The sequence below is a fragment of the Pauljensenia sp. C0170B4 genome (assembly GCF_056590235.1).
Genome location: NZ_JBWPVS010000005.1, coordinates 173,015 through 230,685 on the forward strand (window position 1 = coordinate 173,015; position 57,671 = coordinate 230,685).

51 protein-coding genes, 4 tRNA genes and 1 other RNA gene (2 of these 56 running past the window's edge) are annotated in these 57,671 nt (G+C 59.2%); 40 read left to right on the plus strand and 16 right to left on the minus strand.

The window, feature by feature from the left end:
* Positions 1-1,520: the 3' portion of a glycogen/starch/alpha-glucan phosphorylase gene (locus tag AC1EJ1_RS08135; protein ID WP_285015628.1), read on the plus strand. 850 nt of this gene lie to the left of the window's left edge; only the last 1,520 of its 2,370 coding nucleotides appear in the window; its start codon lies off the left edge, out of view; it ends in the stop codon at positions 1,518-1,520.
* 15 nt (positions 1,521-1,535) lie between these two features.
* Here AC1EJ1_RS08135 and AC1EJ1_RS08140 read toward each other — a convergent pair whose 3' ends face one another.
* From AC1EJ1_RS08140 to glgX, 4 genes are all read right to left on the minus strand, one after another.
* On the minus strand, positions 1,536-2,213 hold the full coding sequence (locus tag AC1EJ1_RS08140) for a hypothetical protein (RefSeq protein ID WP_285015627.1): 678 nt from the start codon (positions 2,211-2,213) through the stop codon (positions 1,536-1,538).
* Between the two features lie 149 nt (positions 2,214-2,362).
* Entirely contained in the window at positions 2,363-3,085 is a 723-nt protein-coding gene (locus tag AC1EJ1_RS08145; protein WP_285015625.1) for a VIT1/CCC1 transporter family protein, read from the minus strand.
* An 86-nt stretch (positions 3,086-3,171) separates the two neighbouring features.
* The gene (gene trpS / locus AC1EJ1_RS08150; RefSeq protein WP_285015623.1) at positions 3,172-4,272 is read right to left on the minus strand and encodes a tryptophan--tRNA ligase; all 1,101 of its coding nucleotides are present in this window, start codon (positions 4,270-4,272) and stop codon (positions 3,172-3,174) included.
* Positions 4,265-6,619, minus strand: a complete 2,355-nt coding sequence (gene glgX / locus AC1EJ1_RS08155; protein ID WP_285015621.1) for a glycogen debranching protein GlgX — start codon at positions 6,617-6,619, stop codon at positions 4,265-4,267. The genes trpS and glgX overlap by 8 nt, the downstream gene beginning before the upstream one ends.
* A 181-nt stretch (positions 6,620-6,800) precedes the next feature.
* On the opposite strand from glgX, the gene AC1EJ1_RS08160 reads away from it, so the two are divergent.
* From AC1EJ1_RS08160 to AC1EJ1_RS08225, 14 genes are all read left to right on the plus strand, one after another.
* Entirely contained in the window at positions 6,801-7,601 is an 801-nt protein-coding gene (locus AC1EJ1_RS08160) for an electron transfer flavoprotein subunit beta/FixA family protein (protein ID WP_058236966.1), read from the plus strand.
* Positions 7,602-7,603: 2 nt separating this feature from the next.
* Positions 7,604-8,602 carry an electron transfer flavoprotein subunit alpha/FixB family protein gene (locus AC1EJ1_RS08165; protein WP_285015618.1) on the plus strand — a complete coding sequence of 333 codons (999 nt, stop codon included), beginning with the start codon at positions 7,604-7,606 and terminating at the stop codon, positions 8,600-8,602.
* Positions 8,599-9,834, plus strand: a complete 1,236-nt coding sequence (locus tag AC1EJ1_RS08170) for a cysteine desulfurase family protein (protein ID WP_285015616.1) — start codon at positions 8,599-8,601, stop codon at positions 9,832-9,834. Before AC1EJ1_RS08165 ends, AC1EJ1_RS08170 begins: the two co-directional genes overlap by 4 nt.
* The gene (mnmA, locus tag AC1EJ1_RS08175) at positions 9,831-11,048 is read left to right on the plus strand and encodes a tRNA 2-thiouridine(34) synthase MnmA (protein WP_285015614.1); all 1,218 of its coding nucleotides are present in this window, start codon (positions 9,831-9,833) and stop codon (positions 11,046-11,048) included. Before AC1EJ1_RS08170 ends, mnmA begins: the two co-directional genes overlap by 4 nt.
* Positions 11,049-11,086: 38 nt before the next feature.
* A tRNA-Leu gene (locus AC1EJ1_RS08180) sits at positions 11,087-11,167 on the plus strand.
* A gap of 738 nt (positions 11,168-11,905) precedes the next feature.
* On the plus strand, positions 11,906-12,910 hold the full coding sequence (locus tag AC1EJ1_RS08185) for a hypothetical protein (RefSeq protein WP_285015610.1): 1,005 nt from the start codon (positions 11,906-11,908) through the stop codon (positions 12,908-12,910).
* Between the two features lie 162 nt (positions 12,911-13,072).
* Positions 13,073-14,350, plus strand: coding sequence for a TetR/AcrR family transcriptional regulator (locus tag AC1EJ1_RS08190; protein WP_285015607.1), 1,278 nt, complete (start codon positions 13,073-13,075; stop codon positions 14,348-14,350).
* 38 nt (positions 14,351-14,388) lie between these two features.
* Positions 14,389-15,444, plus strand: coding sequence for an ABC transporter ATP-binding protein (locus tag AC1EJ1_RS08195; protein ID WP_285015605.1), 1,056 nt, complete (start codon positions 14,389-14,391; stop codon positions 15,442-15,444).
* 108 nt (positions 15,445-15,552) lie between these two features.
* Positions 15,553-16,026, plus strand: a complete 474-nt coding sequence (locus AC1EJ1_RS08200) for a peroxiredoxin (protein WP_285015602.1) — start codon at positions 15,553-15,555, stop codon at positions 16,024-16,026.
* A 288-nt stretch (positions 16,027-16,314) separates the two neighbouring features.
* On the plus strand, positions 16,315-16,515 hold the full coding sequence (locus AC1EJ1_RS08205; protein WP_350309971.1) for a hypothetical protein: 201 nt from the start codon (positions 16,315-16,317) through the stop codon (positions 16,513-16,515).
* 77 nt (positions 16,516-16,592) lie between these two features.
* Positions 16,593-16,850: a hypothetical protein gene (locus tag AC1EJ1_RS08210; protein ID WP_157886365.1), complete on the plus strand. Its 258-nt coding sequence runs from the start codon at positions 16,593-16,595 to the stop codon at positions 16,848-16,850.
* A complete protein-coding gene (locus AC1EJ1_RS08215; RefSeq protein ID WP_285015597.1) occupies positions 16,843-18,183 on the plus strand; it encodes a TNT domain-containing protein in 1,341 nt (446 codons plus the stop codon). The genes AC1EJ1_RS08210 and AC1EJ1_RS08215 overlap by 8 nt, the downstream gene beginning before the upstream one ends.
* Positions 18,184-19,026: 843 nt before the next feature.
* Complete coding sequence (locus AC1EJ1_RS08220; RefSeq protein WP_480295685.1) at positions 19,027-19,374, plus strand: Imm61 family immunity protein; 348 nt, start codon at positions 19,027-19,029, stop codon at positions 19,372-19,374.
* A 146-nt stretch (positions 19,375-19,520) separates the two neighbouring features.
* Positions 19,521-19,670: a hypothetical protein gene (locus tag AC1EJ1_RS08225; RefSeq protein ID WP_285015594.1), complete on the plus strand. Its 150-nt coding sequence runs from the start codon at positions 19,521-19,523 to the stop codon at positions 19,668-19,670.
* 41 nt (positions 19,671-19,711) lie between these two features.
* Here the strand turns inward: AC1EJ1_RS08225 and AC1EJ1_RS08230 are convergent.
* Both AC1EJ1_RS08230 and AC1EJ1_RS08235 read right to left on the minus strand, forming a co-directional pair.
* Positions 19,712-19,784, minus strand: a tRNA-Lys gene (locus tag AC1EJ1_RS08230).
* Between the two features lie 12 nt (positions 19,785-19,796).
* Positions 19,797-19,872, minus strand: a tRNA-Lys gene (locus AC1EJ1_RS08235).
* 167 nt (positions 19,873-20,039) lie between these two features.
* On the opposite strand from AC1EJ1_RS08235, the gene AC1EJ1_RS08240 reads away from it, so the two are divergent.
* Complete coding sequence (locus tag AC1EJ1_RS08240) at positions 20,040-20,768, plus strand: metal-dependent transcriptional regulator (protein ID WP_285015591.1); 729 nt, start codon at positions 20,040-20,042, stop codon at positions 20,766-20,768.
* A 42-nt stretch (positions 20,769-20,810) separates the two neighbouring features.
* Here the strand turns inward: AC1EJ1_RS08240 and AC1EJ1_RS08245 are convergent, their stop codons facing one another.
* Complete coding sequence (locus AC1EJ1_RS08245) at positions 20,811-21,257, minus strand: HIT family protein (RefSeq protein WP_285015589.1); 447 nt, start codon at positions 21,255-21,257, stop codon at positions 20,811-20,813.
* 181 nt (positions 21,258-21,438) lie between these two features.
* On the opposite strand from AC1EJ1_RS08245, the gene AC1EJ1_RS08250 reads away from it, so the two are divergent.
* Together AC1EJ1_RS08250 and AC1EJ1_RS08255 are read left to right on the plus strand one after the other, a co-directional pair.
* A complete protein-coding gene (locus tag AC1EJ1_RS08250; protein ID WP_285015587.1) occupies positions 21,439-24,345 on the plus strand; it encodes a leucine--tRNA ligase in 2,907 nt (968 codons plus the stop codon).
* 34 nt (positions 24,346-24,379) lie between these two features.
* Entirely contained in the window at positions 24,380-25,327 is a 948-nt protein-coding gene (locus AC1EJ1_RS08255; protein ID WP_285015584.1) for an Fpg/Nei family DNA glycosylase, read from the plus strand.
* A 34-nt stretch (positions 25,328-25,361) separates the two neighbouring features.
* Here the strand turns inward: AC1EJ1_RS08255 and AC1EJ1_RS08260 are convergent, their stop codons facing one another.
* On the minus strand, positions 25,362-26,489 hold the full coding sequence (locus tag AC1EJ1_RS08260) for a glycoside hydrolase family 172 protein (protein WP_285015582.1): 1,128 nt from the start codon (positions 26,487-26,489) through the stop codon (positions 25,362-25,364).
* A 224-nt stretch (positions 26,490-26,713) separates the two neighbouring features.
* Here AC1EJ1_RS08260 and AC1EJ1_RS08265 point away from each other — a divergent pair, with 224 nt between their 5' ends.
* The 4 genes from AC1EJ1_RS08265 to AC1EJ1_RS08280 all read left to right on the plus strand — a co-directional run bounded on the left by AC1EJ1_RS08265 (position 26,714) and on the right by AC1EJ1_RS08280 (position 31,959).
* Positions 26,714-28,108, plus strand: coding sequence for an ABC transporter substrate-binding protein (locus AC1EJ1_RS08265; protein ID WP_285015581.1), 1,395 nt, complete (start codon positions 26,714-26,716; stop codon positions 28,106-28,108).
* Between the two features lie 47 nt (positions 28,109-28,155).
* Positions 28,156-29,064, plus strand: a complete 909-nt coding sequence (locus AC1EJ1_RS08270; RefSeq protein ID WP_058236947.1) for a carbohydrate ABC transporter permease — start codon at positions 28,156-28,158, stop codon at positions 29,062-29,064.
* A gap of 2 nt (positions 29,065-29,066) precedes the next feature.
* Complete coding sequence (locus AC1EJ1_RS08275; RefSeq protein WP_480295665.1) at positions 29,067-29,981, plus strand: carbohydrate ABC transporter permease; 915 nt, start codon at positions 29,067-29,069, stop codon at positions 29,979-29,981.
* 64 nt (positions 29,982-30,045) lie between these two features.
* On the plus strand, positions 30,046-31,959 hold the full coding sequence (locus tag AC1EJ1_RS08280; RefSeq protein WP_480295666.1) for a DUF4185 domain-containing protein: 1,914 nt from the start codon (positions 30,046-30,048) through the stop codon (positions 31,957-31,959).
* A gap of 233 nt (positions 31,960-32,192) precedes the next feature.
* Here the strand turns inward: AC1EJ1_RS08280 and AC1EJ1_RS08285 are convergent, their stop codons facing one another.
* The 4 genes from AC1EJ1_RS08285 to AC1EJ1_RS08300 all read right to left on the minus strand — a co-directional run bounded on the left by AC1EJ1_RS08285 (position 32,193) and on the right by AC1EJ1_RS08300 (position 35,394).
* Positions 32,193-32,711 (minus strand): GNAT family N-acetyltransferase, encoded by a 519-nt coding sequence (locus AC1EJ1_RS08285; RefSeq protein ID WP_058236944.1) that lies wholly within the window; start codon positions 32,709-32,711, stop codon positions 32,193-32,195.
* Between the two features lie 145 nt (positions 32,712-32,856).
* Positions 32,857-33,465, minus strand: a complete 609-nt coding sequence (cysE, locus tag AC1EJ1_RS08290) for a serine O-acetyltransferase (RefSeq protein ID WP_058236943.1) — start codon at positions 33,463-33,465, stop codon at positions 32,857-32,859.
* A 96-nt stretch (positions 33,466-33,561) separates the two neighbouring features.
* The gene (gene cysK, locus AC1EJ1_RS08295) at positions 33,562-34,503 is read right to left on the minus strand and encodes a cysteine synthase A (RefSeq protein ID WP_285015572.1); all 942 of its coding nucleotides are present in this window, start codon (positions 34,501-34,503) and stop codon (positions 33,562-33,564) included.
* Positions 34,504-34,752: 249 nt separating this feature from the next.
* Positions 34,753-35,394 carry a YigZ family protein gene (locus AC1EJ1_RS08300; RefSeq protein ID WP_480295667.1) on the minus strand — a complete coding sequence of 214 codons (642 nt, stop codon included), beginning with the start codon at positions 35,392-35,394 and terminating at the stop codon, positions 34,753-34,755.
* 318 nt (positions 35,395-35,712) lie between these two features.
* Between AC1EJ1_RS08300 and rpmF the strand changes: the two genes are divergently transcribed.
* From rpmF to dcuC, 3 genes are all read left to right on the plus strand, one after another.
* Positions 35,713-35,889, plus strand: coding sequence for a 50S ribosomal protein L32 (gene rpmF / locus AC1EJ1_RS08305; protein WP_058236940.1), 177 nt, complete (start codon positions 35,713-35,715; stop codon positions 35,887-35,889).
* Between the two features lie 257 nt (positions 35,890-36,146).
* Entirely contained in the window at positions 36,147-36,875 is a 729-nt protein-coding gene (locus tag AC1EJ1_RS08310; protein ID WP_070725182.1) for a Type 1 glutamine amidotransferase-like domain-containing protein, read from the plus strand.
* A 117-nt stretch (positions 36,876-36,992) separates the two neighbouring features.
* On the plus strand, positions 36,993-38,486 hold the full coding sequence (dcuC, locus tag AC1EJ1_RS08315; protein WP_480295668.1) for a C4-dicarboxylate transporter DcuC: 1,494 nt from the start codon (positions 36,993-36,995) through the stop codon (positions 38,484-38,486).
* 515 nt (positions 38,487-39,001) lie between these two features.
* Here the strand turns inward: dcuC and AC1EJ1_RS08320 are convergent.
* Together AC1EJ1_RS08320 and ilvA are read right to left on the minus strand one after the other, a co-directional pair.
* A tRNA-Arg gene (locus AC1EJ1_RS08320) sits at positions 39,002-39,074 on the minus strand.
* A 66-nt stretch (positions 39,075-39,140) separates the two neighbouring features.
* Positions 39,141-40,460, minus strand: a complete 1,320-nt coding sequence (gene ilvA, locus AC1EJ1_RS08325) for a threonine ammonia-lyase IlvA (RefSeq protein WP_480295669.1) — start codon at positions 40,458-40,460, stop codon at positions 39,141-39,143.
* Between the two features lie 232 nt (positions 40,461-40,692).
* Between ilvA and orn the strand changes: the two genes are divergently transcribed.
* From orn to rnpB, 6 genes are all read left to right on the plus strand, one after another.
* Positions 40,693-41,334 carry an oligoribonuclease gene (gene orn / locus AC1EJ1_RS08330; RefSeq protein WP_480295670.1) on the plus strand — a complete coding sequence of 214 codons (642 nt, stop codon included), beginning with the start codon at positions 40,693-40,695 and terminating at the stop codon, positions 41,332-41,334.
* 165 nt (positions 41,335-41,499) lie between these two features.
* Positions 41,500-41,997 carry a single-stranded DNA-binding protein gene (locus tag AC1EJ1_RS08335; RefSeq protein ID WP_480295671.1) on the plus strand — a complete coding sequence of 166 codons (498 nt, stop codon included), beginning with the start codon at positions 41,500-41,502 and terminating at the stop codon, positions 41,995-41,997.
* A gap of 181 nt (positions 41,998-42,178) precedes the next feature.
* Positions 42,179-43,861, plus strand: coding sequence for an energy-dependent translational throttle protein EttA (gene ettA / locus AC1EJ1_RS08340; protein ID WP_092648642.1), 1,683 nt, complete (start codon positions 42,179-42,181; stop codon positions 43,859-43,861).
* 71 nt (positions 43,862-43,932) lie between these two features.
* Positions 43,933-44,781, plus strand: a complete 849-nt coding sequence (locus AC1EJ1_RS08345; protein WP_480295672.1) for a Nif3-like dinuclear metal center hexameric protein — start codon at positions 43,933-43,935, stop codon at positions 44,779-44,781.
* Positions 44,778-45,509, plus strand: a complete 732-nt coding sequence (locus AC1EJ1_RS08350) for a zinc ribbon domain-containing protein (RefSeq protein ID WP_480295673.1) — start codon at positions 44,778-44,780, stop codon at positions 45,507-45,509. The genes AC1EJ1_RS08345 and AC1EJ1_RS08350 overlap by 4 nt, the downstream gene beginning before the upstream one ends.
* 152 nt (positions 45,510-45,661) lie before the next feature.
* Positions 45,662-46,042, plus strand: an RNA gene (gene rnpB / locus AC1EJ1_RS08355) — RNase P RNA component class A.
* A 5-nt stretch (positions 46,043-46,047) separates the two neighbouring features.
* Here the strand turns inward: rnpB and map are convergent.
* A complete protein-coding gene (gene map / locus AC1EJ1_RS08360; RefSeq protein WP_480295686.1) occupies positions 46,048-46,875 on the minus strand; it encodes a type I methionyl aminopeptidase in 828 nt (275 codons plus the stop codon).
* Between the two features lie 132 nt (positions 46,876-47,007).
* Positions 47,008-47,862 carry a 3-methyl-2-oxobutanoate hydroxymethyltransferase gene (panB, locus tag AC1EJ1_RS08365; protein WP_480295674.1) on the minus strand — a complete coding sequence of 285 codons (855 nt, stop codon included), beginning with the start codon at positions 47,860-47,862 and terminating at the stop codon, positions 47,008-47,010.
* A gap of 176 nt (positions 47,863-48,038) precedes the next feature.
* On the opposite strand from panB, the gene pheS reads away from it, so the two are divergent.
* The 9 genes from pheS to AC1EJ1_RS08410 form a co-directional block, all read left to right on the plus strand.
* The gene (pheS, locus tag AC1EJ1_RS08370; RefSeq protein WP_285015546.1) at positions 48,039-49,124 is read left to right on the plus strand and encodes a phenylalanine--tRNA ligase subunit alpha; all 1,086 of its coding nucleotides are present in this window, start codon (positions 48,039-48,041) and stop codon (positions 49,122-49,124) included.
* A 2-nt stretch (positions 49,125-49,126) separates the two neighbouring features.
* Positions 49,127-51,781 carry a phenylalanine--tRNA ligase subunit beta gene (pheT, locus tag AC1EJ1_RS08375; RefSeq protein ID WP_480295675.1) on the plus strand — a complete coding sequence of 885 codons (2,655 nt, stop codon included), beginning with the start codon at positions 49,127-49,129 and terminating at the stop codon, positions 51,779-51,781.
* Between the two features lie 181 nt (positions 51,782-51,962).
* Complete coding sequence (locus AC1EJ1_RS08380; protein ID WP_092648639.1) at positions 51,963-52,484, plus strand: flavodoxin domain-containing protein; 522 nt, start codon at positions 51,963-51,965, stop codon at positions 52,482-52,484.
* A gap of 64 nt (positions 52,485-52,548) precedes the next feature.
* Positions 52,549-53,610, plus strand: coding sequence for an N-acetyl-gamma-glutamyl-phosphate reductase (gene argC / locus AC1EJ1_RS08385; protein WP_480295687.1), 1,062 nt, complete (start codon positions 52,549-52,551; stop codon positions 53,608-53,610).
* Complete coding sequence (gene argJ / locus AC1EJ1_RS08390; RefSeq protein ID WP_480295676.1) at positions 53,607-54,803, plus strand: bifunctional glutamate N-acetyltransferase/amino-acid acetyltransferase ArgJ; 1,197 nt, start codon at positions 53,607-53,609, stop codon at positions 54,801-54,803. The genes argC and argJ overlap by 4 nt, the downstream gene beginning before the upstream one ends.
* Entirely contained in the window at positions 54,800-55,702 is a 903-nt protein-coding gene (gene argB, locus AC1EJ1_RS08395) for an acetylglutamate kinase (protein WP_480295677.1), read from the plus strand. The genes argJ and argB overlap by 4 nt, the downstream gene beginning before the upstream one ends.
* Entirely contained in the window at positions 55,699-56,952 is a 1,254-nt protein-coding gene (locus AC1EJ1_RS08400; protein ID WP_480295678.1) for an acetylornithine transaminase, read from the plus strand. The genes argB and AC1EJ1_RS08400 overlap by 4 nt, the downstream gene beginning before the upstream one ends.
* Entirely contained in the window at positions 56,952-57,470 is a 519-nt protein-coding gene (argR, locus tag AC1EJ1_RS08405) for an arginine repressor (protein WP_480295679.1), read from the plus strand. Before AC1EJ1_RS08400 ends, argR begins: the two co-directional genes overlap by 1 nt.
* Before the next feature lie 42 nt (positions 57,471-57,512).
* Positions 57,513-57,671 carry the beginning of an argininosuccinate synthase gene (locus AC1EJ1_RS08410; RefSeq protein WP_058236924.1) on the plus strand. Its footprint extends 1,080 nt past the window's final position, so 159 of the gene's 1,239 nt are visible here — the first part of the coding sequence; its start codon is at positions 57,513-57,515; its stop codon lies off the right edge, out of view.

The following is a 57,671-nucleotide window of genomic DNA, read 5'->3' on the forward strand; positions in this document are numbered from 1 at the left end:
TGGCTGATTTCAACGCGATTCAGCTCAACGACACTCACCCGGTTCTGGCCATCCCCGAACTGATGCGAATCCTGCTGGATGAGTACGGCTGGACGTGGGAAGCAGCATGGGACGTCGTCAGTCACACGTTCGCGTACACGAACCACACGGTGCTGGCTGAAGCGCTGGAGAAGTGGGAGACATCGATCTTTGATCGCCTCTTCCCGCGCATCATGGAAATTGTGCGCGAAATCGACCGCCGCTTCCGCATCGACATGACTGAGCGCGGCATCGACGAGGGAACCATCAACTACATGGCTCCGGTCCAGGGCAACATGGTGCACATGGCGTGGATCGCCTGCTATGCGTCGTATTCGATTAACGGTGTGGCCGCGCTGCATACAGAAATTATCAAGCGCGAAACGCTGCGTCAGTGGCATGACATCTGGCCCGAGCGTTTCAATAACAAGACGAACGGTGTGACCCCTCGTCGCTGGCTGCGTCAGTGCAACCCGCGCCTGTCCGCCCTGCTTGACGAGGTGACCGGCTCAGACCAGTGGGTCACCGATCTTGACGTCCTCGCACAGTTCACTGACAGCGTTGACGAGAGTGTTCTGCAGCGACTGATCGACATCAAGCATGACAACAAGGTTGACTTTGCTCAGTGGATCAAGAACCGCCAGGACATTGAGGTCAATCCTGATGCGATCTTCGACGTGCAGATCAAGCGTTTGCACGAGTACAAGCGTCAGCTGATGAATGCGTTCTACATTCTGGACCTGTACTACCGACTCAAGGAGGATCCGTCACTGGACCTGCCGCCGCGCGTGTTCATCTTCGGTGCGAAGGCAGCGCCGGGATATATACGTGCCAAGGCGATCATCAAGCTGATCAACTCAATCGGGGATCTGGTCAACAACGATCCTGACATTGACGGGCGCATCACAGTTATCTTCGTGGAAAACTACAACGTCTCGCCTGCTGAGCACATCATTCCGGCTGCTGACGTGTCTGAGCAGATTTCAACTGCCGGCAAGGAAGCGTCGGGCACCTCGAACATGAAGTTCATGATGAACGGTGCACTGACCCTGGGCACGCTCGATGGCGCGAACGTGGAGATTCTGGACGCTGTGGGCCAGGATAACGCCTACATCTTCGGTGCCACGGAAGATGAGTTGCCTGAGCTGCGCCGCACATACGATCCGCGCTGGCACTATGAAAACGTACCTGGACTGAAGCGTGTGCTCGATGCGATGACTGACGGCACGCTGGATGACGGCGGCACAGGTGATTTCCATGACCTGCGTCTGTCACTGCTGGAAGGTAGTTACGATCCGGCCGACGTGTACTACGTGCTGGGTGATTTCGATGCCTACCGCACGGCTCGCGACCAGATGGCGCGTGACTACTGTGACCGCCAGGCATGGGCACGCAAGACATGGGTCAACATCACGAAGTCGGGACGCTTCTCATCGGACCGCACGATCCGCGACTATGCGCGCGAGGTGTGGAAGCTTGAGGCAGCCCCGATCGACCAGTGATCCTGTCACGCTGAACTATTCAGGCTCGCTACATGTGGTAGCGAGCCAATAGTTCGCAAATTCGACATCTCCTTGCTGGATGCGGGGAATGACGTCACGGGCGTGTCCTTCACCGACTTCAGGGTTAAAACGCTGGATGACGTCAAGATCGGGGAATTTGCTGATCTGCGTCACTGCTGTGTTCACACGGTCCGCGTTTCCACTGTTCGTGGCGTTAACGAATTCCTTGATCCAGGCACACTCCCAGTCAAGGGCTGCGAGGACCGCAACATCTCCTTCGGCGGTGACGACTGTGACGGGAGCGTCGGTAGACGGGTCAGTTTGCTGTGCCTGACGCATTGCTACAGGGTTATCGGCGCCGGACGTGTACTGGATGTGGTCGGTGCTTACTGAATCCACTTCAGCGCCTGCTGCCCACGGAAGCAGGTCGGCAACGGTGGGAGGGGTGGCGCCGGGCGGGTATTCCTCGCCCACTTGTGCCATTTCCTGCTGTGCCTGAGTGCTGATCTGCTCTGGAATATCAGCGCTTTGAGCGTATTGTGCAAGATCAGGATTGCGTGATTCAGTCCTGTTTGCCTGCGTGCTGGGCGTGAGGACGAACAGTGCAAGACAGGTCGCTGCGATGCATAAAAGTCCTGCTGCAATCAGAAGAATGCGCGTGGCGCGCATGTGATTCGTGATGGATGTATGCATGAGTACTGGATCACTCCCCATACTGATCGAGATTCTTCTCGAGGGGTGCGCCCGTCTGACACGAGCGCAACCGTATCTGCTTTCCAACTACGTCGTTAGTATTGAGCCTGTAATAAAGCAGTGTAGCACGGGCATCACGGTCACGTCAATCACACCATTGACGCACTTTCCAGCAGCCGACCGATCGCGTAGGTGATGATCATTGCCGCACTGCCTGCGCACACCAGTCGCAGGACCGACCTCTGGCGCGGAGAGCGTCCCAGCCACGCGCTGATCCACCCTGTCAATGCGAGAGCCACAAATACAGACACAAAGGTTGCCACGATGCGAAGCGGTGGGAGAGCCAGAACCATTGTCAGCATCGGCAGGGCAGCACCGCTGACGAATGCGATGAAGGAGCTGCCGGCCGCAGCCCACGGACTGGTCAGTGAATCCGAATCGATGCCGTACTTGAATGAAATGACGGCATTGACCGGCTCATGTGAGGACAGGTCCGAGGCAACCTGGTGCGCGCTCTCCTCGCTCATGCCGCGTTGCAGACACACCTGCTTGATCTCGTTGAAAGCGTGGCCGGGATTGCGGCTCTGTGCCACGTGCTGCAGGCGGACAATTTCGCGCTCAGTGTCACGTTGAGTGGATACCGATACGTATTCGCCGATTGCCATTGACAGTGCTGCCGAGGCGATTCCGGCAATCCCCGCAATGACAATGGCATGTGTGTTCGTGGGGTCGACAGCGGCGATGCCGATCAGTAGACCGGCGATCGACACAATGCCGTCATTGGCTCCCAACACTCCTGCACGCAGCCAGTTGAGCTTGGAGGAAATGAAGCCCTGCCGTTCACCGCGCGCCGCTTCGACAACAGTACTCATGAGAGCACATTACCGCAGGTCAGACCGGGTTTCTAGCAAGGAAAAGCTGATCTAAAAATGACCAGCTTACGCAAACCTTGGCTCGCTCAGTACACCATATCCATCGCGCGACGCACCTCAGCCAGCGTGCGATCAGCCTGCTCATTGGCGACTTCATCACCGTGATGGAGAACCTCCAGCAGGTAATCCTCGTTAGCGGCCAGCTCTTCACGGCGCTCGCGGATCGGTGCGAGGAACTCGTTGAGCGCGTCGGTCACGACTGATTTGAGCGTGCCGCCGCCACCATCGCCGATACGGTCGGCAATGGCGTGGGGATCCTCGCCAGTGGCCAGTGACGCCATCATCAACAGGTTCGACACCTCGGGTCGATTCTCCGGGTCATAGGTGATGACGCGATCAGGATCAGTCTTGGCTTTCTTGAGCACACGCGCCGTCTCATCGGCAGTCATATCCAGCTCGATCGTGTTGCCACGAGACTTTGACATCTTGTTGCCGTCGGTGCCCAGCAGCAGCGGGGTCTTCGACAGCAACGCGTCAGGGCGCGGGAAAACAGGATGCTCCTTGTCGGCGCGCCCGTAGCGGCGGTCAAAACGCTGAGCGATCAGGCGTGTCTGCTCCAGGTGGGGGAGCTGGTCCTGTCCCACCGGCACGAGGTTCGCCTTGCAGAACAGGATATCTGCAGCCTGATGCACCGGGTAGGTCAGCAGCAATCCCGACATGGCGCGACCGTTCGTCGCATCAAGCTCTGACTTGACCGTAGGGTTGCGATGCAGTTCAGACTCGGTGACCAATGACAGGAACGGCAACAGCAACTGGTTCAGTGCCGGCACTGCCGAGTGGTTGAAGATGATGCTGCGCTTTGGGTCGATACCCACGGCCAGATAATCGGCAACGAGGCCCAGGACGCGCTCGCGCAGCGGGCCAACAGCGTCGCGGTCAGTGATGACCTGATAATCGGCCACCAGAACCCACGTTTCAACGCCGCGGTTTTGCAGTTCCACGCGGTTCTTCAACGTGCCGAAATAGTGCCCCAGGTGCAGCTTTCCGGTCGGCCGGTCGCCGGTGAGGATGCGGAATCGCGACGGATCCTGATCAATGGCTTCCTCAAGTTCAACGGATCGGGTCTTTGCCCGTTCCAGCGAAGCGTGGTTGGTGGAATTTTCAAGTTGGTCTTCACTACTAGTCACGCCCGTAGTCTACCGAATGATGAGGGGTGCGTGCTGACAACATGACGATCACGGACTGTGGCTCGATCGTCACTTCGTCCCCACAACGGACAACTTCCAGTCTGTCAGGAAGCCCGCGTTCCAGGCGCTCGATGTCTCCCTCGACGTTGATACCGCCATCGGAAGGGCACGACCAGGAGGTATCCATGACGACGTACCAGTCAGAGCCGCGCCCGCTCACCAGACGAACCGTGGCAACATCCAATGTTCCATTCACCACAACGAGGGCGTCGCGGTCACCCAGCTGATACCCCGAACGGAGCATCTGGAAGACACGGTTGTGCTCCTGAGCCCAGCCATCCTGCGCAATGTCGTGAGCGTCACGATCAAACCACCCCAGATCGGCTATGACATCGCCCTCAGCTATCCTGCCATCTGCGAAAAGGGAGGGACGCAAGACCGGATGATGACGTCGCAGGGCCAGCAGCCAGCGAACAGTGGCGAGCTGCTGCTTCTGCGAGTCCGACATGTTCCAATCGATCCATGAGATGGGAGAGTCCTGGCAGTAGGCGTTGTTATTGCCGAATTGCGTGCGCTGAAACTCATCGCCCGCCACAATCATCGGAGTACCAGACGAGGTGAGCAGCGTCGTCAGCAAATTGCGCTGGCTCCTGTGACGCGTGGGGTAAATGTCCTGCAGGAAGTCAGAGCTGGCTGGCGACCCGTTCAGCGCGTCGTGAGCGTCATCGACCGGAGTCTGCGCAATAGTGCCTTCGATGCCGTGGTTCCACGAATGATTATTCGTCGTACCATCGCGGTTCTGTTCCAGGTTCGCCATGTTGTGTTTGTGATCAAAAGCGGTCAGGTCAGCCAGGGTGAACCCGTCGTGAGCTGTCACAAAATTCACGGAGCGCCGCGGTCCGTCAAAACGGTGCCCACCGTGAGCAAACAGATCAGAAGAGCCGGACACGCGTGTGGCCAGCTTCATCGGGCCGATCGCACCGCGACCCATTGCCAGGGACCTGAAATCGGAAAGCCAGAACTCGCGCACCGTGTCGCGGTAACGATCATTCCACTCAGAAAATGGTGAGGGGAAATTACCGGTCTGCCACCCGCCCGGGCCAATGTCCCACGGCTCGGCAATGAGCTTATCCTGGCACAGGTCCTCATCGGTTCCGATCCCGATAAGCAGAGGGTGCATCGGCGCAAAGCCCGTTGAGAAGCGTCCAAGCGTGGCCGCCAGATCGAAGCGGAAGCCATCGATCCCCATTTCGCGCGACCAGTAGCGCAGTGAATCCAGCACCATTTTCATGGCCAGTGGCTCGTCCGTGTTCAGCGAGTTGCCCGTTCCCGTCACGTCGATCATGCGACGAGGGCGCCCATGATCGAATCGATAGTACAGCGGTGCATCAAAACCGCTCCACGACAGTGTCGATCCCGTTTCCGACCCTTCGCATGTGTGGTTATAGACCACGTCCAGAAGCACCTCGATGTCGGCCTGATGCAGGATCGACACCATGCCTCGGAACTCATCAATCACACCCTGAGCGCCGCGCCTGCGTGCAGCCTCGGTAGCGTACGACGGTTCAGGGGCAAAGAACGACAGCGTCGAATAACCCCAATAATTCGTCAACCCGCGTTCAATCAGGAACGTCTCATCGTGTTTGGCGTGGATGGGCAGCAATTCCACAGCCGTGATGCCCAGCTTCTTCAGATAGTCCACCGCTGCGGGGTGCGCCAGTCCTGCGTAAGTTCCCCGCAGGTCATCCGGAATGTCAGGCATATTGAGCGTGAAGCCCTTGACGTGCAGCTCATAGATCACGGTCTGGTCCCACGGTGTGCGCGGTTTGTCGGCAATGTCGAACTGCGTGGACACGACAACCGAGTGCGGCATGTAGGGCGCTGAATTCAGGTCAGACTGTTCCAGCGGATAGGTTGCCGGGTACAGGTCCTCGTCAACGGTGTGCGCGTGAACGGCAGCCCCCATCTGGACCGAACCGGCCAGGCCGCGCCCATAGGGGTCCAGCAAAAGTTTTGCCGGATTGTGAAACATTGCGGCGTCAGGATCCCACGGGCCGTGGACTCGGAAACCGTAGTGCGTTCCCAGGCCTGCGCCGTCCAGGTGCCCATGCCAGATTCCGTCTTCGGGTCCGAGCAATGACCAGCGCTTTTCACGTGCCGTACCGTCATCTGCCAGGATGCACAGATCCACGCGCGTCGCATGGCGCGCCACAACAGCAACGTCGATTCCGCCTTCACGCGCATACACTCCGATCCGGCGAGGTGTGGGATTCGGTGAGGGGATGCGCGGTGCAGGAGCGGCGAAGTCGTGATCGGAGCTGGGCACCATGTTTCTTTTACTATCCATTTACTCTCAAACGTGTGTCAGGCAGGCACAATACCTGTCTCGATTGTAAGTGATCACCCCCCAGTCATGCGTCTCAATGACGGCTCTGACCGCGCATTTCTTCGCGAGGAGCTGAGACGCTCCTGGTGGACGTAACGTAAGCCACCACGAGGTTCGCCTCAAAGTGTGGCACGCTAAAGGCATGAGAATTGCAGTATGTGTCAAGCACGTACCTGACGTCCAATCGGAGCGTCGTATCGAAGACGGACGGTTGGTACGCGGAGAAGACGACGTGCTCAATGAACTCGACGAGAACGCGATCGAGGCTGCCGTCTCCCTGGTCGAAGAACACGGCGGTGAAGTGATCGCAGTGACGATGGGGCCGCAGGACGCTGAAGATGCCCTCGTGCGCGCACTTCAAATGGGAGCCGACCGCGCGATCCTCGTCACTGATGAGCGTCTCGAAGGCGCAGACGTGGTCACCACGGCGCGGGTGCTGGGAGCTGCACTCGACCAGCTACGCGAGGATGAACCTCTCGACATGGTGATCACCGGAATGGCCGCACTAGACTCTCTCACCTCGGCGCTGCCGGCGGCACTGGCCACGATCCTGCATCTGCCATACCTGGGTCTTGCCCATCAGATGAGCCTGACGGGCGAGGAAGAAGGGCCGTGGACTGTGACGATTCAGCGCACCGCTGATGGCTTCGATGACACGCTGACCAGTTCCACTCCTGTCCTCGTGTCGGTAACCGACCAGATCAATGAGCCGCGCTATCCCTCGTTCAAGACGATGCGTGCTGCGCGTTCCAAGCCGCTCGACGAGCTCTCACTGGACGATGTGGACGATGCGTCGCTCGATGAGATTCGCCAGGACGGCGCTCCGCGTGCCATTAACGTCCTTGATGCGCAGGAACGTGAACGCGACGGTGAGGGCACGATCGTGGCCGATTCGGGAGACGGCGGTCACCAACTGGCTCGCTACCTGATGGAGGAGTGCTGATTATGGCAGAAACACTTGACCAGCCGTTGCTGGTGATGACCGACCACACGGGTGACGACGCGCAGGGATACACGCTGACCCCGGCATCGCACCAGCTCCTCACACTGGCACGCTCACTGACCACCGGGCCGATTACAGCGATCGCTCTGAACAGTGCGCCGGACATGGAGGCGTTGGGAGCGCAGGGCGTGGCGCACGTCCTGAGCCCGGACCTTGCCGGCCATTCGCCGCGCATCAGTGCTGTTGTGGCGGACGCGGTTCGAGCCTGCTTCGACCGCGTTCCAGATGCTGCCGCCATTTTGTGTGTGGCGAATTACCGAGGGCGAGAGGTTGCCGCTCGGCTGGCTGTCCAGCTCGACTCGGGTGCGGCTGTTGACGTGTCAGATGTGCATATCAGCGGCGGCGTTCTCCACGCAGCCAAGACAGTTCTGGCCGGAACATGGGAAACGACAATGGAAATCACTCGCGGCACGCCGATTATCGGTCTGCGGCCCTCGTCTGTTCAGGCCAAGGACGCAGAGACGGCGACCACGCCTGACGTGACCACCGTGCCCGTGAAGTTCAGTGCAGAAGCCGACGCCGTTCTGGTCCCACAATCCGTTCACGCCGCGGGTGACGGACGCGTGTCACTGACCGACGCAGACGTCGTCGTGGTCGGCGGGCGCGGCACCGGCGGAGACTTCTCACTGGTCGAACAGCTGGCTGACGAACTTGGAGGTGCGGTGGGTGCAACCCGCGTTGCCTCAGATGAAGGGTGGGTACCGCGTTCCATCCAGATCGGCCAGACCGGCGTGTCAGTGGCACCGTCGGTGTACATCGGCCTGGGCGTGTCCGGCGCAATCCACCACACTGTTGGTATGCAAGCCTCCGACACGATCATTGCCGTGTGCGATGACCCGGATGCTCCGATCTTTGAGATCGCTGACTTTGGCATCGTTGGCGACATCTTTGAGGTCGTTCCGCAGGCTCTGGAGGATCTGCGGGCGCGAAAGGACCAATGACCACGCCCACGCACTATCTGGATTTTGCGGCGACCACGCCGCTTCGGCCCGTTGCCCGGGAAGCGTGGCTGAAAGCCCAACATGACTTGACGGCCACCCCCGGCAACCCGTCCTCCCTGCATGCGGGTGGGCGTGCTGCCCGCCGGATGCTGGACGATGCGCGCGAACAGATCGCAGACCTGCTGGGTGTGAACCTGCACGAAGTGCTCTTCACGTCCGGCGCCACTGAATCTGACGCCCTCGCCGTGGCGGGGACAGCTCGGGCGGTGCGGGCTGTCAACCCTGCACGCAGCGTTGTGGCAGTGTCCGCCCTCGAACATGACGCAGTGGCACATCAGCGCGAGGTCCTTGAACCTGCCGGATTCACGTGGCAGGTACTGCCTTCCAGCGCTCAGGGCATCACATTCATTGGCGAGCTCGACGCTGCACACCTCAGTGAGCACTTGGCGGTGGTGTCGGTGTGCACGGTGTGCTCGGAAGTGGGAACCATTCAGCCGGTTGCCCAGCTTGCCGACATGTTCGGCGCTGCCGGTAATGATCCGGTAAGAGCTGCGCGTGGTCAGCGCCCCATCATTCACACGGATGCGGCTCAGGCCTTTTCATGCCTGCCGATCAGCATGGACACCCTCGGCGCTGACCTGCTGAGCATCGGGGGACATAAAGTGGGTGCGCCTGTGGGGACGGGCATCCTGGTTGCGCGGCGCGGCATCCCGTTGACAACGGACCGACCCGGTGGGGGGCATGAGCGCGGAATCCGTTCGGGAACACCGGACGTGGCGGGCGCGGTTGCCCTGGCTGCCGCGATGGTCGAATGTGTTTCCGAGCGGGATCAGATGCATCGGCACTGCTCGCAGATGCGTCGCGAGATCCTTGACCACCTGCCTGAGGGTGTGTCAGCGACGGTGGGGGATGCGCCCACCGTTCCCTCGATCATTCACCTGTCGATGCCGACCGCACATCCCGAAGTGGTGCTCATGGCGATGGACCGAGCCGGTGTGATGGTGTCAGCAGGCTCTGCTTGCCATGCTGGTGTGACACGCCCGTCTGAGGTGGTCACGGCAATGGGCAGATCGGAACGTGAAGCACTGGGCGTGCTACGTGTGTGCGTCTCCACATCAACAACCCTCGACGATGTGCGCGCACTGTGTCAGGCTCTACCTGACGCGCTTTCGCAGGCGCAGGCAATGGACGGATTCGATGAACGGGGACATGTTGTGAAGGAGGACAGATGAGGGTACTGGCTGCACTATCAGGGGGAGTGGACTCTGCTGTGGCGTGTGCGCTCGCTGTCGAAGCAGGCCACGATGTGGTTGCCGTTCACATGGCGCTGACCAGCCAGCCTCAGGAATGCCGCATCGGTTCACGCGGATGCTGCTCGGTGGAGGACGCAGGGGACGCCGCCCGCGCGGCGCAGACACTGGGCGTGCCGTTCTACGTGTGGGACCTGGCAGAGGAGTTTGAACGAACTGTCGTCACCGACTTTGTCGATCAATATCGCCAGGGGCATACTCCCAACCCGTGTGTGCGATGCAACGAATTCGTGAAATTCCGTGAACTGGCCGATCGCGCCCGCACCCTCGGTTTCGATGCCGTGTGCACCGGGCACTACGCGCGCGTTATCGACGGTCCGGATGGTCCCGAGCTGCATCGCGCCCGCGACGAAGCAAAAGACCAGTCTTATGTGCTGGCCATCATGGGGCGCGAGGAGCTTTCTCGTGTTATCACACCGCTAGGCGATGCGCCCGATAAAGCGTGGGTGCGTGCCGAGGCGGATCGGCGCGGACTGGGCGTGTCCAACAAACCCGATTCCTACGACATCTGCTTTATCCCTGACGGCGATACGCAGGGCTTCCTGCAGCGCGCCCTTGGCAAGGACATGGGTGAGATCGTGGATGCCGACGGCAACATCGTGGGTGAACACGGTGGATACTGGAACTTCACGGTGGGGCAGCGCCGCGGACTGCGTTTGGAACGACCGGCCGCTGACGGCAAGCCGCGCTACGTTCTGCGCACCAACCCGCAATCCAATCAGGTGATCGTCGGGCCTGCTGAATTGCTGAGCGTGGATCACATTTCGACCACCGACGTGGTGTGGATGGCGCCGCGCTCCCTCGCCACTGTTGATCAGGAGGCGACCGTCGCGTTCGGGCCTGCGTTGGCCGGACGGATGCTGGCAGATGTCCCCGAGGATGTCCTGACCGTGCAGGTGCGCGCTCACGGAACGCCCTCCGTTGTCGCCGGGGTTCATATTGACGAGGGCGACGCTGCGCCTGCACTGAGTGTGGATCTGGCTGATCCGATCCGCGGCGTGGCTCCGGGCCAGTCGCTGGTGCTGTACCGAGGCACGCAGGTGATCGCTGAAGCAACGATCGAGTCGACCGCTCGAGTGGGGAGTGTGTCCGGTGTCTCGCGAGGCGTGAGCCATGAGGGAGCCCGTGCCAGCTAGAAACCGTTAGAATAGATGCCGCGTAAGATAAAAGGCGCGCGCGAGTGGCGGAATTGGCAGACGCGCTGGATTTAGGTTCCAGTGTCTTTGACGTGGGGGTTCAAGTCCCCCCTCGCGCACTCTTGTGATGTATCGGGACTTCGTGGACATTGTATTGGCGGTGTCCCGGCTTTTTTGTGTGTGGCGGTGGCCCGATCCGGGGTTAATGCCCGAAATATGTGTATGGGGTGGGCGTGTCCGGTCCTTCATAAACTTCCTAATGCACTGACGCTACTGCTCTGCCAGTGCCCGGTGTGCACAAGCCCCTAAAAAGTAGCGTGAAAGTGCACATTCCCCTAGATTTAATCGGTCGGCATGCACATACCCCTAAATCTTCGGCCTTCCCGTGCACATACCCCTAAAAAGTAGCGCGAAAGTGCACATTCCCCTAAATCTTCGTGATCCGGTTTCCGCGCTATTTCTATAACCGCTGGTCAGAGCCTTGTTCCTTGTTGGCCTACCCGGCAGCACGGAGTTTAGCTAGGGGAATGTGCAAAATTCGCTTTAAATCTAGGGGTATGTGCACCGTTGCGCGGCAGTTTTAGGGGTATGTGCACAATTTGTCTTGAATCTAGGGGAATGTGCACTGAACGATCGCGCCGCCTCGGCCGGCCCCTCTGTACGAAAGGTCGCGGGCGGAGGTTTTCGGAATGCTGTCATACTTGATCATGCTACATAAGAAGTCGGCTATGCTGTGAGTGCAGTGATACGCGCGAATCGTGTGAGTGGCGTTCGTGTGTGTCATGTGGAGTGTTCTCGTCCCACAACTCGGGTGAATCCGTAAAACACCCGAGTAAAAGAAAGGTCACGTGAGGGCAATGAGTACGAGTGGTGGAGTTCAAGAAAACGGCGTGTTTTCGTGGTTTGTGAAGAATCGCAAGGCTATGGTCGTGGCGGTGTGTGTCGCGGTTGTCGTCGCACTGGTAGTGGCGATTATTGGCGTGAGCGCCTACCGCTCTCATGCGGCACACCAGGCGCGCAGCGAGTTTGACGCGGCGCAGTCTGCTGCCACTGGCGCGTACACGTCCCTGTCGGACGCGATCAGTGAGGGCGAGCAGCTGTATGCCGACTCGGAGGGCAAGGTGGGTGACGATGATTCGAGCCGGGCTGACCTTCGCGCTGCACTGGACGAGGCGAACGCTCTGACCATGCCTGCCGCCCAGTCGGGCACCACGAGCGACATGCGTGATGGTGCGCAGTCATTGAACGATTCGGCTGGAGTGTTCACCAGTGCCGCCCAGAAAATTGACACTGCCAGCACTCAGGTTCGCTCCGCGATGACCTCCCATTCGAAAGACCTGATGGTGGCTGCGCGCGACACTCTCAAGGCGGAAGTAGACAAGGCAATCAAGGTTCTGTCCGACACGACCGGCAAAGTGAGTGACGACGCGACACGCACCACGGCTCAAAAGACTGTGGACGAGGCGACAGCCCTGATCGGTCAAGCTGACGCTCTCAGTGGCGAGTCGGCTGACCCGTTCGACGAGATGAGCGCGAAACTGACTGAGGTGACCGACCAGGTGAAGGCTGCTGCCCAGAAGGTGTCGGATTCTCACGCCGCGTGGAAGAAGGCCGAGGAAGCCAAGGCTGCCGCCAGTGAACCTGCCGCCCCGCAGCCCGACTACTCGCAGGGCTACAGTGAGCCGTCATATTCGGGTGGCGTGTCCGAGCCGTCATATTCGAGTGGCGGATCTGCACCCGCCCCGAGCGCGCCCGCGCCCAGCGGCGGGGACGAATACACGTGGGAGTTGGACGTGAACACTGACGGCGATTTCTGCGGTGAAATGGACACTAAAGGAAACGCGACCGGACGGTATTGCTAACCGTTCGATCTATTCGGGGGTCTGCTGGCTGGAATGCTGGCAGGCCCCTTTTGTGTTACTCGACTCACACAGCGCGGCGTGGGTTTTTTGGTTTGTCGCATTAGCGATAAGTGACGGGGGTTTGACGCTTCCGCCACTCTAGCTAGATGAAGGAGTACCACGATGCAGTCAAGGCTTGGTGAACGCCTGACGACACCCCTGCGTCGCGTGATGGCAGTATGTGTTGCCTTCACGTTAGCTTTCGCAGGAGTAGTCCTGGCGCAAAAGCCGTCCCTTGCGGGCTACCAGCTCGACAAGGGAATGAAGATCCCCACCAGCGTGGGGGCAACCGATTTTGAAGGAGGGGGATTCTGGTTCGGCCCCTACGACTCCCCTAATGGCGTGCCTGGAGAAAACGTCTGGTGCGTCCAGATGTGGAAGTACAACCCTCAACCAGGCCAGAACGCTACGCTATCGAAGATGAGCGGCCCACGCTCTTTCGCCCCAGCCGATCTGAAAGTCACCAACTCTCAGGCAGCTTGGCTGCTCGACAAGTATCAGCCGACCCTGGATAAACGACACGGCGCGGCACTCGGCTTCCTCATCCACCAGAATTTCGATCAGGACAACCCTGGACACAACACCGCCCAGGACGTGAAAACCATGTACAACGATGTCAAGCGCCTCCAGCCTGACATCCTCTCCCTCGCGCAGGCAATGGCCACAGAAGCCCGCAATTTCGGTGGCTTCAACGCGAAAGACGCAACAGTGACCGGTGAAGGTACCCGTGAGGGCGCGATCCTGAACACCGCCATGCAGATCGTGGACGACGACGGTATCGACGCACTGACCATGCGACGGCTCGGACGCGACCTCGGCGTCGATCCGATGATGATTTACCGGCATTTTTCCAACAAAGCGGCGGTGCTTGACGGCCTGATGGAGGTCATGTGGCGCGACGTCACCGTACCGGCAGCCGCCCAGGCAACACCTTCGTGGCGCGAGCACCTGGTCGCTGTGATGCACACTTTGAGGCGCGCATTGCTCAGACACCCTCGTGCCATCTCAATCGTCGGCACACGCCCCGCGACCGGCCCGGAACTATTCGCCCTTATGGAACGCCTGCTGACGTCTCTCGCGGAGGCAGGAATGCCTGTGAACTCCCAGGCCGCCGACCAGTTGAACGCTCTGGTGAACTACACGGTGGGTCATGTCCTCGCAGAGGCGGGGGAGCCAATGGGCGGCGAGGCCGACCAGATGAGCCACCAAACGGTACTTCCAGCCTCGTTTCCGCTCCTGGCGGCCGTCTTCAACAGCGGGTGGCGCTACGATGCAGACCGCCAATACGACTATGCGCTGCGAGCGATGGTGTACGGCTGGAGCGAAGCTACGAGGGAGGCCGACGGCGCACTGACCGAGGGAAAGAGCACGAACGCAAAGGCCGGCGCCGCTTCGCCCTGATCTGGCTGGCGCAGCTGATTGCCAAGACTGGCAACGGCTTGACACCGTTCGCTCTGACCATCTATGCCTACCAGCACATCGGCCTGAGCACGTCGGTCGCGCTGATCACGCTGGCAGGGTTCCTGCCCGCCGTCCTGTTGGCACCGCCCGACGGAGTGCTTGCCGATCGATTTGACCGCACACGCCTGATGGCGATCGGCAATATTATCTGCGCCGTTGCACTTGGTCTGGTGTGGGCAACAATGCGCATGGCCGCAGACAACATGGAAGCGCGCGAACCTGCAGATCACACACAGCAGGCGGGGCGGACGCTGCTGCGCGTGAAGGACCTGACGAAGACCTTCTCGACGACGGAGCCGCCCACGCAGGTGCTGCGAGGCATCGACCTGGAGGTGCCGCGCGGACAGTTCGTGGCCGTGATGGGGGCGTCAGGTTCGGGGAAGTCCACATTGTTGTATTGCATGAGCGGAATGGATCGACCCACCGGCGGTTCCGTCGAACTGGCAGGGCATGAGCTCACCGAGCTGAGCGACTCGCAGATGAGCCACGTGCGCCTGCACGAGATGGGTTTCGTTTTCCAACAGGCGCACTTCCTGAAGAACTTCACGATTCGCGACAACATTGCGCTGCCCGCCTTGAAAGCTGCCGGACGGTCAGGGACGAGGGCGGCCGAGGAACGCGTCGACGCACTGATGGAGCGATTCGACATTGGCGCAGTAGCTGATCATGAGATCACCCAGGTATCCGGGGGACAGCTCCAGCGCGCCACCATCTGTCGCGCACTCGCCACCCAGCCATCGATCGTGTTCGCTGACGAGCCAACCGGTGCGCTGAACACCTCCATGACCGGTGAAGTGCTGGAGGCGCTTGAGGAAGCACATCAGGATCGCACGACCATTGTCATGGTGACACATGACCCGGTGTGCGTTGCGCGCGCGGACGGGATCGTCTATCTGCGTGACGGGGTGATCGTGGGTGCCATTGACAGCAGGAAACTCGATAGGAGGCACGAGAGCGACGCGGCTGACCGGGATGATTATCAGGCGGCCAGGACAAGTGAATTGATGAGATGGCTGCAGTCCAAAGGATTCTAGCGTTGCCGTGATGCGGCAGGATGGTTCCTTCATGAGCGCTCGCAGCGGGCGTGACCTACAGTGGTGGATGACGACGGACAAATACGGCGGACACATGAGGAGGCTGCCATGGCTGAACTGAAGGTGGGGGACAAGGCTCCTGAATTCACTTTGGATTCCACGCACGGCACTGTGTCACTGACTGACATGCTGGCTCGTGCTGCACGCGGCGTGGTGGTGTACTTCTACCCGCGTGCGTCCACGCCCGGATGCACCACCGAGGCGTGCGATTTTCGTGACTCGCTGGCCTCGCTGCAGGGCGCAGGATATGAGGTTGTCGGCATCAGCAAGGATGACATGGCGGCGCTGGAAAAGTTCGAGGCAAACCAGTTACTGACATTTCCGCTGCTGTCAGATCCGGAAGGCACCGTGATCGACGCCTATGGGGCCTTTGGCGAAAAAATGAGTTTCGGCCGCAAAATTCTGGGACCAAAACGTTGCACATTTGTCGTCAACCCTGACGGCACAATTGCCCTTGCACAATATGGCGTCAGGGCTTCAGGCCACGTCAAGCGTCTGCGCAGGGAACTCGCCATCGACTGAGTCGTACAGCGACGGTCTGCGCCTGCAGGTTTGGAGGGCAGGTGCCCGTGTCCCAAACGAGGCGCGACAGTTCTATGCGCGTGTCGGCTGAAGGTGTGACGTGTGTTTCATGGACGGGATGCCGTGCAAACTCGTATATACGTTGTGTGGATGAATTTGATGGGGCGCATGATGCGGTTGACTGTCAGGTGGCGGGCGCTGAGCGTCATGCCCAAGCGGCGGTGAATTTTTCAGCGCCAGGCTGAGGATGCGTGTGGGAGTGGTTCGAGCCGTGATCGTATTGTCACGGTGCATGTGGATCACAGTGGTCATCTTGACAGGATTGAGTTCGCCGCCCAGGTGTCGACCTTGTCGAAAAGCCAGTTGACGTCCAGCGTGATGGAGGCGTACAGGGCAGCGTTGAGCGATGTGCGCACCCAGATGGTTGCTGTGGCCTCAGAGATCTTTGGTGCTGATTCGCCGACTGTGCGAAAGCTTGCGGACCAGTGACGGACGATCTGCGTATTAACACTGACCAGCTTGATGAGCACCGGTGTCATGTCGCTCACGTGGGGCAGGGAATTCAGATGGCCCGTGATGCGTCCGTTCAGGTCGGTGTGGGTGATGGCGCGTTCGGCGTGTTGTGTTCGCCTTTTTTGGTCCCGCCCCTGTCGCTCGTGGAAGGTCAGGCGCGTGACGCGCTGTCAAGCGCGTCGAGCGCGTTGGACCGGTTGTGCAGTCAGCTGGGTATTGCTGTGGAGGATTTTACTGCTCACGAAGACGAGCTGACACGCTCCTTCAACAATGAGGTGAGCGTGTGGGGGAAGCGAGGTCGGCGTGGCTAATCCTTTGGTGGCGCAGCGTCAGGACTCGACCAGCCCGCTTGCCGGCACGTTTCTTCTTGAAGACGGCGAGCAGTTGGTTGGCGCGTTCAATTCAGGCAGCTGGGTCAGTGGCGGTATGGCTGCGTTCGCTGCTGTGGGTGATGCGGCCAGTATGATTGCTGACCCGATCGGTTCGCTGATCGCGATGGGTGCCGGATGGGTGCTTGAGCATGTTCACCCTTTGGATCAGTGGCTCGATGAGTTCACTGGCGATGCGGACCAGGTTGCGGCCTATGCTCAGACGTGGGGCAACATTAACACTCAGCTGTCCGCGTGCTCCCAGCAGCTGGCCGGGTATACGCGCTCTGACCTGTCATCTATGAGCGGGCAAACCATCAGCGCGATCACCGCCCTAGAAGTTGACCTGGGCAAGCTGATTGAGCAGGCTGGCAAGTGGGCCAGCGCGATGGGGCAGGCTCTTAACGTTGCTGCCACGCTTGTTCAGATTGTTCACGACCTGGTGCGTGATGCTCTATCTGAAATCATCGGCAAGTTCGCGTCCGCCATTATCGAAGCGGTTGCCACCGCTGGGCTGGGTATTCCCGCAATCGCGGCGCAAATATCCACCAGTGTTGCCACGATGACATCCAGGATCAGCACAACTGTTCACAAGGTCATTGATTCAGTCAAGAATCTCAAGGGGCTGCTCGGCAAGCTCACCGAGTTGTTCAGGAAGTTCTCTGACACCCTCAACAGGCTCCTCCGCAAAGGCGCAGACACACCCTCGACACGCATCAACGCTTCTGCCCCTCACGTAGACCCAGCTCAATATACCGAGTTTTCCTTGCATCGCTCCGACGCAACCCCCCATTGGGACACAAGCCCCGCACCATTTGGGAAGAACGCGCACGGAGAGCCGTATCCGACCTACGACGCGTGGGCTTCAAAGAATTTAAACTCGAGAGGTGTTCCGAATTATAGATTTCAAGATACAAACGGCGCCTTGCCTGACTCAGTTGTGCGCCATAGCAGCCTTCAACAAATCAAGGAAAAGTATGGACGATTCGTCGACCGGATCGGTCATCCAGGGGGACAATTCGTCGCATCGGCACCTGAAGGCCGTCATATTCCATTTGAAAAGCGATCAATGCCGCCTCCGAAAGCTCATGACCGTCTCTACGGTTATCAGCTGGGTGAACTGCCTCGTGGCTACTCTGTTGAAGAGGGTACAATCGCCCCCGCATTAGGATTTGAAGGCGGAGGTAAGCAATTCATCTTCTTAAATGAACGAGGTGAAATGGTGTCAATTGCAGAGTGCATAGAGAAAGGAATTCTCCTCGAATGGGTACACTGAGTTTCGATGAGTTACGGCCTTTAGCTGAATGCCGATGGGCCCGATTTGCACTCAACGAGGTAGCACATGAATCTGTCACGCTGAGCTACGACTATGGCGACCCCGCCCTCCACGTGGTACACCACAACGACGGATCTTTCGCATTCGGTTCAAGCGGTCGAGGTGGTCCTATTTCCTTCTCACTTGTCACTATGGACGCACAGATTGCCCTACGCTGGCTTATCTTAAACGCCAGCTTCCCCTATCGATACGCTCGCGCCTACCTGCAGTTCTCCATTCCTCACCGAACTAGTCAGATACGGGAAGGATATGCTCTCCACCGCTTGACGCGCACACTTTCGACTCTGCGAGCTCCAGATGGCGAACTTCTGCCGATGAAGATGAGCGACGACCTTGTACATGACGTCTCCCAATGCGTGCGCTACTCTCACATTCATGACATAGAGGTACACGACCTGGTCGATTCAGTGACCAACGCAAACGGAGAACCTTCGCTTTCCCAATTCCTCGCCCCTTAGAGCCAACGCAAGAAAACTCTGAGAGCGGAGGTTCCACCCGGAGCTGGATGGCTCTCATATGTTCAGACCGTATAATGAAGGATAAGACTCCGTCACATGTCTTAAGAATAAGGGATGATGCAATATTGACGCTCACGAGTCTTGATGAGCCGTTTTTCGAGGAGCTGAGGCTGCTGGCGGAATGTCGTAATGCTCTTTTTATGCGCAATATTCACTATCCTCGTTCGATCAGTATCAGTCATGCTGGTGACCCGATCTACCACTTGGCTCAACTTGAGGACGGGCAGTTCGCATATGGAGGGAGCTCGCGAAACGGGGATATTCAATTTACGTTTTTTCCCCGGATCTTGACCTGGTGACGCGCTGGTTCATCTACCAGGCGGGCGAATCATTCCGCTGGGCGCAGCGCGGCTACGCGTCCTTGTACTTTCCGTGTTACACCTATGAACAGCGGCCCGGATACGAACTGGTTGAGGTAGAAAAGTACACGTACACTCTTAAGACGCCAGCTGGCCAAGTCCTGCCTTTCCATATGCATGACGATCTCGTCAACGACTATTCAGAGACTGTGCTGTTTTCTTATATCTGTGATATTCCGGTTCGGGATCTTCTTGACTCGTTTCTGGATCCTAATGGTCATCCAGCCCTCGAAGCATTCGTTGTCGAGGAATAGCGTGTGTGCGGGTCGTGTGAGGCTGTGTCGTTGATGAGTCTTGACGAGCCGTTTTTCGAAGAGCTGAGGCCGCTGGCGGAAAGTTCAGACGCTCTTTTCATGCGCAATGTGTTTCATCCGCACTCGATCCAGCGTCAGCCACTCGAATGGGGATCACGACAATCGCCTCGCCGACCTCGATGACGGGGATGCGCATTGAGACGCCAACCATGGCCGACCCTCGGCTCACTCTGCGCAATATCTGTGCAGGCTTTGGTGTCGACCGCCAAGACGTGCACGTGACCGAAGAAGCATGAAGAGGTGACAAATTCTCTCGGAGGAGTGGAGGCATAAAAAGTGCGCCGTGAGGGAATCGAACCCCCAACCCGCTGGTTAAGAGCCAGCTGCTCTGCCAATTGAGCTAACGGCGCATGAGTTACAGGTGGTGCGCCGTGAGGGAATCGAACCCCCAACCCGCTGGTTAAGAGCCAGCTGCTCTGCCAATTGAGCTAACGGCGCTACGTCTCGTAACGAAGTAATACTGTACTCGTGTCAAGGGGCTTCAGACAACTTGAAAAGTAGGCGATAGGACACATCTGCAGGACGCATGCACAGGCGCGCATGGGCATCTACAGTAAGAACCGGAGCGCCAACGCGTCTTTGACACTGACAAACCTGGAGGGCTGATGGAACACCACGACGATCTGCGTGACGTGCCCATCACGCAGATGACGCAGGACTACTTGAAGACCATTTACTCCGCAGGGGAGTGGAGTGGTGCCGGAGTATCGGTGAACGATCTTGCCGCCAGGATGGGCGTTGTTGCATCGACCGCATCTGAAAACGTCAAGCGCCTGACAGAGCAGGGACTGGTTGAGCACGAGCCCTACCATAAGGTTCACCTGACCGAAAAGGGCCGCGCAATAGCAGTAGGTGTGGTGCGTCGCCACCGCCTCCTCGAAACATACCTGTACGAAAAGCTCGACTTTGAGTGGGACGAAGTTCACCGAGAAGCAGAAATCCTTGAACATGCGGTCTCCGAGACGCTGCTTGAGCACCTCGACCGTGCACTTGGTTTCCCGATGCGCGACCCACATGGCGACCCGATTCCGGCTCCTGACGGCACTCGCCTGGCTCCCGGTATGATGCCGCTGTCTGACGTTGTCGAAGGAACTGACACGGTCATCGTGCGAATCTCAGATGGCCATCCGCAGATGCTGCGCGATCTGGCCAGCAGGGGGATCGCCCTGGATGCCCGTATCACGGTGGTGCGCCGCTCACCTGCGCTGGGAACACTCACACTTGACGTGCGCGAATCTGGTGAAGAGCGCGCGCATACCGTCGAAATCGGTGACGTGGCCGCAGATGCCATTTTCGTGGCCACCGACCCGGATGATCTTCACGTTGAACAGTAACCGTCGCAACCGTGCGCCAACCGTCGCAGCCGCACACCCGAGCTAGCTCAGGGAAGCTGACCCCATCGACGGCGGCACGTTCGCCTCGTACCCCAGGCCCACTAGTGCCTCACGCACCCTCGTCGTAGCATCGTCGAGGGCATCATCACTGGCCTGAGCAGCATTGGCGAATGCAATATCTGCTTCCGACTTCATGGGGACTACATGCAGATGGGTGTGAGGTACCTCAAAACCGGCAATGATCAGGCCGGCGCGCTCCACGTCGAAGGCTTCGATCTGTGCTCGCCCAATGATGTGAGCCACGTGCATCAGGTGCTCGGCAACCTCCATCGGCGCGTCCGTCCACGACGGGTAAGGGTGGCGCGGCACCACCAGCATGTGACCAGCGCGGATCGGCTCAATGGTGGCAAAAACAACACAAACGTCGTCAGCCCATGCGAAGCGTCCCGACCATGTTCCATCAATGATGTTCTCAAATGCTGTACTCATGGCTCTATTGTCACCCATCTTGCGCCCGCATGGGCCACCCTCGTCGCGATACCCCTCCGCACCTGCGCCCGATCGTACGCTGAACGAATCCGGTAGCCAGTGGCGCGATGAGATACCCTTAAGTGGTTGGCAACAGGCCAATTTGACGAGCATGACCGAAGAATTCGAGAGGGATCCATCAATGAGCCAGAATCAAGGTTCGGAGCCGGAATTCCGCTACACCGCACAGATGGCCAACGCCATCGAAGACAAGTGGCACAAGCAGTGGGATGACCGTGGCACATTCAATGCCGATAACCCAACCGGAGACCTTGAAGGGCCACTGGCGCAACTGACCCCTTACTTCCTGCTCGACATGTTCCCCTACCCGTCAGGCAAAGGCCTGCACGTTGGACACCCGCTGGGCTATATCGCCACTGACACGATCGCACGTTTCCAGCGCATGCGCGGCTTTAACGTGCTGTACACGATGGGATTCGACGCATTCGGTCTTCCCGCTGAACAGTACGCCATCCAGACCGGCCAACATCCGCGCATCACGACATACGACAACATTGCGAATATGCGTCGCCAACTGGCGCGCCTGGGACTGTCGCACGACAAGCGCCGCTCATTTGCTACAACCGATGACCTGTTTGTGCGTTGGACGCAGTGGATCTTCCTGAAGATCTTCAACGCGTGGTATGACACTGAAGCGACGAACCCGGCCGGCACGAAAGGCTGCGCCCGTCCGATCAGCGAACTGGAAGACGAATTCCGCTCCGGCGCGCGCCCGATCGCCACATCTGAGGGCGAGGAAACATTCGACAAGGCGTGGGACGATCTGACAGCGGTCGAACAGGCCCGCGTGCTCGATTCCTACCGCCTGGCCTATATCAACGAGGCGCCCGTGAACTGGGCTCCCGGCCTGGGCACCGTGCTCGCCAACGAGGAAGTCACCGCCGAGGGACGCTCCGAGCGCGGCAATTTCCCAGTCTTTACCAAGCGCATGCGCCAGTGGATGATGCGAATCACCGCCTACGCTGACCGCCTGGACGCTGACCTGGACACAGTGAACTGGCCGGACAAGGTGCGCTCAATGCAGCATCACTGGATTGGCCGCTCCACCGGCGCGCGCGTCACATTTGACGCTGACGGCACGCGGCTCGATGTGTTCACCACCCGCCCTGACACGCTTTTTGGCGCAACATTCATGGTCGTTGCCCCCGAACACCCCCTGCTCGGGGACGAGGGCGACGCTGCTGACCTGAACGTGCCTGCTGAGTGGCCCGAGGGAACACGCGAAGCGTGGACAGGTGGATACGCTACGCCAGCTACGGCTGTGAAAGCCTACCGTGAACGCGCTGCACGCATGACGGATGCGGAGCGAACCGCCGAAGCAGGGGAGAAGACAGGCGTGTTCTCCGGGCGTTTCGCCACCAACCCTGTTAACGGCACGAGCATCCCGATTTTTGTGGCCGACTATGTCCTGATGGGATACGGCACCGGCGCGATTATGGCTGTGCCCGCGCACGACCAGCGTGACTTTGACTTCGCACGTCGTTTCGACCTGGACATCATCACCACGATCACCCCACCCGAAGACTTCGACCGCGACGAAGCCGCGTGGGTCGGTGACGGTGTCATCACCAACTCGGCCAATGAGGAAGTGGACCTCAACGGTCTGGGCAAGGAAGCGGCCATTGAGCGCATCACACAGTGGCTGGAAGAACGCGGCCTGGGCAAGAAAACCGTGACGTACCGCCTGCGTGACTGGCTGTTCTCACGTCAGCGCTACTGGGGTGAACCGTTCCCCGTGGTGTATTCGGCTGATGGCCGCGTGCACGCGCTGCCTGATGAGATGCTCCCCGTCACCCTGCCGGAAATTGATGACTTTTCGCCGCGCACATTCGATGAGAACGATGCTGCGTCTGAGCCGGAAGCACCGCTGGGTCGGGCAACGGACTGGTTGGACGTTGAACTGGATCTGGGTGAAGGCAAGCAGACGTATCGTCGTGACACGAACACCATGCCGAACTGGGCTGGCTCGTGCGCTTACGAAATCCGTTACGGCGACCCGAATAACACCGAACATTTCGCTGATCCGGTCAATGAGCAGTACTGGATGGGGCCGCGCAACCCGGGCGAATCCGGCGGTGCGGACCTGTATGTCGGTGGCGTCGAACACGCCGTTTTGCACCTGCTGTATGCGCGTTTCTGGCAGAAGATCCTCTTCGACCTGGGATACGTCAGCGCATCTGAGCCGTTCCACCGGCTGTTCAACCAGGGCTACATCCAGGCCTACGCCTACACGGATTCACGCGGCGCATACGTGCCGGCCGATGAAGTGACGGGCGACGAGGAAAGCGGATTCACCTGGAAGGGCGAGCCCGTCACACAGGAATACGGCAAGATGGGCAAGTCCCTGAAGAACGTTGTCACACCTGACGAATTCGCTCAGGACTATGGCGCGGACACGCTGCGAGTGTATGAGATGTCGATGGGACCGCTGGATATTTCCCGCCCGTGGGAGACGCGAGCCGTCGTTGGATCTCAGCGCTTCCTGCAGCGCCTGTGGCGCAATGTCCTCGATGAAGAAACTGGTGAGGTCACTGTCAGTGACGAACCGGCCGACCTGGCCACGCGCAAACTGCTGGCCCGCACGATCGCGGATGTGACGGTTGAGTTCGAGAACCTGCGCATTAACACCGCCATTGCCCGCATGATTGTGTTGAATAACCACATCACGTCGATGGATGCGGTACCGCGCGAAATCATCGAACCCCTGGTGCTGATGGTCAGCCCTGTTGCGCCGCACATCGCTGAAGAACTGTGGCACAAACTGGGGCACGATGAGTCGCTCGCACGTGAACCGTTCCCGGTCGTTGAGGACGAATCACTGCTCGAAGAAGATGCGATTACTGCGATCGTGCAGGTCAACGGCAAGGTTCGTGCCCGCCTCGATGTATCGCCCTCGATTGACGAGGACGATCTGCGCACCCGCGCGCTCGACCTGGAGCCGATCCGCGCCATCCTCGATGGACGTGAGCCGCTGAAAGTTATTGTGCGCGCACCTAAACTGGTGAACCTGGTTCTGCCGAAGAACTAGCCGCGCGCTGTCAGATTGGTAGCGGCGAGAACCTATGCCTGAAGGCGACGTTATTCATGCTCTGGCCCGCACGTTCGACACGCTGTTTGTCGGACGTGCGGTCCGGGTGTCATCGCCGCAGGGACGCTTCGCCGGCGGAGCACGCCTGATCAACGGCAGGATAGTGACGTCGGTTCGTGCGCACGGCAAGCATTTCTTCATGCAGTTGAGCGCGCCCGGACCGGTACGCGAGGGACACCCCGACGGTACGCAGGTGGCATATACCGACGACCTGTGGCTGCATGTCCACCTGGGTCTGTATGGGTCGTGGCGTTTATATGGCAGCGAATCGGTGGAGGTTCCCGTATCGATCGGAGCTCCGCGGCTGGCTGGCGACAGCGGCACAACGCACGAGGACGGCCGATGGACTCCACCCGAGCCGGTTGGCCAGGTCAGGGTCCGCATCGAAACAGATGACGCGGTCGCCGACCTGTCAGGTCCTAATCGCTGCGAAGTCATCACACCTGATGAACAGCGCCAGGCACAGCAGCGTCTGGGTCCCGATCCGCTGTCACCCCACGCGCTGACTCGTCCCGACCTGGAGCGCGCCTTCATCGATGCGATCCGCTCACGATCGCGCACCATCGGCGAACTGGTTATGGATCAGTCTGTGATTGCCGGCGTCGGGAACATTTACCGCGCAGAATCGCTCTTCATTACGGGGATTCATCCCAGACGCCGAGGCAACCGAGTGGCCGAGGCGCGCCTGAGCCTGCTATGGAAAACGATCTGCCCACTCATGACACACGGCCTTGAAGTGGGCAGAATCGAAACAGTGAGCGACGAGGATGCTCCGGAACCACCCCTTGAGGGTGATCCTGAAGCATCACGCTGGTATGTCTATCACCGCACCGGCAGGCCGTGCCTGCGTTGCGGCACTCCCGTTGCGGAGGATCTGATGGCTACGAGACGTCTCTTCTGGTGTCCGGGCTGTCAGCGCTAGGCAAAAGCCCGACGCTGACAGGAAGGCTATGACACTAGGCCAGGTCAGTGGCCGGAGCTGCTCCCAGGTGGACCTCCATGGAATCGTAGGTCGGCGCCTCGGGACGGTTCGTGACCGGACGATCCAGGTAGAACATGGCGGTCGAGGCGATGTCGTCATGCAGCGGCAGGTAGCGGCCACCTGAACGCCAGCCCAAAGCCTGAATGTCGACGCGCGGCAGTCCCTTGGAGAAGTGGATTGCGTCCTGAATATGGAAGCGGTACATTCCGAAACGCTGATTGGCGATATACAGGCCATCGGGGCGGATGACCTGCGGCATTCCCAGGTACGGCGTGGAGAACGTCGTGTATCCGCGGCCGGGGACATCGAAGTTCCAGGCACCACCGAAATAATCCTCAGTGCCGGTGCCACAGATCGTGGGATAGTCAGTGTCGTCGTCCATGTAGAACTTGATTTCGCCTTCGCCCCACCAGCCGTTGTCATTGACTGACCATGCGATGTAGGTGCCCACGTAGTGCCCCAGGCCCTCGATGTTTTCCAGAATCGGGTGTGTGGTGAGCGTCGGCAGGGGGTTGGAGCGGCGCCACTGCGCATGGAAGTAGGCGATATCATCCTTGGCGGCTGCGCCGTCAGCGGCGGATGAGTCACCCTCGTCAATGTCGTAGGTGATCTGGTAGTAGACGCGGGCATCCTCGTCGGAGGTGTTCTCCAGTGTCAGGCGAGCGCCGGACTTGAACGGCATGGGCCAGTAGGAGTTGAAACCACCGTGCGGGTTGGCGGCGATCGGAACAGAATTAACCTGCGAGAACACGGACCAGCCATTGCAGAAGAAGTCGCCGTAGGGCACCTCAACGGCAGGTTCGTCACTGCCGTCCCAGTAGCAGCGGAAGACCAGGCGACGCCACAGTGAGGTGTGAGCGGTCATCCAGATATGAGTGATGCATCCGGTACCTGAGATGTTGGCCAGCTCGAATGTGCCGCGAGCCGGAACGTCAATACTGGGAGAGATCTTCCACGTGGGTCCCAGGTCGCGTGCACATTCCGCACCGGTTCCCTCGGTCGCGCGGCCGCCACCCCCAGGTGTGCCGTCGAAGTTTTCCGGAGAGATGGAGCGAGTGGCTACGTTGCGAATCGTGGTCAGACCTGTCAAGGGGGAGAGCATCGTTGGCCGCCTTTCCTGAGAAAATATCAAAATGTGCGTCGGAATTTCACGATTTGTAATCGATTACTGTATAGTGTAGAGCACCAGGTAGTCAGGGTCAATTAACCATTGGCTTCCAGGTGCCATAATCAGCGAGTTTTCCACTGGTGGAATGCTCAAAGATCATCACAACGCGAGATAGGGCTAACGGACTCAACGTTGAGTCATATCGAAGAGGAGACACCATGAATTCAGGAAAGAGCAGGTGGGCGTGGGCAGGGATTGCGTCGTTCACCTTGGCATCTGTTCTCGTAGGAGGATGTGGCTCGGGAACGCCAGGTGAACCCGCAGGTTCAGAAAGCGGCGCAGCAGCCTCGGGGTCATCATCCGAGGGCGGCACGACCATTGAATTCTGGCACCGCACATTCACCCCCGTGGAAAATGAGTGGTACAAGAACATCGTTCAGAAGTTCAACGAGGCGCAGGACGAGATCACCGTAGTCGACACAGAAGTACCGGCCGACGCGTGGGATCAGAAGATGAAGTCGGCGCAGGCAGCAAACAAGAGTCCCGACATTTACACCTTCGCCGGACCGCTCAATGACGGCGTGAATGCCGCTCAGTTCCACGATCTGGATTCGATCGTGTCCAAGGAAGGCCTGGACAAGATGACCGACCTGGCACGTTCGGTTTCCCAGATTGATGGCACTTACTACGCATACCCGCTGGTTCTGGAGCCGCAGACAGTGCTGTTCTGGAACAAGGAAATGGTCTCCGCTGCCGGCCTTGACGCTGAGCAGGCACCGAAGACGTGGCAGGATCTGCTCGACAACTGCGCGAAGATTCAGCCAACCCTGTCGGATGGTCAGTACTGCATTTCCCCGGCATCTGATGCCGGCACATTCGCCTGGGCATCTGTGGGCCAGCAGTTCAATGCTTCCGGACACAACGCACTGACCGATGACTGGAGCGCACCGAACATCAACGACCAGGGCTACCGTGACCTCATGCAGTTCTACAAGGATCTGTGGGACAACGGCTACATGGCCAAGCAGCCTCTGGGCAGCTACCTGGAAGCCAAGGAATTCGGTGAAAAGAAGGTGGCCTACAAGGTGTCCGGTTCCTGGATGATGTCCGAGGTTGGCTCCGACTACCAGGACATGCTGACGAACACGGGTCTGGGCCTGTTCCCGAGCTCACCGAACGGAGAGGGACGAACCACCACCACACTGGGTGACTTCAAGTGGGTTGTTGACGCAAAGGCCAAGCACCCTGAAGAAGCAGGCAAGTTCCTCGAATGGGTTCTGGCCGGAGACGTTGAGAACCTCGTTCCGTTCTATGTTGCCACCCAGTTCACCAAGATTCCTCCGCGCGACGACGTTCAGGAAGGCGTGGCCGCCACTGAAGAGGCCAAGTCCGCTCCGTGGTCAGACGTCATCATGACTGAGATTGCTCCCGATGCCATTCCAAGCGTTGCCTACCCGTGGGATGTCTCGATGGCAGTCGGCACGGCGATGGAGACCGTGATGAAGGGTGCCGCGACCGCTGACCAGGCGATCGACACTGCTGAGAAGGCGATCCAGACCGTGATCGATCGTGAGAGCCTTCCCGAGAAAGCATCTGCTCCCGGCGATAAGTAATTCAGCCCTGTCATAGGACTGTTCCCAGGCTGAAGAAAGGAATCCCGATGTCCAGTACAAAGGTGCGGAAGGACTCAAAGAAGTTCCGTTTCCGTGATGGACGACTCGCATACCTCTTGATCCTTCCCGCCTTTGTGCTGCTCGGGATCTTCGTGGTGTGGCCAGCAATTTACGCAGCGTACCTGTCATTCCAGGACTGGAGCTTTTACAAGCCCGCAGTATTCGTTGCGTTCAAGAACTACACGGACGTCCTCAAGGACCCGCTGTTTATCGCCGCCATTAAACGCGGTTTCATGTTCGTTCTGTTCACCGTGCCCACCACGCTTGTTCTCGCATTCCTCTTTTCCAGTCTTGTCGTATCTGTGTCGCGCAGATTTGCTGACACGTTGAAGGTCAGCATCTATCTGCCGACCATTATTTCCGGCGTTATTACCTCGATCATCTTCGTGTTGATCTATGACTACTCCGGCGGCATTTTGAACTGGTTCCTCGGGTTCTTCGGAGTTGAACCAATCGCATGGCTGGGTGACCCCCAGTGGGCGCTTCTGGCCATCGCAGTCCCGGCAATCTGGCTGGGAATGGGCCTCACATCCCTGATCATGGTGGCAGCCATGATTGACATCCCCAGCGAGTTCTACGAAGCCGCCTCGCTCGAGGGAGCGAACTGGTGGCAAAAGACCTTCTACATCACATTGCCGCAGATGAAGAATGTGGGGTTGTATCTGCTGGTAACAGGCATTATCGGCGCGATCCAACAGTACGAGCTCCCGCTGGTCATGACCGGCGGCGGGCCGTTGGATTCGACAACCACACCGAACCTGTTCATCTTCAATCACTTCCGCGGAGACATGAACGTGGGCTACTCGATTGCAGCAGCCCTGCTGATGTTCCTGGTTCTGGGAACCCTCTCCGCACTGATCTTCAAATTCGTGAACTCCGAGAAGCTGGTGGATTAATCATGTCAGTAATGTCAACGTCGACGGGTGTCAGCACCGCAATGGAGACATCGGACTCCACGAAGAAAGACCAGGCAGCAGCACCGCAGTTCCACCGGAAACAATGGTGGCCGGTCATCGTGATCAAAGGCCTGTTCGGTGCGATCTTCATCTTCGCTGCACTGTTCCCCCTGCTGTGGATGGTCATCGCAGGATTCAAGGCAAAGACCGAAGTTGTTCAGACTCCCTTCCAGTTCTTCCCCGAAGTGTGGCACTGGGAAAACTACGCGCGCATCGCGCAGGATCCCACGTTCATCCGCGCATTGCTGTGGACGCTTCTGGGTGCGCTGCTCTTCATGACTGCCAGCCTGACCGTCAACTCACTTGCTGCCTATGCGTTCGCACGCCTGGAGTTCCGCTTCAAGAAAATCCTGTGGGTCGTCATGATCACGACGATGTTCATTCCGGGTATGACGATTCTGCTGACCAGCTTCATCGTTGTGACGAAGTTACGCATGCTGGATACTCTGGCCGTTCTGGTTATTCCCGGTGTCGCGAACGCGGGAATGATCTTCTTTATCCGACAGTTCTACCTGTCGATCCCCTCATCCCTCGAAGAGGCAGCCATGCTGGATGGGTGCGGGCGTTTCCAGATTTTCGTGCGTCTGTTCCTGCCCCTGTCGAAGCCTCCGTTCGTCGTCATGGGCATCACGTCCTTCCTGGGATACTGGAATGCATACGTGTGGCCGATTCTGACCATCACGTCCCCGGAGAAGTACCAGCTCCAGCAATACCTTGCGACGTTCCGCTCGGAACGTACCTCTGAACTGGGTCTACTCATGGCGGGCTCTGTCCTGTCAGCGGCGCCAGTGATCATCATCTTCCTTATTTTCCAGCGCCAGATCATTGGCAACATCAAAATGTCCGGTCTGAAGTAGGAGCGTCCTCATCGATGAGGACGACGGTCACGGCCGACACACCCATCCAAGGAAAGGACACGCTATGCGTGAGTCTATCTCACCACCAGGGCGCTGCTTATTCACTCGACGAGGAGCAATCATTGCTGCCTGCGCATGCGCCGGCGCGCTGTGTCTGGCAGGAACAGCGTGCGCTGCCGATCCAGCCGCACCCGAGGCGGAGAAGCCATACGCTCATCCTTCGGCTGCACGCGTTGTCGCTCAGCTGACAGGTGCTAAAGGTTTTACAAACACCGCCCAGACCATGAAAATCCAGGGAACCGACCTTGGAATCATGTGGGATGACGGAGACGGTCATGTGTTATTCGCTGTTGGTGACACCTTCGGCGAATGGAGCGGCAATGGTGGCGGCGGAGAAGACTGGCGTTCGAATGCACTGCTGCGTTCGTCCACCAGGAACTTCGCTGAAGACGGAATCCTGTTCGATTCTGCCGTGGTCGATGAGAACGGAAAAGCGCGGGAGATCATTCCCTCGCTCAAGATCCCTGAAACCGAGCACACCACTATTCCCACCGGCGGCATCGCGGTGGGCGGCCGGCAGTACTTGGCGTTCATGTCCGTCAATAAGTGGGGCGTCCCCGGAGAATGGTTCACGAACTATTCCCGTATCGCGTACTCCGATGACGGGGGAGAAACCTGGAATACGACCGACGGCCCGCAGTGGACCAACGATGACAAGTGGTCCAATAACTTTCAGATGGTGGGCTTTGCTCACGGTCAAGGCGATGGCTTCGTCTACATGATGGGCACGCCGAATGGTCGCTTCGGTGCCATCCGCATCGCCAGGGTTGATGAGAACAAGATCCTCGAAAAGGATGCTTACCAGTACTGGAACGGCAGCGAGTGGGGTGACGACGAGGGTACCGCGGCCGACATCATTGAAGCTCCAACGACGGAACTGTCTTTGCAGTACAACTCATACCTGAACAAGTGGATGCTGATGTACACCACTGATTCAGACGAAGCGGGAATCTTTGACGTGGTGTACCGCCTGGCAGATCGTCCGGAAGGTCCGTGGTCAGACAAGACAGTAGTGGCAACCTCACTGGATTATCCCGGAATGTATGCACCGTACATGCACCCGTGGAATTCAGGTTCAGAAGTGCATTTCGCCATGTCAATCTGGGGCTCCTACAACATTTTCCAGATGACATTCGAGGTAGATAAGGATGGCAATGTGATCCACCCGAACCTCGTTAAAGACCCCGGTTTTGAGCGCGTAGAGAATGGCGGTATGAGTCCCCATTGGCAATGCCACGGACCTTGCGGTCTTGATGGCAAGCCGGATTGGGCATATGGGTCAGAACACCAGGCATGGATGCGGAACAACCAAGGCACGTTGGAGCTTTCCCAGACAGTAACCGTCACACCCAACACTCACTACAAGATGACAGCGTTCGTGACGACTGGTCCTGACAACCCGCAGCGCACTGACAAGGGAACGGTGGGTGCGCGTCAAACCGGTCCAGGCGGACAGGTTCTTGCCTCTCAGGAATTCACACACTTGGCCGGATACACGCGCTTTGTTGTGGAATTCGACTCGGGAAGCAACAGCCAGATCGATATTTTCGTAGACGCTGCCCCTACTGCTGACCAGTGGGTGCAGATGGATAGCTTGTCTCTGAAGGCCACTGGACCGAGTAAGTCCGACACCAAGCCTGCAGATGGTGATGCAAACGCCGATGCCGATGCGGGTAAAGACGAGGGCGGGAACGCCGATGCCGGTAGTGGAAAGGGCGAGGGCAATCTTGGTGGCGACGTGAACCGGCCAGAAAACGGCAACGGGGGTAAGGCAGGAGCGGCATCCGCTCAAGCCGGCTACAAGGCAACGGTTGCGCGTACCGGCTCCACAGTCGGAAGCCTCGTGCCCGCACTTGTTGGAATCAGCCTGATTGGTGGGCTCTCCTTGGTTGCAGCAAGGCGCCGACAGGCTAGGTAATGTTCAGCTGAATACGACATTGACGAGGGCGACTCACGCACTGGTGGTGTACACCGAACATCGGATGGGTCGCCCTCGTCAATCGTGTTAGGGCGCCTAGGTGCGGTGACCCGCAGTGGTCATGGATGCAAGCCGGAGCTAGCTCGGGCGTACAGGCCCATGCAAAATAGAAGACGGACGAAAGCCGGTAGAGAAACGAAGCAGACAGGCGTCTGCAGCGAGCAGGGGAGGACCTAGGACGCGGAATCGTCCGATTCGGCGTTGACCTCCACAAAACCGAGTGCGTCGTAGAACTTCTGCGCGTCGGGCGCGGATTTCAGATCAAGGCGCAAGGACAAGTCATTTTCACCCCACGACGCGCAACGGCGGGCAAGCTCGGCAATGAGCACCGTTGCAATGCCTTCACGACGACATTCAGGATCAACAATCAAGTCAATGACGAACGGACCGCGCGGAGCATCATCCCACACAACATCGGTGACGCACAGGATCGCTCCCACTAGGCTTCCGTCACGCCACGCGCCGATGAACGAGTCGTCACGAGGCTGACCAAACGCACCTTCAAAATACAGACGCATTTCATCCGTTGATTCCCACAGGTTCTCCGCAGTGGAGGGCGCTCCATAGGCGATGACATGGAGCGATGCCAACGCTGGGATGTCGTACCTCGTGAGGGTGGCAAGCTGGACGCCCTGGGGCTGATCGACATCGGCCAACGTATTCAAAGAAGCTTGCAACGTTCGCTTCGTCATGCCCTTAGCCTACGTGACCTGGCGCACGTTTGTGGGTATTTTGGCAGGTGACGTCACCTCCGGTGTCACACACATTGGCGTGAGCACGTGCAACATGCGGTGTGGGCCGAGGGGGAAGCGCAGCGCAGAGGCCGAGAAACCTTGGTTAAATCAGCAGGGATGGATCCACGTAGGAGTTCGGATCCACAATCAGCTCATCATCGGGCTCTTCCACCGATTCGGGGGAAGGATGCGACCTAGCTGGAACCCCCAAGGCCACCGAACATTCCGGAACATCGCGGGTCACCACGGCGTTCGCCCCCACCTTTGAATTGTCACCGATGGTGATCGGGCCCAGAACTTTTGCGCCCGCACCGATCATGACATGGTGCCCCACTGTGGGGTGACGCTTCCCCGGACTCATCGACACACCGCCCAGCGTGACACCATGGAAGATCACGACGTCGTCGCCCACTTCAGTCGTCTGGCCGATCACGACACCGGTCGCATGGTCAATGAAAACCTGATGGCCGATCTGCGCGGCCGGATGGATATCAACTCCAGTCATGACACGGGCGAAAGAGGAAATCAGGCGAGCCGGTATACGCACATTGCGCTGCCACAGTGCGTGCGCAACACGGTGACTCCACAGGGCGTGCACACCAGGGTAGGTCAACGCCACTTCAGTGCGCGATCGTGCAGCTGGGTCACGTTTGAGCGCAGTGTCGAGGTCCTCTCGCAGAAGCTTAAGCGCACGTGAGGGAGAAAGTGCCATGATGCCTCTTATTCAATCAGTGGCCGAGATCCCCAGTGTGGGTGACAGGAGCACACCGCTCATGCCACCCACACGTGAGACCGATCAGTATCAGTATTACTCGTTGTCGTCGCGCAGATCTTCAAACAGCGCAGTTGACAGGTATCGCTCGCCCGTATCAGGCAACACGACCACGATGTTCTTACCGGCGTTTTCAGCACGCTCAGCAACCTGGGCTGCTGCAGCCAGGGCAGCACCCGAGGAAATGCCGACAAGCAGGCCTTCTTCAGCAGCGGCGCGGCGGGCAAAGGTGAGAGCAGTGGGGGTGTCGATATCTATCACCTCATCGACGACTTGCGCGTTATATGTGTCGGCCACGAAGTTCGGTCCAATTCCCTGGATGCCGTGGGGGCCACTTGCGCCACCGGTCAGCATAGGGGATTCAGCGGGCTGCACGGCGATGATCTGGATATCAGGGTTCTTCTGTTTGAGCGCGTCGCCCACACCTGAGATCGTGCCGCCAGTTCCAACTCCGGCAACGACGATATTCACCGTGCCGTCGGTATCCGCCCAGATTTCTTCCGCGGTTGTGACGCGGTGTATTTGCGGGTTGGCAGGGTTGGTGAACTGTGAGGCGATGATTGAGCCTTCACGTTCGTCACGAATCTTCTCGGCTGCGGCCACGGCACCGTAGATGCCGTCCTTCGGGTCGGTCAGCACCAGTTCAGCGCCGAAGGCTTTCATCAGCAGGCGGCGCTCAATGCTCATCGACGAGGGCATCGCGATGACCACGTGGTAACCACGCGAGGCGCCCACCATTGCCAGTGCGACACCCGTGTTGCCTGAGGTGGCCTCGATGATAGTTCCGCCTTCCTTGAGGGCGCCCGATTCCTCGGCAGCGTCGATGATGGCGGCAGCAATACGGTCCTTGACAGATGACGCAGGGTTGAACGCCTCTACTTTTGCGATGACGTGGGCGTTGTCGCCCGCGAGGCGATTGATAGCGACGAGGGGGGTGCGGCCAATGAGTTCAGTGACGTTTGCGGCGATAGCGGTCATGAAAAATCACTCCATAGAGAAAAAGTCAAGAAGGAAAGAAAAAGAAAAATGGGCTGGTTCAATCACCATGCGGGCGAACAGCAGTACGCATAGACGTACGGAGAAGGCTATTCGCCCTAGAGACACTCCGCCGTGCAGATACAGAAAAAGCACGCAGAAACTGCGTGCACGCAACGCCGCGCGACCTGTGTCGCGTTCATCTGGTTCGTTGCTGTGTGAATCACATGCGACACTGTACGGGTTTTTGTCTCATGCGTCCACTTCTATTCGAGTTCGTCCCGTTACGTGAACGCTGGCCTGCCCGTGGGTCAGAACCATTGCGCGGTCTACCCACTGCTCGATGTCGTCGTCAGTGGCGGCGATGTCGAGGTGGACACGCGCATCCCACGTGCTGCCCACAATCGGCACATTCGCGCTGTGCAGCTCCGACTGGAACTTACCGGCATCATTGGAATCGACAGTGATGCGAGCAATGTTGAGAGTCTTGATGACCACGTGAGGTGCGCGGGCCAGTGCCTCGCTCACCGCTGACGAATACGCGCGGATGAGGCCTCCCGCACCCAGCAGCACTCCGCCGAAATAACGGGTGACGACAGCCGTCACATTCCACGTGTCAGACATTTTGAGGGCTTCAAGCATAGGCGTGCCGGCTGTGCCCGATGGTTCCCCGTCGTCAGAGGAATGCTGGATTGCGTTTCGGCCATCCGCACTGATGAGGTAGGCCGAACAGTTATGCCGTGCCTGTGGGTGCTCCGAACGGACCATGTCGATGAGTGCGCGCGCTTCATCTTCGGTGTCGGCGCGGGCCACAGTGGCGATGAAGCGTGAGCGTTTGATCTCGATTTCATGGGTGATCAGCGTTCCCGCACGAAGCGTTCGGATATCGTTCACGGAATCTGTGTCACCCCTCCGCTTGCTCGTGGTCCCATTGATGATGCTGTCACTCTATCGTGTCGGCACGCAGCAGCGGCGCATGGTCGTCCTCGTCAATTACGACAATTACGAGGGGAGTGGAGGGCACAAATGTGGGCAAAGTCCTACAAAGAGGGAAGAAAGTCACGCCCCTGGCGTGCTAGAGTTCTTGGGTTGCCGGTACGCGAGTGAAATCACAGCGAAACTGGAGTCAGCAGCTGGCATTTTGTCAGCAGGCATGGCACAGTTATTGCCGGTAGTGATGTCCACGAATGTAGAAAGAGGAGCGGTAGGGCCATGGCAGTTCCCAAACGCAAGATGTCCCGAGCGAACACCCGCACTCGCCGGTCAGCATGGAAGGCTGATCTCACCCAGCTCGACAATCTGAAGGTTGCCGGTCGTGAGATTCGCGTGCCTCGTCGCCTGGCGAAGGCGTACAAGAAGGGCTTGCTCAGCGTCGACGATCTCGACTGAGACATTTTTCTTACGCGTCACTCGATGACGTGAGGACCCGGACACCCCGCGAGGTGTTCGGGTCTTTTGTTGTGTGTACGATCGCTGCCGCCGTGGATGATGCAACGCTGTGCTGATCCATGCACTGTGCGTGCCCAGAAGGATCAGCCGAACACTCAGACAGGACGTGTCTTTCCGTTAACATAAGAACAGCACGGCAACCCGGTGCCTGTGGCCGCACATCACAGCGGCGGCATGAAGAATCTGAGAGGTGAGGGATGACTCGAGAGCGCTTTATTGTGGGCACGTCAGGCACATATCATCCGGGACGGCGGTGCGACGTTGAATATGGTCCTCTTGCCGCATACGCGGTGGAGCTGGCAGGCGTGGAAGGGCGGGCACCGAAGATTGGCTACCTCGCCACGGCGTGCGGTGACCAGAAAGCGCGAATCGCTGAACGCATGGAGGCGGCGCGGTTGCGCGGGTGGCAGCTTAATCCGTTGACCTGTTTCATGATGCCGAATGTCGATGACCCTCGCGAATACCTCCTGGACCAGGACGTCATCTGGGTTGACGGGGGATCGGTGGTGAACCTGCTGGCAGTGTGGCGCGCACACGGACTGGACGAGGTCATGCGCGAAGCGTGGGAGAAAGGCATCGTCCTGGCTGGTGTGTCCGCCGGATCAATGTGCTGGCACATCGGCGGAGCCACGGATTCATTCGGGCCGGACCTGCGTCCCGTCACTGATGGCCTCGGCTTCCTTCCCTACGGCAACGGCGTGCACTACGGAGTGAACCCGCAGCGTCGTGAACTCCTGCAGCGCATGGTGGCCGAGGGCGACTTCACTGATGCCTACTCGTCAGAAAACGGGATCGGCCTGGTCTACCGCGATACGGAACTTGTCGACGTGGTGTCGGATCGGGACGAGGTCTACGGCTGGCACACGTTCAAGGACGGGGATGAGGTTGTCGAAGAACAACTCACGCCTCGCCGTCTTGCTGATTAATTACATCATCATCACAGTTTTGGGTCTGTCCACTGATACAGTGCGACTCGTCCCCACGGCGGCACCGCACGGGTGATGCCGCTTTGGCATGTAAGACATTTCAAAGAAAGGGTCCGCATGATTACTTTCCTCGTGATTGTTATTGCTCTGGCGGGCATTGCTGCGGTCGGATACCTGGTGATCAAGAAGGTACATCCGGCTGCGTCAATTTTCACCGTCGGCATCGTGCTCATGATGATCGCTGCAGCGATGGGCAAGATCGATAACGCAACACGCGAAATTGAAGCCACTGGCAATGCGTTCTACGACGAGCTGCAGATAGTCGAATCGATCTTCGCCAATCGCTTCACCGGAATCGGTATGGCGATCATGGTGCTGTTCGGCTTCGTATCCTACATGCGGTACATCGGCGCAGATGCCAAAGCCGTCGTCATCTTGTCGAAACCCCTCAGGGCTTTGCACGGCTCGTATTGGCTGATCCCCATCGGTTTCATCCTGGGCAACATCTTGTCTCTGGTGGTGCCGTCGGCCGCATCCCTGTCGCTGCTGCTCATCGCCACGCTGTTGCCGGCGCTGGTGGCATCAGGATTGACGCCGCTGACGGTGGGCGCAATTGTGGTGACGTCGTCGACCATTGTCCCGACGCCGCTGGAAGCGGGCCTGATCCAGGGCGCTGACCTGGTTGGTATGCCTGTCACGCAGTACGTGTTTGGCCATGTGGCGTTAGCGACGATTCCGACACTGCTGATCACGGCTTTCATTCATATGTGGTGGCAGCGTCGATGCGATCTGGTTGATGCACGCAAACGTGCTGACGTGGCTGCTGGCATTGTCGCAGCGACCGGTGCGACCGGAGCTGAAATGAAGGCTGCGAAGAAGGGTGAGAAATCTGCGTCGGGCGCATCGAACAGTGCCTCAGAAGCAACGATCCAGGATGCCCTCAAGCGTGCAGCCAACTTGCCGTGGTTCTACGCATTGTTGCCGTTGCTGCCACTGCTGCTCATCATCATTTCAGCGGCTCTGAATCGTCTGGGTGTCATCCCGTTTGAGGCTGGCATCCTGCCTGTCACCGTTGTCTCCCTGTTCATCGCGATGATTGTCGAGGCTATCCGCCTGCGTTCACTGAACAAGGCGATCGATGCGGGTAAGAACTTCTTCACCGGTATGGGTGAGGCAGCGGGCGGCGTGGTTGCGCTGCTGGTCGCCGCCGCAATTCTGGTGGAAGGTATCACGCAGCTTGGTGTCATCAAGATGCTGACTGATGCGACGGAAGGTTCAAGCGGCGCTGCGGCATTGATCATCTTGATCTTTGTCGTGTCGGTCGCGCTGCTGTCTACCCTGACGGGGTCTGGTACCGCTCCGTACTTCGCTTTCTCCGAGGTTGTCCCTCACTTGGCCGAAAGCGGTGGTGTGCTGCCCATTCGTATGTTGAACTCGATGTGGGCAACGTCAAACCTGATGCGTCAGGTGTCGCCTGTGTGCGCTGCAGTCCTGATCGTGTCGGGCGCCATTAACGTCAATCCGATTGAACTGGTCAAGCGCACAGCGGTTCCGATGATCGCCGCAACGGTTCTGAACGTGATTTTCTCGTTCCTCTTCATTCACGCATAAGCGGTGAGACTGGCTCACTCAGGGGGCTTGCTCCACGCGGCGGGATTTTGGTAATCCGGCCGCCGAGAGCAGGCCCCCCTGTTCGTGTGCTGTCCACGTGCATTGAACACGCTTAGCGCGTGTATGAGAACGCGGCTTATCAAACTGATTGTGGCAGGACTCAACAGGTCGAGGTAGACATCATCGGATTGAGGTAGCAGTGCCCTGGTCACAGTCAGTGAAGCGAGTGCCAGTCAACCGGTCAAGGTAGGAGTCAACGGGTCAAGGTCATCGCGCGGTCTGGAATCAACCAGTCAAGGTATGAGCGGACGACTCGGACTGAACACTTATCAGCGACAGTGACTTTCCCGCACTAATATGCGGATCTTGAATAGTGAGACGGGGCAGTAGTGGTCTCTTACCTTGACCGGTTGACGAAAAGCCCCTTCGTTTACCTTGACCGGTTGACGCACATTGTCTGTCGTACAACACGCCAGCTGAACTGGTGTCGGCACTACCAGTCGCTTCACGAAATGCGCCCCCGACAGGACTCGAACCTGCAACCTAAGGATTAGAAGGCCTTTGCTCTATCCATTGAGCTACGGGGGCTACTCGCATAAGGATAGCGTGCCTGCACCCTCGGGTGTGAATACAGGCAGGTGAAGTGGTCTCACTTCACACCAGCAGACGGAAAATCTCCGAATCCGGAGCAACTTCTTCGACATGCAGGGGAGAGGCTTCCATCCGTGTGCGCAACCGTTCAATGTCTGCCGGATCGCTCAGATCGATCCCCACCAACGCAGGCCCGGTCTCGCGATTGTTCTTCTTCGTGTACTCGAAATGCACCACGTCATCACCTGGACCCAACACTTCTGACAGGAACAGGCGCAACGCACCCGGCTGCTGCGGGAAGGTCACAACAAAATAGTGCCGCAGCCCCTCATGACGCAGCGAGCGTTCCACCACTTCCGCATAACGGCTCAAGTCATTGTTACCACCGGACACGACACAGACAATGGATCCCTCATCGCTGCCCGTGAGCTCAGCGCGCCGTTTCGGATCGGTCAGCAACGTGCGAGCAGCCGTGCTGGCCAGCGCCCCCGCAGGCTCAGCAATGATGCCGTCAGTTTGATACAGAGACACCATCTCCGTGCACACGGCCCCTTCGGGCACCGACACAAGAGAGGACACGTTTTCCTGCGCCAGCTGGAACGGCAAGGTTCCCACCGTCCCGACAGCGGTCCCGTCAACAAAGGAATCAACACGATCCAGCGCGGTAGGGCCACCCTCGTCAAAGGCGCGCTGCATCGAGGCAGCGCCGTCCGGCTCCACACCAATGACACGCACGTCAGGACGCAGATGGCTGAGCGCTGTCGCAATCCCCGCGATGAGGCCACCACCCCCGACAGGCACCAGCACGCAGGACGTATCAGCAGGGATCTGCTCGGCCAGTTCGACACCGATGGTGCCTCCGCCCGCGATTGTTCCCGGATCGTCGTAGGGGTGGACGTATTCGCGTCCCGTGACGCGCGCAGCTTCCGTCGCCAACGCGTTCGCACGGTCAAAACCGCCATCCACGATGACCTGCTCCACCCATTCGCCTCCGATGGCGGCGATACGTTCACGTTTCTGGCGCGGCGTGGTCGACGGCAGGTAGATCGTGCCGCGCACGTTCAGGTGCGCGCATGCGAACGCCACACCCTGAGCATGGTTACCGGCCGAAGCGCACACCACACCCTGCTGGCGTGATTGCGCGCTCAGTGCGCTCATCTTCGCGTACGCGCCGCGCACTTTGAATGAGCGGCACACCTGCTGATCCTCACGCTTGAGTAAGACGGGCACGCCCAGTTCCTGCGTCAAGCGTTCCGACACATCCAGCGGCGTATGTTTGACGACGTCTTTCAGGGACAAGCTGGCACGCATAATGTCATTGAGCGTCACTGTCGATGTGTCGTTGAGTTCTGAATGTGGCGGTACGTGCTGAGATGATGCCACGGCAACGCTCCTTCCATCTGCGTGTACAAGTTGTTTGTGGGTTCAGTGTATTCACCTGTGTGCCGATTCGGAGAGGCTGTCCACGTGTACGACACTCCGCAGCAGGTCGCGGCAGTCGCCCTTGTTTGCCTCGACAATCCGGACGGTCCCTGTGGCCCTGAGCGTCCGCTTGACCATCCGCACACCCGAGCTAGTCACCCGCATTCCCGCGCGGGTCACTACACTGGGAGACATGACGAAGCAACTGAAGAATCCACTGGTGTGGATCGACTGCGAAATGACCGGTCTTGACGTGGCGCGTGACGCCCTGATCGAAGTGGCGGTCGTGATCACCGACGCGAGCCTGACCGTCGTGGACCCCGGAATCGACATTCTGATCCAGCCCTCTGAGGAGGCGCTGAATCACATGGACGACTATGTGCGCAACATGCACACACAATCCGGCCTGCTTGACGAGCTCAAGGACGGCATCGCGTCGATGGAGGAAGCCGAGAGCATCGTCCTGGACTACATCAAGAAGTTCGTCCCTGTGTCGGGTCGCGCCCTGCTGGCGGGGAACACGGTCGGCATGGATCGCCTGTTCCTGAGCGCGAACATGCCACGCGTCATCGACCACCTGCACTACCGCATTATCGACGTGTCCTCCATCAAGGAACTCGCCAAGCGCTGGTACCCGTGCGTTTACGAGTGCTCACCTGAGAAGCATGGGGGCCACCGCGCACTGGCCGACATTCGTGAATCCATCCAGGAACTTGAGTACTACCGTCGCGCACTTTTCCCTTCTGACCAGGGACCCAGTCGTGAAGACGCCCAGAAGATTGCCGGCGAGGTTGCCGCTTTGGGCATTGTCGAGGGTGCCACCCAGCAGAATTGACGAGGGGAACGCCCTATCCACAGTTCACTGCCAGCCCGCCGTTGTCCACAGGGATGCGGCGGGCTGAGTGCGTGTCCACAGATTGCCCGCGAAGCCTTTGGACAAGGGCCTGGCGCGGTGAGGATTGTCCTACGGCACAGGGCCGATAACACGAAAGGACAATTCATGAGCGCGAATATGACAGTGACATTACGCGGACGCATCGGAACGGACGTGAAGGAAATCAGGACTGCGACGGGGCGAACGACCACACGTTTCCGGCTTGCCACACCGCGTTGGCGCATCAACGATCGGGGAGAATTCGATGAGCAGGAACCCCAGTGGTACACGATCCGCGCATGGGACAAGCTCGCGCACAATATGTCGACCTCATTTGCCAAGGGGCATCCCATCGTGCTGACTGGACGGCCCAGCGTTAATGCGTGGAAAGATGCGGCGGGTGAGGTTAAGAGCGAACTGGTCATTGTGGCGCACAGCGCCGGGCACGACCTGAACTACGGGTGGTCGCACTTCGATAGGCCAAAGGAATCACGGCCAGAGGGAGAAGCAGAACGTGACGAAGAAGGCACGGGAAACCTTCAGATCCGGACCTCGCGAGATGATGGCGGCGATGCGGTCACAGCAGATGCTCCAGCGCCCCAGATGGTAACGGCAGCGGTGTAAGGGAGGCGGTGCGAACGGAGCACTGTATGCAGGGAGCTGCGTCAATGCGGCGAATCGGCGGGCAGTGCGCTTGTGGTGAAAATCAGCCATTTCGGGTTATCTCACGTTGACCGTGGGTGGGCTTCGTGCCGTAGCATGGAGTGACACGAAGTTGACGAGTCCCTTCTTGAAATGGAGAACTGTGGCTGAGTACATATACCAAATGATCAAAGCGCGCAAAGCTCATGGCGACAAGATCATTCTTGATGACGTATCCATGTCGTTCTTCCCCGGAGCGAAAATCGGCATGGTTGGTCCTAACGGTGCTGGAAAGTCATCGATCCTCAAGATCATGGCGGGTCTGGATGAACCAAGCAACGGCGAAGCACGTCTGACACCCGGTTACACAGTGGGCATCCTCGAGCAGGAACCCCAACTCGACGACACGAAAACCGTGTTGGAAAACGTGCAGATGGGTGCCAGGGAAACGTTCGACAAGCTCGCGCGTTTCAACAAGATCTCTGAGGAGATGGCTGACCCGGACGCCGACTTTGATGCGCTCATGGAAGAAATGGGCAAGCTGCAAAGTGAGATCGACGCTGCAAACGCGTGGGATATCGACTCCCAGCTGGAGCAGGCCATGGACGCACTGCGCTGCCCGCCTGCCGATCAGGATGTGAAGGTTCTTTCCGGTGGGGAACGTCGTCGCGTGGCGCTGTGCCGTCTGCTGATCGAAGCTCCTGACCTGCTGCTGCTGGATGAGCCAACGAACCACTTGGATGCCGAGTCCGTGCAGTGGCTGGAAAAGCACCTGTCCACGTATGCCGGCGCGGTGATCGCAGTGACCCACGACCGCTACTTCCTTGACCACGTAGCCGAATGGATCGCTGAAGTGGACCGCGGTCACCTCTACCCCTATGAGGGCAACTACTCCACCTACCTGGAAACGAAGGAAAAACGCCTGAAAGTCCAGGGACAGAAGGATGCGAAACTGGCCAAGCGGCTGCGTGAAGAGCTCGACTGGGTTCGTTCCAATCCCAAGGGACGCCAAGCCAAGTCACGAGCCCGTCTGGAACGCTACGAAGAGATGGCTGCCGAAGCGGAGCGCACACGCAAGCTTGACTTTGAGGAAATTCAGATCCCGCCAGGGCCTCGTTTGGGCTCTATCGTGATCGAGGCAAACAATCTGCACAAGGGCTTCGGTGACCGTGTCCTCATCAATGACCTGTCGTTCTCACTGCCGCGCAACGGAATCGTCGGTGTGATCGGTCCGAACGGTGTGGGCAAGACAACTCTGTTCAAGACCATTGTTGGGCTTGAACCGCTGGACGGGGGAGACCTCAGGATCGGTGAGACCGTCAAGATCTCATACGTCGACCAGAACCGTGCGGGCATCGATCCGGACAAATCAGTGTGGGAGGTTGTCTCAGATGGCCTCGACTTCCTGGAAGTCGGCAACGTTGAAATGCCGTCGCGAGCCTACGTGTCCGCATTCGGATTCAAGGGACCGGACCAGCAGAAGCCGTCAGGCGTGCTTTCCGGTGGTGAACGCAACCGCCTGAACCTGGCGCTCACGCTCAAACAGGGCGGCAACCTGCTCCTGTTGGATGAGCCGACCAACGACCTCGATGTGGAAACACTTGGATCACTGGAAAACGCGCTGCTCGAATTCCCCGGGTGCGCGGTGGTTGTCACCCACGACCGTTGGTTCCTCGACCGCGTTGCCACGCACATCCTCGCGTGGGAAGGCACGGAAGAAAACCCTGCGAAGTGGTACTGGTTCGAAGGAAACTTCGAATCCTACGAGAACAACAAGGTGGAGCGTCTTGGTCTTGACGCAGCCCGCCCGCACCGCGTCACGCACCGTCGTCTCACGCGCGACTGAGGAGAGCGTCAAACTGACACACCTCGTCCCACCTTGTGCACATCGCATGCGAACACGCTTAGGGTAATTCCATGACTACAACGTGGACTGTGAGCGATGTCGTTACTGTGATGGATCGGTGGTATCCACCCGAAACGGCACAAGAGTGGGACAAGGTAGGCCTCATTGTGGGAGATCCCTCACGCGAGGTGCGCCGCATTCTCATTGCCGTTGATCCCGTGGCAGCGGTAATCGACGAAGCTGTGAGCAATGAGGTCGACATGATCATCACACATCATCCGCTGTATCTGCGAGGCGTGTCGTTCCTACCTGAAAGCGACCCGAAAGGGCGCGTCGTCGCCACACTCGTACGTGGCGAGTGCGCACTGTTCAACGCCCACACCAATGCCGACATCGCCTATCGGGGAGTCGCGCATGCTTTGGCAGACCTGCTGGGACTGGAACGCACGCAGCCGCTGGACCCCTCGGGACGTGACCGCGACGGCCGCTCGGTGGGACTGGGGCGCGTCGGAACAATAGAGCCGGTGACCCTGCGTGAATTTGCGCAGCGAGTGGCATCTGCATTGCCTGCCGGTCCGCACGGCCTGTTCGTGGGCGGAGACCTGGAATCAACCGTCGCGCGTGTGGCGGTGTCAGGCGGTGCAGGTGATTCCCTGCTTGAGCAGGCACGCGCATCGGGTGCCGACGTGTTCGTCACCGCTGATCTGCGCCACCACCCCTCGTCCGAACACCTCGAAGGCGGAGCGCCTGCACTGATCTCAGGATCCCATTGGGCGACCGAATGGCCGTGGGTTCCGGTGCTCGCGCAACGACTCAGCGAGCAAGCCGAGGCGGACAACGTCTCCGTCGACATTACAGCGTCTACCATAGTGACAGAACCATGGACGGCTCACATGCAGACAACCGGAGGAACTCAGTGAAGGCATCACCTGAAGATCAACGCTCGCTACTCGAGTTGCAGTCATTGGATCGCGCCATCATGAAGATGCGACACCAGCGTGACACACACCCGGCGCACGCCAAGCTGCGTGAACTTGCCGGACGGGCAGAGGACCTCAAGCGTGCTGCGATCAACCAGAGTGCAGTGATAGCCGACACGAAACGTGACGTGGCGCGCATCGAAGCGGACATTGAGCGAGTCAACACACGCAAGAGTGCCCAGGAAGGACGCATCGAACGCAATGAAGTTCCCCTGCGCGACATTAACGCAATGGAACACGAAATCGCCCAGATGCGCACCCGGCTCAACAGCCTCGAAGAAGACCAACTTGAAGTTGAAGAACGCCTCGAAGCTGCCCAAAAAGCACAAGACGACATGATCCGCGAAGCACAGGCGTTGACGCAGGACGTGGAAGCAACCAAGAAACAGTTCGAAGATGATAACGCGCAGTCTGACCTCGAACTGGCTGACCTGGAGTGCAAGAGAGCTGACCTGAATGACTCGCTGCCCTCTGACCTCATCGCCGAATACGACTCGGTCTGGCAGCGGCACAGCCCCTTCGCCATCGTGGAGGTGCGAGGCGGCGTCGTCACAGGAGCCACCGGCGAAATTTCGCCCGCCGAGCTGCAGCAGATAAATGCATTGCCCGTAGACGAGGTGTACTGGTGCGTCGACACCGGCCAGATAGTGGTGCGAACCGACGCCTAAACGTCGCCCTGGCCACGCGTGGTTCTTGCCTGACCGCACGCTATTCCACCCCGCCCCCGCACGATATCACCCGACAGCACGCCGTCCCCTGAAAATCACACCGATCGAAGTAGGCCCTGGCGCCGCGCGCGTCGTAGACTCGAGGATGCAGATGAGTCGGCCGGGCGGCCGCGGCACCGCGTGATGCGGTGACGAGGAACGTCCGGGCTCCACAGGGCAGGGTGATGGCTAACAGCCACCCGGGGAAACCCGCGGGAAAGTGCCACAGAAACAAGACCGCCGCTGGCGCGAAGAACACTTCGCACCAGCGGTCAGGGTGAAAAGGTGGGGTAAGAGCCCACCAGTAGGCCAGGTGACTGGTCTAGCTAGGTAAACCCCACCCGGAGCAAAACCGAGCAGCAAGTACGAGCGGCCCGCTCCACGCTTGCGGGTAGGTTGCTTGAGGCCAGTGGCAACACTGGTCCTAGAGGAATGGTCGCCGCTGCCGACTTCGGTCAGCAGGACAGAACCCGGCGTACAGGCCGGCTCATCTGCACGCTCACGCGTCCGACGGCAGTGTCAAAATGTCGGCGCCATCTTCGGTCACCACGATCGTGTGCTCGAACTGCGCGGTACGGGAACGATCGGCCGTGACAACAGTCCAGTCATCATCCCACTGCTCCCATTCGACAGTGCCCAGCGTCAGCATCGGCTCAATGGTGAACACCATGCCCGGCTCCATCACCGTGTCATACAGTGGTGCAGCATCATAGTGCGGAATGATCAAACCCGAGTGAAAGGCTTCGCCCACGCCGTGTCCGGTGTAATCGCGCACCACGCCGTAGTCAAAACGCTTCGCATACACCGAAATGACACGTCCGATCACGTTGATCTCACGGCCAGGTTTGACCGCCCGGATCCCACGCATCATCGCTTCGCGTGTCCTCTCACTGAGCAGACGCGACTCCTGATCAACATTTCCCACCTCAAACATGGCGCAGGTGTCACCGTGGACACCCTCGTAAAACGCCGTGATATCGACGTTGACAATGTCGCCATCTTCGAGCGGGCGATCATCAGGAATGCCGTGGCAGATGACCTCGTTGATGGAAGTACACAGCGACTTCGGATACCCCATGTAACCCAGGCATGACGGGTAGGCGCCAGCACCGACAATAAAATCATGTCCGATGCGGTCGAGCTCATCGGTTGTCACACCGGGGCGAACCGCCTCACCCACGACACGAAGCGCATCGGCGGCAATGCGGCCAGCGTGGCGGATCCGTTCCACAGTGTCCGCATCCTTAATATCCGAGGCAGTGACGTTTTCAGGGCCATCGTGGAACATGTACTCGGGGCGTTCAATCGACTCAGGCACCGAGCGCATGGGGGAGATACGTCCGGCAGTCAGATTGCCCAGCGGCGCGCGACGCGCATTGGCAGATGCCCGAATACGACCAGAATTGTCAGAACTACTCATAGCCCTAGCCTAGATCTTTTGCCGACCAGTGCTGGGATGTCACTGCTGGTGATAATTCTCCGGAGCAGGAAATGTGCCATCTTCCACACTTTCCACATACTCGGTAGCAGCCGCCGTGATCTCACGCCCGATCTGCGCGAAACGATGGACGAACGAGGGAACCCATTCCTGCATCCCCACCATGTCCGACCACACCAGTACCTGCCCATCGGTGTGCGGGCCAGCACCGATACCAATAGTGGGAACCTCCAGCGCAGCAGTGACGTCAGTGGCCACGTCGTCAGGCACCATCTCCAACACAACGGCAATCGCACCGGCATCCTGCAAAGCCAGCGCGTCAGCAATCATCGCATCGCGCTGATCGCCACGGCCACGCATACGCGGACCGCCGATCGTGTTTTCTGATTGCGGCGTGTACCCCAGGTGTCCGACGACGGGAATACCGGACTGGCTCAGTAGTCGGACAGCTTCCACGCGCGGTCGGCCTCCCTCGAGTTTGACCGCATGGGCACCAGCGCGCATCAATTGGGAAGCCGATTCAAACGCCTGCTGTGCACTGGCCTCGTACGTTGCGAACGGAAGGTCTGCCACAACCAGGGCGCGGCGTGTGGAACGTGCCACTGCTGCGGTCGCTCGAACCATGTCGTCCAACGTGACGCGCAACGTGGAGTCATACCCCAACATCACGTTGCCGTAGGAATCACCCACCAGCAGCATGTCAACACCTGCCGCATCCAGCAGCGGGGCAATAAGCGCATCATAAGCTGTCAACATCGTGAGTTTTCGGCCCTGCTGCTTAGCTTGAGCAAGGTGATGGACGCGAACTTTTTTCGGTTTCGTCGGCGCGGGGACCGTGTCAGCGGCCGCAGCGTCGGAGGGCGCAAGTGAACTCATATCTGTAGCCTAGACGCTTTCGTCAGTGCACCGGGCTTACACGCGATCGCGCTCAGTGAACTGTCCAGCCAATGGCGACGAATGGGCGGACTCGCTTCGACGGCTAATATGGGGGAAGAGGAAACGTGGAGTTTTCCCGTATGACCGATTGTCAATTTCGACCGAGGAAGCAGGATATGGCTGACTGTGCTCCTGAGCTCAATCCGCTTGACGGTGAAGCGGTGAGCGCCCTCGTCACTGATGCGCTGGCGCGTATCGGTGAGGCGAGTTCGCTGGCCCAACTCAAGACCGTTCGCACCCAGGTGATGGGTGATCAGGCACCCCTGATCCAGGCTAACCGCACGATCGGGTCACTGGACCCCGCTGACCGTGCGCAGGCAGGCAAGACACTGGGCGGTGCCCGCAAGCAACTCGCCACTGCGCTGTCCGAACGTGAATCAGTGCTGCGCGACGAAGAGGAAGCCCGCGCGCTGGAGACGGAAGCCGTGGACGTAACGGTGCCGACCGGGCGCCAGAGTCTGGGCGCGCGTCACCCTCTGGAAACCTTGATGGAGGAAGTGGCTGACCTGTTTGTGTCGATGGGATGGGACATCGCAGAAGGCCCGGAAATCGAGCACGAATGGTTCAACTTCGATGCGCTGAACTTCGACATTGACCACCCAGCTCGCCAGATGCAGGACACCCTCTACGTCGATGGTCGCTCCGTGGGTGGTGACCACGAGGATGACGGTCACCTGGTGATGCGCACGCACACCTCGCCAGTTCAGGCCCGCTCCATGCTCGCTCGCGGTGTTCCGCTCTACGTCGCATGCCCCGGTAAGGTATTCCGCTCCGACGCGCTCGACGCGACACATACACCTGTTTTCCACCAGGTTGAGGGTCTGGCAGTTGATCGCCACCTGACGATGGCGCACCTGAAGGGAACGCTGGATCACTTTGCGCGCCAGATGTTCGGCCCTGACGCGCGCACGCGATTGCGCCCCAGCTTCTTCCCCTTCACTGAACCGAGCGCCGAGATGGATCTGTGGTTCCCGCAGAAGAAGGGCGGCCCCGGCTGGATTGAATGGGGTGGCTGCGGCATGGTCAACCCAAACGTGCTGCGCGCCTGCGGCGTCGACCCTGACGAGTATTCCGGTTTCGCATTCGGCATGGGTATTGAACGCACGCTCATGCTGCGTCACGGCATCGCTGACATGCACGACATCGTCGAGGGAGACGTGCGCTTCTCCCAGCAGTTCGGACTCAACGGAAGGGGACACTGAACATGCCTATGGTTCCATTGTCGTGGCTTCGTGACCACGTAGAAATTCCCGCCTCCGTGACGGTTCCGCAACTGGCCGCAGCGCTGGTGAAAGTGGGCCTGGAGGAAGAAACAATTCATCCCGCCCGCGTGACGGGCCCGCTTGTCGTGGGCAAAGTGCTCACACGCGAGCCGAAAGAACAATCCAACGGCAAAGTCATCAACTACTGCCGAGTCGATGTCGGCCAGCACAACGACGAGCCGGGAACTGGGAAAGAGCCATCTGACCTGCCCAGTCGCGGCATCATCTGCGGTGCTCACAATTTTGATGTGGGCGACCTGGTGGTCGTCAGCCTGCCGGGCGCAGTTCTGCCCGGCCCCTTCGAGATCTCTGCCCGCAAAACCTACGGTCACATCTCTGATGGCATGATCTGTTCGGAGCGCGAACTGGGCCTGGGGGAGGACCACAACGGCATCCTCGTTCTGACCGACAAGTTCGATGCCGACCAGATCCCCGCTCCCGGATCAGATGTGATCCCACTGCTGGGACTGGGGGAAGAAGTCCTCGAAATCAATGTCACTCCGGACCGTGGCTACTGCTTCTCCATGCGTGGCGTGGCGCGCGAATACTCCCATTCAACGGGAGCAGCCCTGACTGACCCCGGTCCGCCCGATGGCCTTGACCTGCCCGAACACTCCGACTCAGCTTTGAGCGTGGAAGTTGAGGACAAGCGCCCGATCCGCGCCCACGTCGGGTGCGACCGCTTCGTTACACGCATCGTGCGCGGCGTCGACACGCACGCTCAGACGCCCAAATGGATGGTGGAGCGCCTGGAGATGGCAGGCATGCGCTCAATCAGCCTGCCCGTCGACGTCACCAACTACATCATGTTGGATCTGGGCCAGCCGATGCACGCTTACGACCTTGGTTCTGTGGCAGCACCCATCGTGGTACGCAGAGCTGAAAAAGGTGAGCGTCTCGTCACCCTCGATGGTGAAGATCGCGCACTGAACGACGAAGACCTGCTTATCACGGATTCTCCGCAAGGCCAGCATGGATCGCGCATTATAGGACTTGCCGGAGTGATGGGCGGCCTCGACTCTGAAATCACTGAGGGGACGACAGACCTGGTCCTCGAAGCTGCGCACTTTGATTCCATTTCAATTGCGCGCACGTCCCGACGCCACTTCCTGGCCTCTGAAGCCTCGAAGCGTTTCGAACGCGGTTCGGATCCGGCGATTCCGCCCGTCGCGATTGCCCGGGCTTGCGCGCTGCTTGAAGAATACGGCGGGGGGCAGGCTGACCCCCACGTGTTCGAGGTCAATACCGTGCCCGAAGCTCGACCGATCGACATGAAAGTGAGTGAGACGCAGCGCCTGACCGGACTCGAATTGCCTCCGGCACGCATTCGCGAACTGCTGGAAACAATCGGTTGCCAGGTTCATGGCGAGGACAGCGAGGCCCAATGGCAGGTGACACCTCCGAGCTGGCGACCTGACCTGACCGGGCCTGCCGACCTGGTCGAAGAGGTCGCGCGCCTGCACGGATACGATGAGATCCCGTCAATCCTGCCGCAGGCCCCTGCTGGATACGGCTTGACCACGGCGCAGAAGGCTCGTCGTGATGTCGCACGCGTCCTGGCCAATGCTGGACTGACCGAGGTAGAGTCCTACCCCTTCATGTCCACTGCTGCCCATGACCGCCAGCAGCTGGCTGCCGATGACCCGAACCGTCAGGCAGTGCGCCTGCGCAATCCGCTGGCCGACGATGCGCCGCTGCTGCGTACACGCATCCTGGACACGCTGCTCGATGTTGCCGGACGCAACATGTCACGCGGTATGAACCACATCGCGGTCTTTGAGATTGCGAAGGTTGTGCGCCCGGCAGGAACGGTTCCATCTGATCTGCCGTCCGCTGAGCAGCGTCCCTCTGCCGAGGTGGAAGCTCAGCTCCAGGCCGGCGTTCCCTCGCAGCCGTGGCATGTGGGAGCAATCTTGTGCGGAAATGCCACAGGTAACGGGGTGTTCGAGCAGCCCCGCGTCTACGACTGGGCCGATGCCATCGACCTCGTCTGGCGCGTCGCACAGTCACTGGGCGTCAAGGTGGAAACAGCACGCGGCTGGCTTCCTGAATCTACCCCTGTGCGCAAGGGGCCGCCGATGCCTCAAGCGAGTAGTGACCCGCACGCAGTGGCACCGTGGCATCCAGGCAGGATGGCGCAGGTTTTCGTCCGCAACGGCAAGATACTGACTGTTGTGGCGCGAGCCGGCGAACTTCACCCGCGTGTATGTGAGGCATTCGGTTTACCCAAGCGCTCATGCGCACTGGAGCTGGACGTCGACGCGCTGGTGGCGCATATGGCGGAAGAACCAATCCAGGTGAGCGGCGTGTCAACGTTCCCGGTGGCAAAAGAAGACTTCGCACTGGTTGTCGCCAATGACATTCCTGTTGCTCGCGTTGCTCAGGTGATTCGCCAGGCGGCAGGTGCCCTGGCCGAAGAGGTATCCCTCTTTGACATTTACGAGGGCGACCAGGTTCCCGACGGTCACCGCTCGCTGGCCTTCACTGTGAAACTGCGTGCCGATGATCGCACGCTGAGTGCAGATGAGGTTACGCGCACACGCAACGACATCATTTCTCGCACAGGTAAGACGCTCGGGGCCCAACTTCGCGCATAACAAATGCGCGAATCGTGATCAGTGCGGCCGGTGCGTGAAGCGCCGGCCGCACTTGCGCATACGCGTGTGCTCGGGCGTTAGTCCTGCTCAGAGTTTGAAACGTATGCACAGCAGGGCAGAATTTGCGACTTCTTGAACGATTCGGCTCACATTGGCGCGCCAAAGCGTCCATACTGGGATTATGAAAATCCTCGTCACTGCTTCGTCAAAACATGGTGCAACCCGTGAGGTTGCCGAACGTATCTCTGACCGTCTGCGCTCGCACGACCTCGATGTCGAGATGATCAATCCGGAGGACGTGAAATCTCTGGAGTCCTACGACGCTGTTGTGTGCGGCTCAGCCGTGTACATGACGCAGTGGATGGCGCAGGCGAACGATTTCATGGAGCGTTTTCGCCCGAACCTGCTGTCGATGCCAGTGTGGGCTTTTTCAGTGGGCCTGTCCGGGGTGCCGAAGCATTCGCTGCAGGACCCCTCGCGCATTGGCCCGGTGCTGATGAAGGTGCCGATTGTCCACCACCAGAAGTTCCCGGGTCGCTACGACCCCTCGCGCCTGTCACTGCGTGAGCGCACTATCGCGCGCCTTGCCGGTGCGGTCGAGGGCGATTTTCGGCCGTGGGACGAAGTGGATCAGTGGGCAGATGAGATAGCACAGGATCTGAAGTCGGGTAATACGGCACCGCAGGAGTCGGACGCTCAGTAGCCCTGGTGTCCATATAGAGGACACCCGTTATGCAAATTATGCATGACTGTGTATAGTCATGCATATGAATTTTCGGGCAGCTATTGCAGGAGTATCGGGATACGCAGGAGGCGAAATCGCACGCCTCCTTACCGCGCATCCTGACATCACGCTCAGCATAGTTACGGGAGCATCTTCCGCCGGCAACACCCTGGCACAGATGCATCCGAACATCACCGGGCCCCAAGGTGCGCTGGTGATCCAGGAAGCAACAGCCCAGGCTCTCGGCGGCGTTGATGTGATTTTCCTGGCCCTGCCACACGGACACTCCGCCCGACTTTCCGATGAACTCGCACGCGCAGGCACGTCAGCACTGATCATCGACTGCGCTGCCGACCATCGACTGACCGATGCAGACGAATGGCATCGCTACTACGGCACCGACGCAGCCGAACCGTGGACCTATGGAATGCCAGAATTGCTGCACAGCGGCGAAACACAGATGACACGTCAACGCGACGCCCTCGCACACGCCGGTCAGATCGCCGTGCCCGGCTGTAATGCGACAGCAGTCACCCTGGCAATACAGCCAGCCATCGCCGCGCACATCGTCGAACCCACCCTATGCGCCACCTTGTCAGTGGGTTATTCAGGTGCCGGCCGATCACCCAAACAGCATCTGCTGGCCTCCGAGGCACTCGGCGCGATCGTGCCTTACGGCGTGGGAGGAACCCACCGGCACATCCCCGAAATCATCCAGAACCTGCGCATCAGCGGGGCGGATGACGTTCGCCTGACATTCACGCCCGTTCTGGTCCCCACAGCTCGCGGCATCGTGGCGACAGTGGTGGCACCGCTGCAAGCATCCGTCAGTGCAGATGACGTGGCCCACGCCTACAGCATCTACGATAATGAGCCGCTGATCGGTGTCAGCCACGAGGCACCCTGGCCGTCCACTGCGCCTGTCAACGCGACCGGCTGTGCCCTCGTCAATGCAGTGATTGACGAACGTGCCCACAGTCTTGTCACTATCTGCGCACTCGACAACCTCGGTAAAGGAACTGCGAGTGCAGCCATCCAGAGCGCAAACCTTGCGCTCGGCCTGCCTGAACTGACCGGAATCCCCACCATCGGAGTGACACCATGAACCAGACAGCACCATTGGCCGGCGTGACAGCACCTCAGGGATTTCTCGCATCAGGGGTTCACGCAGGGATCAAAGCCAGCGGTAACCGTGACGTCGCCCTTGTCGTCAACACCGGACCGACCGAGCTTCGCGCCTCGGCAGCAGTCTTTACCTCCAACCGTGTCGCCGCTGCTCCCGTCCATCTTTCCCGCGCACACTTCGCCGAGGGCACTGTCAGTGCCGTCGTGTTGAACTCCGGGGGAGCGAACGCCTGCACGGGCGAGCAGGGCGCACGTGACGCCCAACAGATGGCCGACCACGTCGCGCAGGCACTCAGCCTGACCGACAGCATGCAGGTCGGTGTGTGCTCCACCGGTTTGATCGGTGAGCTGCTGCCGATGGAGGCAGTAATCAGCGGAATTGATATGGCGGTGGGCGAACTTGCTGATACGCCTGAAGCGGGAGCCAACGCTGCCGATGCCATCCGAACCACCGATACGGTGAACAAGACGATTGAGATTCATGCAGACGGCTACACGGTCGGAGGAATGGCAAAAGGTGCAGGTATGCTCGCGCCGGCACTGGCGACCATGCTGTGCGTCCTCACAACCGATGCAGTCGTTGACCAGCGTGAACTTGACGCCGCCTTGCGTGAAGCGGTCCGCACGACGTTTAACCGCGTGGACTCAGATGGATGCCGCTCCACCAATGACACGGTCATTGCACTGGCTTCTGGAGCATCCGGTCACCACGCCGATGCGCAGAAACTGACCGAACATCTGCGCAGCGCCTGCGCAACGCTGGCACGCCAGCTCATTGCGGACGCCGAGGGCGCCACTCATGACATCGACATCACCGTGCGCGGTGCACACAGCGAAGAAGCCGCCGAGATTATCGCCCGTGCCGTCGCGCGATCGAACCTGCTCAAAGCCGCCATATTCGGCAATGACCCGAACTGGGGGCGAGTCCTGTCAGAAATCGGCACAATCCCTGAAGAGATCGCACCATTTGACCCGGATGCCATTGACGTGAGTTTCAACGGTGTGCAGGTCTGCCAGGCAGGGGGAGTGGGGCAGTCGCGAGACCTCGTCGACATGACGGATCGGCAGGTCAGTATTGAGGTCGATCTGCACAATGGTTCAGCCAGTGCCACCGTCATCACCTCCGACCTGACCTACGACTACGTCCACGAGAACAGCGCGTACTCATCATGACCACACTGACAGCGCGGGATAAGACCGCTATTTTGCTGGAAACAATGCCGTGGCTGCGTCACCACCGCGGCAAGTATGTCGTGATCAAGTATGGCGGCAATGCGATGGTGGACGACTCACTCATGCACGCATTTGCCCAGGATGTCCTTTTCTTGCACCAGTGGGGTGTCAAGCCGGTCGTCGTTCACGGCGGTGGTCCTCAGATCAACCAGATGCTGTCCCGGGTGGGCCTTGATGCGCCCTTCACCAAAGGGCTGCGGGTCACCACCGAGGACGTCATGGAGATTGTGCGCATGGTGCTGATTGGAAAAGTACAGCGCGAACTGGTCAGCCTGCTTAACGTTCAGGGTTACCAGGCCATCGGACTGGCAGGAGAAGACGCGGGTCTGTTCCAGGCTCAACGCACACCCGCATGGGTCGATGGTGAAGCCGTCGATATTGGATTGGTGGGAACTATTACCCACGTCAACGCCCAGCCACTGATGGCGCTGGTGGATTCGGGTTTCATCCCGGTAGTCTCCTCCGTTGCACCCAACCAGGATGCGCCATCTGGAGTGCTCAACATTAACGCCGATTCTGCTGCAGCAGCACTGGCTGGCGCGATCGGTGCTGAAAAGCTCATCATGTTGACCGACGTGGAAGGACTCTACGCAAACTATCCGGATCCAAACTCTCTGATCAGTCGCCTCTCGCGCAGTGAACTGGCCGCCCTCGTTCCCACCCTTGATTCGGGGATGGCGCCGAAGATGACTGCTGCGCTGGCCGCCCTCGAACAGGGTGTGCCGCGTGTCCACGTCATCGACGGCCGCCAGCCGCACTCCATGCTGCTGGAAGTCTTTACTGACGAGGGCGTCGGAACGATGATCACCGCTGACGGAAATGAAGGGGAGGATCAATGACCTGGGAAAATCGCTACCATGAGGCGCTCATGGACACATTTGGACCTCCTCAGCGTATCCTCACGCGTGCACAGGGCTGCACGGTTGTGGACGACACCGGAGCAGAGTACCTGGACCTGCTGGGCGGAATTGCCGTCAACGTGCTGGGACATTGCCACCCGGCCATTGAGAGCGCAGTGAGTACGCAACTGGCAACACTGGATCACGTCTCCAATTTCTTTGCCACACCGCCGCAGATTGAACTGGCCGAACGCGTTCTCGGCATCGTGTGCGCGGACGCCGTTCCAGACGGATCACGTGTCTTTTTCACCAATTCGGGAACGGAGTCCAACGAGTGCGCCATCAAAATGATCCGCACCTGGGGCAACAGGAAGATCGACGAGGGTACCAAGGGCTTTTCTGCCGACACGACACCTCGCATCATTGCGTTGACTGGCGCATTCCACGGACGCTCAGCGGGCGCACTCTCAGTGACCTGGAAAGAGGCTTACCGCACGCCATTTGCACCGTTGCTCGAAGGAATCGAATTCATTGAGCCGAACAATATGGACGCACTCGAGCGCCACCTGACCCAAGGCGTGGCAGGCATCATCGTTGAACCCATCCAGGGAGAAGCAGGCGTCTACCCGCTCAGTGATGAGTACCTTCAGGCCGTGCGTCGGCGCTGCAATGAGATCGGCGCACTGATGGTCGTTGACGAAGTACAAAGCGGCATGGGACGCACCGGACAGTGGATGGCGCACCACCACGCAGGAATCACGCCCGACGTCGTCACCCTCGCCAAAGGACTAGGTGGAGGCATGCCGATTGGAGCCTGCGTCGGTATCGGCCAGGCTGGATCGATCCTGACCCAGGGAATGCACGGCACGACTTTTGGCGGCAACCCGGTGTGCGCCGCCGCAGGCCTGGCCGTCATCGACACCATCGAAAACGATGCGTTGCTGGCACACGCCCTCACACTGGGTGAACAGTGGCGCGCCGAACTGCGTGAGACAGGCGGAGCGGCGGTGCGCGAGGTGCGCGGACGCGGCCTGCTTATTGCGGTCGAATTTAATGAACCGTGCGCCAGTGCGCTTGTGCGCCATGCAGCTGACGAAGGATTTATCATTAATGCGCCAAACGCCCATACAATCCGTCTGGCACCACCGTTAACGCTGTCAGACCAGCAGGCTCAGTCCTTCACTGAGGCTCTGCCTGCATTGGTTCACAGCGCCCGGCAGACACTCGGCCACGCACACAAGGAGGACTGATGACAGACCACGCCGGCCCTGACACGCAAGGCATCCCGTCGTCACGCACCGCTCGACGCGGAGCCATTGTGGACATCCTTGCCGATCAGCAGATCTCCTCTCAGAAGGAACTGCGTGAAGCACTGGCCGTATTGGGTATCGAAACGACGCAGGCCACTTTGTCACGTGACCTCGTGGAGATGCACGCCACGAAGATTCGCATGGCCTCAGGTAAACAGATCTATTCAGTGCCGGACCTGGACGGAGAACAGACGCGTCGTGGAGAAGAATCACTGGCGCGCCTGGAGCGATGGGCTCAGGACCTGCTCGTTGCAGTAGACACCGCCGGCACATTCCTGGTTGTGCGCACACCAGTGGGCGCAGCCAACCTGCTCGGATCAGCCATCGACACCGCGCGGCTCGAGGGAGTCGTTGGCACCGTGGCAGGAGATGACACTATTTTCGTCGCATGTCGCAGCACTGAGGACGCCGTGAAACTTCAGTCAACACTGATCGCACTGGTCGAGCCTCGTCAATAAGCGTGAATCATTCGAGTACGACAATCAAAGGGTAGAAACGAAATGAGTGAACACAAGGACCGCGTTGTACTGGCCTACTCCGGTGGGCTTGACACCTCTGTTGCAATCGGCTGGATCGAACAGCAGACAGGTATGGAAGTGGTTGCCGTTGCCGTTGACGTGGGGCAGGGCGGCGAAGACCTGGAGGTGATCCGCCAACGC

Excerpts from the sequence above, each read along its gene's own strand:
- AC1EJ1_RS08285 (WP_058236944.1), bottom strand. The coding sequence starts at position 32,711 with ATGACGAAGCGAACGTTGCAAGCTTCTTTGAATACGTTGGCCGATGTC.
- AC1EJ1_RS08280 (WP_480295666.1), top strand. The coding sequence starts at position 30,046 with ATGCGTGAGTCTATCTCACCACCAGGGCGCTGCTTATTCACTCGACGA.
- glgX (WP_285015621.1), bottom strand. The coding sequence starts at position 6,619 with ATGGATAGTAAAAGAAACATGGTGCCCAGCTCCGATCACGACTTCGCC.
- AC1EJ1_RS08165 (WP_285015618.1), top strand. The coding sequence starts at position 7,604 with ATGGCAGAAACACTTGACCAGCCGTTGCTGGTGATGACCGACCACACG.
- AC1EJ1_RS08400 (WP_480295678.1), top strand. The coding sequence starts at position 55,699 with ATGACCTGGGAAAATCGCTACCATGAGGCGCTCATGGACACATTTGGA.
- AC1EJ1_RS08240 (WP_285015591.1), top strand. The coding sequence starts at position 20,040 with ATGGAACACCACGACGATCTGCGTGACGTGCCCATCACGCAGATGACG.
- pheT (WP_480295675.1), top strand. The coding sequence starts at position 49,127 with ATGCCTATGGTTCCATTGTCGTGGCTTCGTGACCACGTAGAAATTCCC.
- AC1EJ1_RS08270 (WP_058236947.1), top strand. The coding sequence starts at position 28,156 with ATGTCCAGTACAAAGGTGCGGAAGGACTCAAAGAAGTTCCGTTTCCGT.
- AC1EJ1_RS08160 (WP_058236966.1), top strand. The coding sequence starts at position 6,801 with ATGAGAATTGCAGTATGTGTCAAGCACGTACCTGACGTCCAATCGGAG.
- mnmA (WP_285015614.1), top strand. The coding sequence starts at position 9,831 with ATGAGGGTACTGGCTGCACTATCAGGGGGAGTGGACTCTGCTGTGGCG.
- AC1EJ1_RS08265 (WP_285015581.1), top strand. The coding sequence starts at position 26,714 with ATGAATTCAGGAAAGAGCAGGTGGGCGTGGGCAGGGATTGCGTCGTTC.
- AC1EJ1_RS08335 (WP_480295671.1), top strand. The coding sequence starts at position 41,500 with ATGAGCGCGAATATGACAGTGACATTACGCGGACGCATCGGAACGGAC.
- cysK (WP_285015572.1), bottom strand. The coding sequence starts at position 34,503 with ATGACCGCTATCGCCGCAAACGTCACTGAACTCATTGGCCGCACCCCC.
- argR (WP_480295679.1), top strand. The coding sequence starts at position 56,952 with ATGACAGACCACGCCGGCCCTGACACGCAAGGCATCCCGTCGTCACGC.
- AC1EJ1_RS08275 (WP_480295665.1), top strand. The coding sequence starts at position 29,067 with ATGTCAGTAATGTCAACGTCGACGGGTGTCAGCACCGCAATGGAGACA.
- AC1EJ1_RS08345 (WP_480295672.1), top strand. The coding sequence starts at position 43,933 with ATGACTACAACGTGGACTGTGAGCGATGTCGTTACTGTGATGGATCGG.
- AC1EJ1_RS08260 (WP_285015582.1), bottom strand. The coding sequence starts at position 26,489 with ATGCTCTCCCCCTTGACAGGTCTGACCACGATTCGCAACGTAGCCACT.
- orn (WP_480295670.1), top strand. The coding sequence starts at position 40,693 with ATGACGAAGCAACTGAAGAATCCACTGGTGTGGATCGACTGCGAAATG.
- map (WP_480295686.1), bottom strand. The coding sequence starts at position 46,875 with ATGCGCTCGGTGCCTGAGTCGATTGAACGCCCCGAGTACATGTTCCAC.
- AC1EJ1_RS08250 (WP_285015587.1), top strand. The coding sequence starts at position 21,439 with ATGAGCCAGAATCAAGGTTCGGAGCCGGAATTCCGCTACACCGCACAG.
- argC (WP_480295687.1), top strand. The coding sequence starts at position 52,549 with ATGAATTTTCGGGCAGCTATTGCAGGAGTATCGGGATACGCAGGAGGC.
- AC1EJ1_RS08310 (WP_070725182.1), top strand. The coding sequence starts at position 36,147 with ATGACTCGAGAGCGCTTTATTGTGGGCACGTCAGGCACATATCATCCG.
- dcuC (WP_480295668.1), top strand. The coding sequence starts at position 36,993 with ATGATTACTTTCCTCGTGATTGTTATTGCTCTGGCGGGCATTGCTGCG.
- AC1EJ1_RS08225 (WP_285015594.1), top strand. The coding sequence starts at position 19,521 with ATGGGGATCACGACAATCGCCTCGCCGACCTCGATGACGGGGATGCGC.
- AC1EJ1_RS08170 (WP_285015616.1), top strand. The coding sequence starts at position 8,599 with ATGACCACGCCCACGCACTATCTGGATTTTGCGGCGACCACGCCGCTT.
- AC1EJ1_RS08255 (WP_285015584.1), top strand. The coding sequence starts at position 24,380 with ATGCCTGAAGGCGACGTTATTCATGCTCTGGCCCGCACGTTCGACACG.
- AC1EJ1_RS08185 (WP_285015610.1), top strand. The coding sequence starts at position 11,906 with ATGAGTACGAGTGGTGGAGTTCAAGAAAACGGCGTGTTTTCGTGGTTT.
- argB (WP_480295677.1), top strand. The coding sequence starts at position 54,800 with ATGACCACACTGACAGCGCGGGATAAGACCGCTATTTTGCTGGAAACA.
- AC1EJ1_RS08200 (WP_285015602.1), top strand. The coding sequence starts at position 15,553 with ATGGCTGAACTGAAGGTGGGGGACAAGGCTCCTGAATTCACTTTGGAT.
- argJ (WP_480295676.1), top strand. The coding sequence starts at position 53,607 with ATGAACCAGACAGCACCATTGGCCGGCGTGACAGCACCTCAGGGATTT.
- AC1EJ1_RS08140 (WP_285015627.1), bottom strand. The coding sequence starts at position 2,213 with ATGCATACATCCATCACGAATCACATGCGCGCCACGCGCATTCTTCTG.
- AC1EJ1_RS08210 (WP_157886365.1), top strand. The coding sequence starts at position 16,593 with ATGGCCCGTGATGCGTCCGTTCAGGTCGGTGTGGGTGATGGCGCGTTC.
- AC1EJ1_RS08190 (WP_285015607.1), top strand. The coding sequence starts at position 13,073 with ATGCAGTCAAGGCTTGGTGAACGCCTGACGACACCCCTGCGTCGCGTG.
- AC1EJ1_RS08145 (WP_285015625.1), bottom strand. The coding sequence starts at position 3,085 with ATGAGTACTGTTGTCGAAGCGGCGCGCGGTGAACGGCAGGGCTTCATT.
- AC1EJ1_RS08245 (WP_285015589.1), bottom strand. The coding sequence starts at position 21,257 with ATGAGTACAGCATTTGAGAACATCATTGATGGAACATGGTCGGGACGC.
- panB (WP_480295674.1), bottom strand. The coding sequence starts at position 47,862 with ATGAGTTCACTTGCGCCCTCCGACGCTGCGGCCGCTGACACGGTCCCC.
- pheS (WP_285015546.1), top strand. The coding sequence starts at position 48,039 with ATGGCTGACTGTGCTCCTGAGCTCAATCCGCTTGACGGTGAAGCGGTG.
- cysE (WP_058236943.1), bottom strand. The coding sequence starts at position 33,465 with ATGGCACTTTCTCCCTCACGTGCGCTTAAGCTTCTGCGAGAGGACCTC.
- rpmF (WP_058236940.1), top strand. The coding sequence starts at position 35,713 with ATGGCAGTTCCCAAACGCAAGATGTCCCGAGCGAACACCCGCACTCGC.
- AC1EJ1_RS08380 (WP_092648639.1), top strand. The coding sequence starts at position 51,963 with ATGAAAATCCTCGTCACTGCTTCGTCAAAACATGGTGCAACCCGTGAG.